Below are 55,863 nucleotides of genomic sequence, written 5' to 3' on the forward strand. Positions count from 1 at the left end.
ATGTTCATCTCCGGCGGCAGCTGGACCCGATGCGACATGCGCAGCAGCGGAATCGACAGCAGCGCCGCGGAGAAGATCTCCTGGTAGTCGATATTGCGCACGGTGGTCCCGGTGCGCTTCTCGTAATAGGCGATGGTCTCCTCGCGCGACGGGGTGCCGGGCAGTGGGGGATGGCCCTCGTATTCGCTACAGGCCCAGTCCAGGAACAGCAGCCAGGCGAGATCCGACTCGGGCGCACCGAGGTGCGCGATCTCCCAGTCCAGTACGCCGCGAACCCGGAAGTCGTTGTCGTAGAGTATGTTCGACATGCGAGCGTCACCCCAGCACAGGCTGACCTGCTCCGGCTCGTAGACGTTCTCCCGCAGATACCCGATGGCGCGCCGGTAGGTCTCCGGCGGATTGCCTTCACAGGCCCAGTTCAGCGCGGCATCGAGATAGTTCACGCCCTGCTCGATGACTCCGGCCCCGTGTTGTGGGAAGGCGAGGAAGTTCAATCGCAGTGCGCGCCAGTCCAGCTGGTTGATGTCCGCGATGGTGTCCACACACCCCCACCACATGCGGGCCCGCTGCTCGGGCGTGGCCTCGAAGTAGTTCCCGGCCGTGTGATAGGACGGATAGTCACTCGGCGCTCGGCCTTCCAGCCGATTCATGACGAAATACGGACTGCCGAGCGAATTGTCGCCGCGGTCCAGCCAGGCGACGGTCGGCACCGGGATGTCGGTCTCGGCGAGGCGCTGCATGACCAGAACCTGCCGCAGCAGGTCGTAGTCCGGGAACAGCGACATGTCGGGCGGCCGTCGCATGACCAGCGGCACAGTGCCGAAATTATCCTCGACCTCGAAAAGGTAGGTCTCGGTGGCGAATCCGCGTTCGGTGCGGGCCAGGTTGCGAACCCGCGCGGTGCCCGAGCCCGGGAAATGTGTGCGCACCAGGGGGCCCAGGGCCTCGCCCAGGTGCTCGGCGGGAATTCGGGTGGTGCCCACTGTCAGTACCCCTCGTACCCGTACCGCGTATTGCGACCCAGGAACACCATTTCGACCAGCCCATAGCCGACCTTGCCCTCGGTCTCGATGCGGCAGAAGGTCTCGCTGAGCATGCTGGCCTGCTTCAGGTCGGCGGTGTCGGTGAGGTCGACGGTCATGCCCTCGCTCCAGTTCTCACCGCGCCACAGACCCGACGCGTACCCGCGATAGAAGTCGTATCCGGCGATGCCGGGCCAGAAGTCGGAGACCGGGGTGATGGTGAATTCGCGATTGCGGCCGTCGGCCGAGTACACGGTGAAGCTGCCGCCGCTGACGATGCGGAAGTCGTCGCGGAAGCTCAGCGCATGGTCGGTGGTCACGATCGGCGTGGGCTGCTTGCCGGAGTCCAGGGGTGGCAGCACCGTGCCCTCGAAGTGCCAGCGCTGTCCGTCTGCGGTCTCGCGCTGCGCGAAGTGCACCAGCTCGTCCTGGAACTGGAAGATGCCCATGTAGTAGAGGACGCCGTCGGGGATTTCACCGGGCTGCAGGCCCTCGCCCTCGCCGAGGCTGCCGCCGCCACCGCCTTGCCGGGTGCCCCAGGAGTGGTCGCGACCGAACCACCAGGTCTCCGGGTCGATCTCGTAGCGCTTGCCCTCGACCTCGATCCAGCCGGAGACGCGGCCGTTCTGGTAGTAGCGCCGGGCGTCCTCGCGGACCCGGCCGCGGGTGCGGAAGAACGCGGGTTCCTGCTCGTAGGCGGGGAACTGGCCCTCGAAGTCGAGGTGCAGCCGCAGGCCGTGCTCGTTGTCGCCGAGGGTGGCGCGCACCTTGTGCAGCGGTTCGACGACCTCGTACTTGAACGGCCCGACGGCCCAGTCGGCGATGCCGTCGTACCTTCCGCCGATCTCGCGGGACAGCCGGACCACGTGTGCGGTCTTGTTGCCGATGGTGACCATGGCATACGCGTCGAGCACGTTGCGGTTGGGGTAGCGCGCCATGCCGGTCATCACGCTGATCTCGCCGGTGGTGTCGAACCCGTACATCACGACGCGTTCGGTCCAGCGCAGATCGCTCTGCTGGACGTGGTCGAAGGTGGTGGGGAGCTGGTGGGCGAGCAGTTCGTCCTGGGGCGTCAGCATCGACATGCCTCTCACAGGGGGTGGCCTGGGCCACACTGAATTAGAATACGAGCCGTAGCGTATTCCAAATATGGCGAGAATGTAACCTGTTCCAGAAAAAGTTCGCCGACCCGACCGAGGGAGACCACGTGACCGCAGCAGGGACCGCCCGCACGGGCCCCGGCCGTCCACGCGACCCACAGCTGGACGCCCTGGTGCTCACCGCGACCCAGGAACTCCTGGTTCGCGACGGTTACCAGGCCACCACCATCGCGGCCGTGGCCCGCCGCGCCGGAGTCGTCACGACCTCGATCTATCGCCGCTGGCCCGGTAAGCGCGCCCTGGTGGAGGATGCGATCTTCGCCCTGGACACCGAGAATCACCCGGTTCCCAGCGGCGACCTGCGCGCCGACCTACTCGCCTGGACGCGCCTGTTCCTCAATGCCGCCGCGCACCCGGCGGCCCGCTCGGCCATCCCCGGCCTGCTCTCGGAGTATCACGACGATCGGGAGAGCTACCGCCGTCTGCTCGACGGCGGCGAGCGGCCGACGATTCAGGCGCTCCGCGAGCTGCTCATGGCGGCTGCCGAATCGGGTCAGGCGGCCGATGCCTGCGATGTCGAGGCGATCTTCGAATTCCTGCGGGGTGCGACCCTGATGCGCGCGCTCACGCACGGCACCGAGGATGCCGACCACTTCAGCCGCCGCATCGCGGACGCGCTGTACGCGGTCGCGCAAACTCCCACGTCAGAGTAGGCCCCACCAGTAGATCAGGCAGGCCAGCACGAAGACGACCACGGTTTCCATCGGCAATCCCAATCTGCTTGGCGCACTTACCTACATGATGCCGTGTGCCGGGCGGGCAAGGCCACAAATCGGACGAACAAGATCGCTAACCGTTAGCCTGCCACACAAAGAACCCGCCCAGTCCGACACCCCTCGTGGTCGGACTCGGCGGGTTCTGCGCTGGCCTACCACCCCCTTCGCGGTAGGCCATGTCCCCAATTGAGTACCGGTTGGTTGGTTTGCTGTGGCCGACCCGCCACCCCTCGTAGACGGGTCGGCCCCAGCGTTCCCACCCCCGGATGGTGGCTCGTTGGGTCCGCCGGTGTGTTCCGGCGTTGACACAAACGATGCCGAGCCGCGCTTGGCACGGCCTTAACAAGATCTTGTAATTGCGAAAATGCCTGCTAGCAGGTAGTTTTCGCGGAACTACCCGACGATGAGCGCCGCCGCGATGGTCTTGGGCGGCTCCGCGGCAGGCACCCGATGTGGAACTTCAGGAGTGCAGCGCGGTCACCAGGTCGGCGATGGCGGCATCGGTGACCGGGTAGCCCGGGAAGTAGCAGCAAACGCGGGCGGCGCTGTCGCCGAAGCGGATACGGATCAGCTCCGCGCATTCGGCCGGTGTGCCGCTGACGGTGAGCGCGTCCACCATCGGGTCCTCGATCAGCCCGGCCATCTCCCGCCACCGCCCCTGCTTCGAGAGCAAATTCAGCTCGGGTTGCAGCTCCGCCCAGCCCTCCACCTCCAGGACCGGACGGTAGGCGGGCGTGGAACCGTAGAACGCCAGCAGGTTTCGCACCGACCGGCGCGCCTCGAGCAGTTCTCGCTCCGAATCGCCCATGGCCACAATGGCTTCCACGATGATCTCGAAGGGCCTGGTCGAGTCCCCGAGCCCCTGCGCGACCGCGGCGAGGGTCCGCTCCCGGAAGTGGCGCTCGGTATTGAACGGCATCACCAGCAGTCCGTCGGCCACCTCCGCCGCCATGGTGGTCATCCGCGGCCCCAGTGCGCCGACCAGAACCGGCGGCGCCCCATGGGGATTCGGCCCCGGATCGAACTGCGGGGTCATGAGCGTGTGCTGCCAGAACCGGCCGCGGTAGTCCAGCCGCTCGCCGTCCTGCCAGGCCCGCAGGATCGCCTGCACCGCCAGCACGGTGTCGCGCATTCGCTCCACCGGCTCCGACCAGGTGCTGCCGTAGCGTCGCTCGATATGGGTCCGGATCTGACTGCCGAGCCCGAGCCGGAACCGCCCGCCCGACAAAGACTGCAGATCCCACGCGGTGTGCGCCAGGTGCATCGGGCTGCGCGGGAAGGCCATCGCCACATTGGTCATGATGTCGACGCCGGACGTGGCGGCCAGTGTCAAGGGCAGGAAAACGTCGTGCGCGCCCTCGAAGGTGAACACCCCGTCCACCCCGAGCTCGCGCAATCGTGCTGCGCGGGAAGCCGATTCGGCGAGTGGCGCGTTCAGCCAGATATCGACGGGCAGGGACACCGTGACTCCTCCTGATACGAGAACACAACAGCCCCGGGCCGAGAGGTAGTAGGCCCGGGGCTGTTTCGGGTCAGCGGTGGTCGTGATCCGCCGACCCGCGCGGGGGAGCTACCAGGGAAGTAGCAGCACTCCTCCGCGGGTTTGTGGTCAGCCGATGAATTCGGCCGCCTTCTCGCCGATCATGTAGCTCGGCGCGTTGGTGTTGCCGCCGGTGATGCTCGGCATGATCGAGGCGTCGGCCACGCGCAGGCCCTCGATACCGTGCACCTTCAGCGTCGGGTCGACCACCGCGCGCTCGTCCACACCCATGCGGCAGGTGCCGACCGGGTGGTAGATGGAGTGCACGCGGTTGGGCAGCTCGCGGCGCAGCGCCGTCTCGTCCGCCCACTTCTGGCCCGGGAAGAAGTTCTCGGTGATGTCGCCCGCGATGCTCTTGTGCGACATGACCTCCCGGATCATCTTGATGCCCTCGATCAGGAACTCGGTGTCCCACGGGTCGGTCAGGTAGCCCGGGTCGATGAGCGGCGAGGCGAACGGGTCGGCGGAGGCCAGCTTCAGTTCGCCGCGGCTCTTCGGGTAGATGAGGCTGGGCATGACGGTGAGCGCCGGGCGGCGGTCCACCAGGTGCAGCTTGTCGGCGTCCTGGTTGGGCGTCGGGTAGCTCCACGGCAGGGTGTGGATCTGCATGTCCGGGTGGTCGCCCTCGGCGAACTTGGTCTTGACGAAGCCGGCGGCCTCGAAGACCGTGCGGCCCATGAAGGAGCTGCCCGGGTTGCGCATCTCCTTGAGGATGCCGCGCGCGAAGTAGGTGGGGATGCCGCGGTGGATGGCCTTCTTGGACACGAAGGTCATCGGCACGAACAGGTGGTCGTGCAGGTTCTGGCCGACGGGCAGGTCGGCGACCACGTCGATGCCGAGGTCGCGCAGGTGCCCGGCCGGGCCGATGCCCGAGAGCATGAGCAGCTGCGGCGATCCGATGACACCGCCGGAGACGATGACTTCCTTGGCGGCGCGCACGATGCGGCGCGAGCCGTTCTTCTCGGCGATCTCGACGCCGGTGGCGCGGCCGTTCTCGATCACCACGCGGGTGGCCTGCACGTGGGTGAGCACGGTCAGGTTCGAGTTCGGCATGTTGGTGATGAAGCCGCGCGAAGAGCTGTAGCGCACACCGTCTTTCACGCTCTGCTGGAAGACCGAGATGCCTTCCTGCGACGCGCCGTTGTAGTCCTTGATGATCGGCGCGCCGAGGGTCTCGGACGCGGCGGTCATGAACTCTTCGGAGATCGGGGTGAGCTCGCGGGGGCGGGTGACCTCGATCGGGCCGCCGGTGGCGCGGTAGTCGTCCGCGCCGTCGACCCAGTTCTCGAGGCGCTTGTAGGCGGGCAGGACCTCGTCGTAGCTCCACCCGGTGTTGCCCTCGGCGGCCCAGGAGTCGAAGTTGGCGCGGTTGCCGCGCACGTAGAGCATGCCGTTGATGGAGCTGGAGCCGCCCAGCACCTTGCCGCGGGTCATCGGGATCAGTCGGTCGTTGGCGTGCTTCTGCGGGACCGAATACTGCTTCCACGCCACCAGCTTCTTCAGCTGTGGAACCGTGTGGACCATCGAGATCATGCCGGGGCGGGTGACCAGCTGGGTGTTGTCCTTGCGCCCGGCCTCCAACAGGATCACGCTCGCGCCGCGCTGAGCGAGCCGTCCGGCCAATACTGCACCGGCGCTGCCCGCGCCAACGACGACGTAATCGGCTTCGGACGTGGAGCCCGGGGAAGCGGTCATATCAGTTACCTCATCTTCGAGTGTGCCTGGCATCACTGTAGAACAAGTTCTAGTCTGCCGACACAGTGGACATGATGTCCAGTCACAAGATCGACTTCAGGGTGGGTCGGGCGATCTCGCCGGCCCGGCGAGTCCTCGTTGAACATGTTGCAGATCCACTGTTGCGGGGTGGCTGCCCCGCAGGGTGTGCGGGAACCAGGGGATCGGAGGCCGGAAACGCTGCCCAGCCGCAGGTCGGCGTGGTTAAATTTCTGTGAAACACGTTCCAATTTCGTGATCATAGCGGCACCTTGCCCGAGGAGGAACAGTGTCTGTTCCGTCATTACCGGCCGGATTCGATTTCACCGATCCCGCGCTCTGGGCCGACCACAGCCCCGCCGATGAGTTCGCACTGCTGCGCCGCACCGCGCCGGTCTGGTGGAATGCCCAGACTCCCGAGCAGGCCGCACCCATGGACGACGACGGTTACTGGGTGATCACCCGTCATGAGGACGTCAAGGAGATCTCCCGCAGACCGGAACTCTGGTCCTCGAATCGCAAGGGCTCCATCATCAAAATGCCCGCCGATGCCGAACCCGAACAGCTCGAACTCGGGCGCGAGGCACTGCTGGTGAATATGGATCCGCCCAAGCACACCAAGATCCGGCGCATCGTCTCCAAGGGATTCACCCCGCGCGCCATCGAGGGATTGCGGGCCGCGCTCACCGAACGCGCGGCAAAGATCGTGCGGGAGGCGAAGGCGAGCGGCGGCGGCGATTTCGTCCAGCAGGTGGCGTGCGAACTGCCGCTGCAGGCCATAGCGGAACTGCTCGGCGTGCCGCAGGACGACCGCCACAAGCTGTTCACCTGGTCCAATCAGCTGCTCAACTACGACGATCCGGAATACGCGGGCAGCAATATGACCGCCAATGCCGAACTGCTCGGATACGCGTATGTCATGGCCGAACAACGCCGGGCCCACCCGGTCGGCGACATCGTCTCCCAGCTGGTCACCGCCGATGTGGACGGGGAGGCCCTGGGCTCGGACGAGTTCGGGTTCTTCGTCATCCTGTTGTCGGTGGCGGGCAACGAAACCACCCGCAATGCCATCGCGCACGGCATGAAAGCCTTTGTGGATCACCCCGATCAGTGGGAGCTGTACAAGCAGCGCCGGCCGCGCACCGCAGCCGATGAAATCGTGCGCTGGGCGACCCCGGTCTCGGCATTCCAGCGAACCGCGATGCACGACACCGAAATCGGCGGGCAGAAAGTCCTGGAGGGGCAGCGGGTGGGGCTGTTCTACAGCTCCGCCAACTTCGATGAGGAGGTCTTCGAGCGCCCCTTCGAATTCGATGTCGAGCGTGATCCCAATCCGCACGTCGGCTTCGGCGGGACCGGGAACCACTTCTGCGTGGGCGCGAATCTGGCGCGGCTGGAGATCGATCTGATGTTCAATGCCATCGCCGACGCCATGCCGGAGATCACCGAGGTCGCGCCTCCGCAGCGGCTGCGGTCGGGCTGGATCAACGGGATCAAACACTGGCAGGTGCGTTACTCCTGAACCGGTGACCTTCACGAACCCGTTCTAGTATTCGTGTTTGTGACGAATCTTCGCGAAATTCCGCTGCGCACGCTCACCGACAAGCCCACCACGCTGGCCGAACTGGCCGGCGACAAGGTCGTGCTGCTGGTCAATGTCGCCTCCAAGTGCGGGCTCACCCCGCAGTACACGGGCCTGGTCGAACTGCAGCAGACCTACGGGCCGCAGGGCTTCACCGTGGTCGGTGTGCCCTGCAACCAGTTCATGGGCCAGGAGCCCGGCACCGCCGAGGAGATCGCGGAATTCTGTTCCGCCACTTACGGAGTGGACTTCCCGCTGCTGGAGAAGAGCGAGGTCAACGGCGAGGGCCGGATTCCGCTGTACCAGGAGCTGACTCAGATCGCGGACGCCGCCGGTGAGGCCGGGGACATCCAGTGGAACTTCGAGAAGTTCCTGATCGGGCGCGATGGCGCGGTGCTGGGGCGGTTCCGTCCGCGCACCGAGCCGAAGGATCCGGCCGTGGTCTCCGCCCTCGAGGGTGCGCTGTAACTCAGCTTTCCGACGGCCGCGCGCGGCGGCGGTACCGCACCGCGCACGGCTGTTGCAGCTGCACCACCATCTCGGAATGGTCGTTGCGGTAGCTGTCCGATGGCTGCGCGAGCTCGAATTCCCAGTCCCGCAACAGGATCGAGAAGATTACCTCGAGCTGCATGAGCGCGAAGGCTTCGTCCGCGCCCGGAATTCGTTCGGAGACAGCGGGTCTCGTGGCCGCCGGGGCACCTGGATCGATGATGAGCGGTGGGTGCAGGCGCAGGACTTCCTCGAGGACCGCTTCCAGATGCGGAATCTGCCGCAGCACGGGGGAACTCGCGTCCGCGCCGTCGGCATAGAGGCTGTCCAATTCGGCGACGACCTGCGCCAGCGCCTGCGGATTCCGCAGTAATTCGATGATCGTCCAGGCCGCCGTTTCCGACGTGGCGTGGTGCCCGGCGAACATCATCGAGATGAAGATTCCCGTGACCTCGCCGGGTGAGAAGCGTGGATGGCCCTGCTCGTCCGGGTCCGACACCAGCTCGTCGAGCAGGTCCCGCTCATCCTCGCCGGTCGGTGGATTCGCCATCCGCCCGGCCATGATGTGGCGCATCAGCTTCATCAGCTGGTGGCGGGCCTCGTCGCGGCGGCGGTCATGGAAGAGGCGCGCGAAGCGACCGTCGAGTTCCTCGCGGAACCTGGGACCGACCAGGCACGCCGAGGACGTGTACATGGTGAGTTCGGCGAAGAAGTCGAGCAGATCGATCTCGCCCGCGTCACCCCAGCCGGCCAGCATGCCGTCCACCTCGCGGGCGATAGTGGTGGCGTGGCCGCGCATCTCCTCGAGGCGGGCGTGCTCGTCCTCGCCATCGGATACCGCGCGCGGTTTGCCCAGGGTCATCCGCGACCTCCCGGATAGGCACCTGTCCAGACGGTACAACGGGAGCTATTGCCCGGCAAGAGAGTGCTGTTGCCCGGCAAGCATTCTCAACTGCGCAGTACGCGCAGCGCGAACTTCTCCATCCGATCGGCGATCTCGGCGTAGGAGACGTAGCCCATGCCGGCGCGCACCAGTGCGCCCGCGTAGATCATCTCGAGGGTTTCCACGAGCTCGGGATCGGCGTCCGCGCCCAGCGCGTCGAGCAGCCGCCGCCGGATCTCGCCGCCGATCCGCAGCCGCAGGTGGGCCACATCCGGATCGGTCCCCAGCAGCGCGGCCGTCACCGCGCCCGCGAGGGTCGGCTCGTCGGCCAGCAGCAGCGCGATCTGCCGCAGTACCGCCAGCACCCGCGCGGTCGAATCGGAGCCCTCCGCGGCGGGCGGCTCGGTGGCGGCCAGCCGGCGCCAGAACATCTCCGCGACCAGGTGTTCCTTCGACGAGAAATACGTGTACGCGGTGGCCGTGCCCACCCCGGCCTGCGCCGCCACCATGCGTACGGTGAGCCCGGAGAACCCCTCCCGCGACAGCACATCCATGGCCGCCCGGGTCAGACGGTCCACGGTATCGGCCTGCTTCTCGGTGAGCCGCCGGCGAGTGGCCTCCATGCTCACCGCAGGGCGGGCGGAAAGGGGATCAGACACGTGTCCGGATGCTACTATGACCGGGCCCGCCGAGCAACTCGCGGTATGCGCGAACCGTATGAATGAGCGCGCATCGGAAAGGCTTTCGAATGAACCGCATCGCGCTCCGTGTCACCGCGCGCGAAATGCCGGCACTGATCGCGCAAATCAACGGAACGTGGCCGGTCGATGAGGCTCGCGCATTGTCCGACGCCGCACGCGCATATGCGGCCAAGGGCGCCGTGCTGGAAGTCGCCGCTCGCGCCGGCGAGGCTGCGCCGGGCAATCCCGGCGAGGCCGCGCCGGGTGATTACGGCAGCGAGGTTCGCGGGTGGCGTACGCCGCTGCGTCTGCTCCTGATCGACGAGCCGGGCTCCGATGCCGCCGCGGAGCTCGCCTACGACGACTGGGCGCATTGGATCGCCGGTGGCGGGCTGCTCGCGCTCCGCGACGCCGATGCCCTCTATCGCCGAGTCGCGGCCGGAGGGAAGTTCCGTGAGCTCGCCGGGGTCGGAGCGCTGCGAATCCTGCAACGGATCGCCGCCTGCAACTAGACGGCGCGCGGCGCGAATCTCGGGGTTTGCCAGAGATTTTCAAGAGTCGCGGATCGGCGTATGCGGAAATGCTGAGCCGTGCGTCCCTCTTCCGCGCAGACCGACCTCCACGCCTGCGGCTTGTTGTGGGCGGGGAGGTCGGTGTTGCTCCGGGCTGCGAACCGGACGGGTCAGGCGGTGGGGGTGGTCAGGCCCAGTGGGGCGAGTTTGGCTGCCAGGCGGTCGAGGTAGGCGAGGACGTCGGGTTCGGGCTTGTCGGGGAGGCCGTAGAGGACGTCGGTGACGCCGGCTTCGGCCCAGGCCGTGAGCTTTTCGGGGTCGGGCTTGTAGGCGAGGGCCACGACGCGGGGGGTGCCTTCGCGGCCTGCTTCCTGCCAGTGCTTCATCAGCAGGGTGGTGGAGGCGGAGACGTCGGATTCGTAGGGGGTGGTGATCCAGCCGTCGCCGGAGCGGGCGATCCACTTGAAGGTCTTCTCGGTGCCGCCGGCGCCGATGAGGACGGGGATGTGCGATTGGATCGGCTTGGGCCAGGCCCAGCTGGGGCCGAAGGAGACGAAATCGCCTGAGTAGGAGGCTTCGTCCTCGGTCCAGAGGGCGCGCATGGCTTCGATGTATTCGCGCAACACGGTGCGGCGCTTGTTGCCGGGTACGCCGTGGTCGGTGAGTTCATCGGTGTTCCAGCCGAATCCGGCGCCGAGGGTGACGCGGCCGCCGGAGAGGTGGTCCAGGGTGGCGATCGTCTTGGCGAGGGTGATGGGGTCACTCTCGGTGGGCAGGGCTACCGCGGTGGACAATTCGATGCGGGAGGTGACCGCGGCGGCCGTGCCGAGCGCCACCCACGGGTCGAGGGTGCGCATGTAGCGGTCGTCGGGGAGTTCGGAGGTGCCCGTCTGGGGGTGGGCCGCGTCGCGTTTGACGGGGATGTGGGTGTGCTCGGGGACGAAGAAGGAGTCGAAGCCTCGATCTTCGGCGGCCTTGGCGGCGGCCGCGGGCGTGATGCCGCGGTCGCTGGTGAACAGGACGATGCCGAATCGCATGGGGGACGGCTCCTTTCAGAGCTGCTTGGCGGCGGAGACGCCGGCGCGGCGGCCGTAGAAGCTGCCGTCGCCGAGGGAACAACCCGAGGCGTAGCCGCCTGCACAGATGCCGGAGGTGACGCGGCCCGCGGCGTACAGGCCGGGGATGGGTTCGCCGGAGACGTGGAGAACTCGGGAGTCCAGGTCGGTGCGCAGGCCGCCCAGCGTGAAGCCGCCGGTGTAGCCGCGCAGGTCGTAGGCGCCGAGCGGGGTGCGAATGGGCTTGACCCACTCGGTCTTCTTGTGCAGCAACGGATCCTCGCCCTGCGCCGCGTGGTGGTTGTAGAGGTCGACGGTGGCCTGCAGGGTGTGCTCCGGCAGCCCCATCTCGCTCTCCAACTCGGCGACCGTCTCGGCCACCCAGGTCGGTGCGGTGCGCAGGAACGACAGCGAGGACTTGCTCTCCATCGCCTCCTCCAGCGCGAGTTCGTCGATCACCAGGTACGCCTGATTGCCCTGCTCCTGCAGCACGGCCTGACCCATGCGCCCGGCGTAGGTGTCCTCGGTGATGAAGCGCTGCCCGCGCCCGTTCACCAGGATGCCGCGCGCCACCACCTGCGGATCCACCACCAGCGCCACCTCGGTGGCGTCCATGTGCGCGAGATCCGCGCCCAGCGCCTGGGCGACCCGGATGCCGATGCCGTCGTGCTCCTCGACGGTGGCGGTGGGCCGGCCGGAGATCTTGGGCGCGTAGCGCTGCACCATTTCATGGTTGTAGGCGAAGCTGCCGGTGGCCAGCACCACGCCGCGCTCGGCGCGCACGTGCACCGGCTTGCCGTAGCGGGTGGCGGCCACGCCCACCACGCGCCCGGTCTCGTCGACGATGAGCCGGCGCAGGCGCACGTCGTATTCGTGCCGCACCCCGAGCTCGTCGGCCTTGTGGGCGAGGGGCTCCATGAGCATGTAGCCGCCGCCCTTCTCGCCCAGTTTCTTGTCCTTGGTCCAGGCCAGGTGACCGCGCGGCGCGGGCGGGATCGAGTCCTTGAACGGCGCGGCGTTCTCGCCGCCGGAGTACATCAGGCCCTGGTCGCCGGGCGGCTCGTAGCCGGGCTCGCCCCAGAATTCCTCCTTGAACGGAACGCCCTGGGCGACAAGCCAATCGAAGTGCTCGATACTGCCCTGGCAGTAGTCGTGGATCTTGGCCTTGTCGACGCCCGGGCCCAGGGCCGCAGTGAGGAATGCCTCCATGTTCTCGGTGGTGTCCTCGAAGCCCAGCTTCTGCTGCAGCGCGGTACCGCCGCCGAGATAGATGAAGCCGCCGGACATGGCGGCCGCACCGCCCCAGCCCCCGGTGCGTTCCAGTACCAGGACGTCGGCCCCCGAGCGGGCGGCCTCGATGGCCGCGCACACCCCGGCGATGCCGAAGCCGACGACCACGACGTCGGCCTGGTGATCCCAGGTCTCGACCTCGTCGGCCAGAAGCGGTCGGACGCTTGCGGTTTCCGCCATTGTCTCTGTATTCCTCACTGCGGGTCGGGATTACTTCTTCTTGTCCTTGGCGAGCGTCTTGCGAATGACGCCGTCCAGCTTGGTGGCCGCGGGCCAGCCCACGTAGTGGGCCAGGAACACCGCGATCTCACGGAGCTGATCGGCGTCGAACTCGCCGTTGCGCAGGGCCGCGCCCACCTGGATCTCGGCGATCTCCGCATGGCCCTGCGCGACGATCACGCCGAGCAGCAGCAGCCGCCGGTCGCGCATGGTCAGGCCGGGCCGATTCCAGATATCGGCGAAGAGGTGGTCGACGGTGACCTCGAAGAACGGGTCATCGGTCAGGTTCGGCAGATCGAACCCGTACACCTCGGACATCTTCTTCAGGCCGGCCTGCCGCTGTTCGGACGGACTCTGGTCACTCATGCCTGCTCCTTCGCGATCGTTCCGGGCCCCACACCGAGCCCGTCACCCAGGTCGTGCAATGCGCGTCGCGCCAGCGGCAGTTCGACATCCAGCCGCCCGGCCAGGTCCAGCGCCAGCGCCAGATCCTTCTCGCCGAGGTCGCGGACGTGGCCGAGAATCGGGAACCAGAAGTCGTCCGCGGCGACCGGCGCGGTGGTCCTGCGCAGCATGATCGCGCCGGGACCGCCGGTCTGCGAGTCGGAATGCCGGACCACCTTGCCGAGCGAGGCGATGTCCAGCCCGCCCGCCTCGGCCAGTCGCTGTGCCTCCGACGCGGCGGTGAAGGCGACGAAGTGCAGCAGGTTGCGCGCCAGCTTCATCCGTGTGCCCGTACCGACCTCGCCCGCGTGGATGACCAGGGATCCGAAGCGCCCGAACGGTTCCCGCACCAGCTCGAAGGCGGCGGCACTGCCGCCGACCATGACGGCGAGGGCCCCGCGCTGCGCGGCCGGCGCGCCGCCGCTGATCGGCGCGTCCACGAATTCCACACCGTGCGCGGCGCATTCGGCGCCGAGTTCGACGGCGGTGCGGTCGGAGATGGTGGAGTGCACGGCGATCACAGTGCCCGGCTTCGCGGTCTGCAGCAGCCCGTCGGGGCCGGTCACGACCGACCGCACCTGGTCGTCGTCGAGGACCACCACGGAGATGACGGCGCAGTGCCGTCCCACCTCGGCGGCCGTGGCCGCGGCGGTCGCACCCGCGTCGGTGAACGGCTGCAGCGCGTCCGGCCGCATATCGCACACCATCAGCCCGCCCGGCCAGTCGACCAGGCGCTGCGCCATCGGCGCGCCCATATTGCCGAGTCCGATGAACCCGACCGAGATTTCCTGGGTCTCACTCATGGCCGGAAGACCTGCCCCCCATCGACATTGAGCACCTGCCCGGTCACCCACTCGGCGTCGTCGGACAGCAGGTACAGGCACGCCCCGACCATGTCCTCGGTGGTGCCGAGCCGCTTGAGCGCCATCTGCTTCACCAGCTGATCCACGAACTGGTCCGGCACGATGCTGCGGGTGGCCTCGGTGTCGGTGGGGCCGGGCGCGATCGCGTTCACGCGGATCTTGGAGTGCCCCAGCTCGTGTGCCAGCTGCTGGGTGAGGCTGTTGATGCCCGCCTTGGCCAGCCCGTAGAACCCGGAGTAGGTCCAGGCCGCGGTCGACGACTGATTGACGATCGACCCACCGCCCTCGGCCGCGATGTGCTTGTACACCGCCCGCGTCATGTTCAGTGCCCCATCGAGATTCACGGACATGAACTTCTTGTAGTACTCCCACGGCACGGAGACCAGGAGGTCGAGCTTCATGTCGCCGTAGATGGCGGCATTGTTGACCAGGTGATCGATGCCGCCGAACTCGGCGACGGTGAAGTCGGCGACGGCCTTGGCGGACACCGGGTCGGCCACGTCGACCTGCGCGAAGAGCGCGACGCCGCCGGCGGCGGTGATCTCCTTGGCGACGGTCTCGCCCAGTTCGCTGTTGAGGTCGGCGACAACCACTTTCGCGCCCTCGGCGGCCAGTGCCCGCGCGTAGGCGGCGCCGATGCCGCGCGCGGCGCCGGTGACGATGATCGACCTGTCGGTGAATCGGTTCATGTCAGTTCTCCTCAGACGCCGGTCGCGATGAGTTTGGTCTCGGTGTATTCCTCGAAGCCGAGGACGCCCATTTCCCGGCCGATGCCGGACTGCTTGTAGCCGCCGAAGGGCGCGTCGGCCGAATACCAGATACCGCCGTTCACGCTGAGCGTCCCGGTGCGCACGCCCTCCACGACCGCGCGCAGCCGCTCGGGATCGCGTCCCCAGACCGAGCCGGACAGGCCGTAGGGGGAGTCGTTGGCGATGCGGACGGCATCCGCGTCACCGTCGTGCGGGATGACGGTGAGAACGGGCCCGAAGATCTCCTCCTGGGCGACGGTGGAACTGTTGGGCAGCCCAGTGACCAGCGTCGGCTCGATGAACCAGCCGCCGGCGCGCTCGGGGCGTCCGCCGCCGGTGACGATGGTGCCGCCCTCGGCGCGCGCGATCTCGAGATAGCGTTCGACGCGCGCCAGCTGCCGCTCGGAAATGACGGGGCCGCAGACGGTTCCGGGTTTCGACGGATCCCCGGGCTCGATCCCGGCCAGGGTGCGCGCGGCCGCTTCGACCGCCTGATCGTGCAGCTCGCGCGGCACCAGCAGGCGGGTGCTGATCGCACAGCCCTGCCCGGCGTGCACGCACACCCCGAACGCCGCGTAGGCCGCCGCCGCCGCGATGTCCGCGTCGTCCAGCACGATGAACGCCGATTTCCCGCCGAGCTCCAGGAACACCTTCTTCAAAGACGTTGCCGCAGCGGCCATGACGGCCCGGCCGGTCTGCGTCGACCCGGTGAACGAGATCATGTCCACCCGCGGATCGGTGACCAGCTGGGCGCCCAGACCGTGGTCGTCGGAGGTGACGATATTGACCACCCCGGCCGGAATATCGGTCTCCTCGGCGATGATCCGGCCCACGGCCGCCGCGCACCACGGCGTATCGGGCGCGGGCTTGAGCACCACCGTGGTTCCCGCCGCGAGCGCCGGGCCCAGCTTGGCGAAGTTGATCTGGTGCGGGAAATTCCAGGGGGTGATCGCCCCGACGACGCCGATGGGTTCGCGGCGCACCCGCCGCGCACTCTTGATTCCCATGGGTGAGGCGATGCCGAGATCTGTTTCCCACGCATAGTTCTCGGCGAGGTCGGCGAAGTACCCGAGATCGCCGACGGGGCCCTCCAGCTGCGGCCCGCTGGTCAGCATGCGGGGTGCGCCGGCCTCGGCGATGGTGATCTCGCGCAGTTCCTCGAGGTGCCCGCGCAGCGCGTCCCGCAGCTGCCGCAGGCAGGTCGCGCGAAAACCCGGATCGCGCGACCAGTCGGTGGTGTCGAAGGCGGTACGGGCGGCGGCGACGGCCGCGTCCATATCGGCGGCGTCGGCATTGGCGGCGTAGCCGAGGGTTTTCCCGGTGGCGGGATTGGCGGTGATGAACACACCGCCGCCGCCGGGCGTCAGCTTGCCGCCGATCAGCAGGTGCGAACCGCCGTCGGGGACGAGATCGCTCGGGCTCATAGGTAGCTCCCATGCTGTCCGGACACGTGTACGGACTATAGGTTCGTGGCTCGGATACGCGCAAGAACCTGTTTCAGTTTGCGCGGACTTTGCCGATTCTGTTCGCGGGATTCCGTTGTCAGGCGACCCCGTCGCTAGTACCGTACAGACACATGTCCAGCTACGTGTCTCCGTTGCTGGAAAACGTTCATCGGAGCCGATGAACGCGTTATCGAAGACGAGGTGCAGACACCATGACCGCAGCCTCCCTAGAGCCGCTGCTGTTCGACCCCTACGACTACCGCATCCACGAGGACCCCTACCCCGTGTACCAGCGGTTGCGCACCGAGGCGCCGGTGTACCACCACCCCGACCTGGACTTCTGGGCACTATCCCGGCACGCCGACGTGACCGCCGGCTTCCGCGACAACATCCGGCTCTCCAGCGCCAACGGCGTCTCCCTGGACCCCGCCGCCTGGGGTCCGCACGCCTGGCGGACCATGTCCTTCCTGGCCATGGACGATCCGCGGCACCTGCGCCTGCGCAAGCTGGTCTACCAGGGCTTCACGCCGCGCCGGGTCACCGAGATGAGCGATCGCATCCGCGACATCACCCGGCGCTACCTCGAACCCGCGCTGGCCGGAGGCGATTTCGACTGGATCGACGCGGTGGCGGGACAGGTCCCGATGGACGTCATCTCCGAACTGCTCGGCGTCCCCGAATCCGATCGCACCGAACTGCGCAGGCTCGCGGACCTGCTGGTGCATCGCGAGGAGGGTGTGCTGGATGTGCCGGTCGCGGCCATGGAGGCCGCTCTGCAGCTGGCGGGCTACTACAACGAGATGCTGGTGGCCCGGAAGCGGCAGCGTACCGACGATCTGACCTCGGCCCTGCTCGACGTCGAGGCCGACGGGGACCGGCTCACCGACGAGGAGATCCTCGGATTCATGTTCCTCATGGTGGTCGCCGGGAACGAGACCACCACGAAACTGCTGGGCAATGCGCTGTATTGGGCGGGTCGCAATCCCGGCGAGTATGCCAAGGTCGCCACCCATCCGGAACTCGTGGCGGACTGGGTGGACGAGACGCTTCGCTACGACGCGTCGAGCCAGATTCTGGCCCGCACCGCCGCCGAGGACCTCGAGTACTACGGGCAGACGATTCCGCGGGGCTCGAAAGTGCTGCTGCTGGTCGGTTCCGCCAATCGCGACGCTGCCGTCTTCCATGAGCCGGACTGTTACGACATCGAACGCGCCGACAAGGGCGGGCTGATCAGCTTCGGCCGCGGCGTGCACTTCTGCCTGGGTGCGCACCTGGCCCGGCTGGAGGCCTCGATCGTGCTGGGGGAGTTCGCGGCTCGCGTGCCCGCCTTCGGCATCGGTGAATCCGGTTGCCGGCGCGTGCATTCGGTGAATGTACGCGGTTTCGCCCACCTGCCCGTCTCCGTGGAGGTCTGCCGATGACCCGTTTCCCCGCACATCCCGACCGCCGTCCCGCCATTGTCGCGGGCGCGTCCTCCGGCATCGGCGCCGCGACGGCGGAAGCCCTTGCCGCCCTGGGGCATCCGGTTGCGCTCGGCGCGCGCCGGGTGGAGATCTGCGAGACCCTCGCCGAGAAGATCCGCGCGTCCGGCGGTGAGGCGTTCGCCGGACGGCTGGACGTTTCCGACACCGACTCGGTGCACGAATTCGTGACCGCAGCGGAGGAAGCGCTGGGCCCCACCGAGATCCTGGTCTCCGGCGCGGGCGACCTCGAATTCGGGCAGGCCTGGGAAATGGATCCCGACGTCTTCGAATCCCAGGTCCGCGTGCATCTGGTCGGCGCGCAGCGCCTCGCGCACCGGGTGCTGCCGGGCATGGTCGAACGGCAGCGCGGCGACTTCGTCGTCATCGGCTCCGACTGCGCGGTTCGGGTGCGTCCCGGCGCGGGCGCGTACAACGCGGCCAAGACCGGGGTGGAGGCCTTCGCCACCCAGTTGCGCATGGAGCTGGAGGGCACCGGGGTGCGCTCGTCCATCGTCCGCCCGGGTCAGACCCTCACCAGCATGGGCATGCAGGCCACCCCGGAAGTCGTCGGCCCGCTGCTGGAGAACTGGGTGAAATGGGGCTTCGCCCGGCACCCGCAGTTCCTGCGGCCCGCCGATCTCGCGGCGGCCGTGACCGCGGTCGTCTCCACCCCTCGCGGCGCGCACCTGGTGCTGGTGGAGGTGCAGCCGGAAGCGCCGATCCAGGACAGGAAGGACGCCTCGTGATGCGACTGATCGTCGATCTCGATCTCTGCCAGGGCCACGCCGTCTGCCAGGACGAGGCCCCCGAACTCTTCCACGTGCCCAAACAGGGCCAGGTCCAGATCCTGCGCCCCGATCCAGGCGCCGACCTGGAGGCGGCCCGCGCCGCCGTCCGCTACTGCCCGACCCAGGCGCTGTCGCTGGTCGACGACAGCGCCACCGAATAGCGCAACCGAACAGAAGGAGGCCGCGGTGAGCTGGTCCCGCGACGAACTCGACGAGATGATCCGCCGCTGGGTGGACGAGAACAAACAGTGTGAGGCACAGGGCGATTGGAAGCCGCTCGAGCACTTCTACACCGAGGACGCCACCTACGGCTGGAACTACGGCCCGCAGCAGGAGTTCATGGCCGTCGGCCGCGACGAGATCCGTGACATCGCGCTCGGCCAGGAGATGTTCGGCCTGGAGGGCTGGACCTATCCGTATCAGGAATTCGTGGTCGACGAGCGCAGCGGCAGCGTCATCGGCTTCTGGAAGCAGGTCAACGAGGGCCGGCGGGCGGATGGCCGGCCCTACAGTCCGGAAGGCATCGGCGGCAGCTGGTTCCGATACGCGGGGGACTTCCAGTGGTCCTGGCAGCGCGACTTCTTCGACTTCGGCAATGTGACCGCGCTCTTCGTCGAGATGATCTCGAACGACGCGCTGTCGTCCGGAATGCGCAAGCGCATGGAGCGGGCCATGACGGGCGAACCGTTGCCCGGCTGGTACTCCGTCGGAAAGGGGCCGGTGCCCCTGTGGTGAACAGCAGATTCGACGCACTGACCAGATCCGAACTGGCCCTGCTGGTTCCGGAGCTGCTGCTGTGCGGCCACCTCATCGACCGCTCCGGCATGGCGCACGTGCTGGGCGCGCTCGGCCGGGAGGGCATGACGGCGGTGGCCATCGACGAATGGCGGTTGGCCAGCCCGGTCTACACCCGGCGCATGCGGCGGGCGCTCGACATCACCGGCGACGGAGTGGACGCCATATTCAAGGGCTTCCAGCTGGATATCGGCGCGCCACCGCAATTCATGGACTTCCGCTTCCGGGTGATCGACCACGACCACGGCGAATTCCACCTCGACCACTGCGGCGCACTCGCCGATGTGGAGCCGATGGGCACCGAGTTCGTGGTCGCCATGTGCCACGACATCGAGGATCCCACCTTCGACGCGACCGCACTGGCCACCAATCCCTACGCACAGGTCCGCCCGGTGCACCGCCCGCCCCGCGAGCCCGCCGACCGGAAACCGGTGTGCGCGTGGACGGTCATTATCGATCCCGCGCACGAGCCGCCGGTCCCGCCCGACGACGCCCAGGTGGTGGCCGGATCCGAGGCCGCTGCCACGGTATTGGCGCCCATCGACCCGGAAGATCCGGGACAGCCGGACTATTCGGGTCCGCTGCTGAGCGATCTGCGCTTCGGGGATTTCTCCCGCTCCGCGCTCATCCGGATCGCCGACGAGGTGTGCCTGCAGCACCATCTGCTCACCCTCGGCTACAAGACCGCCGTCGAGGCCCGGACGAAACCCGAAGTGGCGCTGGATATCCTGCGCAAGCAGTGGACGGGAATCGCCGGACTCACCGCCGAACGGATCCGCACGGCGCTCGGGCTCGGCGACGACGCCGCGGCGCTGGCCAAGGTGCTGCGGCTGCACCCGGCCTTCAATCCGGCCGCCTACGTCGATATCGAGGTCGCCACCGAGACCACCGGCGGCGAACGACTGGTGGAACTGCGGATCGGCCGCGGCTGCGGCGCGATCGACGACGGCGCATGGCCCGCCCTGCTCGACCCCGAGCACCTGGCCCCGATCGACGCGCTGGTGCGCGGGGTCAACCCGCGCTTCCACACTCGCGTCCGCTCCGTCGACGAGTGCGGCCTCACCCTCGAAATCGGCTGTGCGGAACTGCCGTACCGCGAGGCCGACGAGGTCGCCATCACCCGGTTCAGCTCCGGGGCCGCCTTCACCTTCGCCGACCGGGGCACCCCGCTGCCGCTCACTGTCCTGTAGCCGGAACACACCAGGAGATACGGCCATGGCGTGCACTTTCGCCGACCTCTACGAACACTCCGCCGACGCCGTGCCGGACCGGACCGCCGTCATCGAGGGCCCACGCCGGCGCACCTTCGCCGAACTCGACGCCCGCGCCAACCGGCTCGCCCACCATCTCGCCGCCGCCGGGGCGGGACCGGGGACCCACATCGGCTTCCACATGCACAACAGCATCGAGAGCCTCGAAACCTTGCTGGGCTGCTACAAGATTCGCGCGGTGCCGGTCAATGTCAACTACCGGTACCGTGCGGAGGAACTGCGCTACGTCTACGACAACGCCGACCTCGAGATGGCGGTGCACCACCGCTGCTACGCGCCGCTGATCGAGGAGATCCGGCCGCAATTGCCGAAGCTGCGGCACACCCTGGTGGTGGCGGACGATCAGGGCGGCGCGGGGCTGCCGACCGCCTCCGTCCCGTACGAGCAGGCGCTCGAATCCGGTTCGCCCGATCGGGATTTCGGGCCGCGCAGCGCCGACGACCACTTCATCATGTACACCGGCGGCACCACCGGCCTGCCCAAGGGCGTCATCTGGCGGCAGGAGGACATGTGGCGGGTGCTGGGCGGCGGCATCGACTTCTACACCGGTGAACCCGTCGCCGACGAGTACCAGCAGTCCCGCGCCGGCGCCGAGAACCCCTCGCCCATGACGTGGTTCGTGCTGCCGCCGCTCATCCACGCCGCCGCCATGATGCCCACCTTCACCGCGCTGTGGTCCGGCAACGCGGTGCTGTTCCAGCCGCGCTTCGACGCCGACGAGGTGTGGCAGGTGGTGGCGCGGGAGCGGCCCCAGGTCCTGGTGGTCACCGGCGACGCCATCGCCCGGCCGCTGGTGGACTCCTACCGGGCCGCGCCGGTGGACGCGTCCTCGTTGATCTCCATCGGTTCCGGCGCGGCCCAGCTCACCCAGCCGGTGAAGAACGCACTGCTGGAACTGTTCCCGAACACACTGGTCACCGAATCCATCGGCTCCTCCGAAACCGGTTTCGGCGGTATCGGATTCGCGCAGCAGGACGACGATCCGGCCCGCGCGCCGCGGGTGCACACCGGGCGCGGGGCGCTGGTGGTGGATGACGCCGGGCGGTCCGTCGCTCCGGGCGGCGAGGGCTGGGTGGCCAAGACCGGCAATGTGCCGATCGGTTACTACAAGGATCCGGTCAAGACCGACAAGCTCTTCCGTACCGTGGACGGGGTGCGCATGGTCATCACCGACGATCGCGCGCGCGTGGAGTCCGACGGGTCGGTCACCCTGATCGGCCGCGGCAATATGGTCATCAATACCGGCGGGGAGAAGGTCTTCCCCGAAGAGGTCGAGGCCACCGTCAAGGCTCATCCCGCCGTCTACGACGCGGTCGTCATCGGGGTGCCGCACGAGCGCTGGGGTCAGCTGGTGGCGGCCGTGGTGTCGCCGGCCGCGGGCGCGATCGACTTCGCCGCCCTGGCGGAGCACGTGCGAGCCCGTCTCGCGGGATACAAACTGCCGCGGCGGATCTGGGTGGCCGAGACCGTCGCGCGCACGCCGAGCGGCAAGCCCGACTACCGCTGGGCCAAGGGCTATGTGGCCGAGCGGGAACCCGACTACGAGGCGAGGTGAAGAAACTCGGTGAAACGACCGGCGTCCATCACTGAAACCTGTTCTAATTCTGGCATGGAGGCGCATACCGTACTCGGCGAACAGGTCCGCATGCCGGTGCAGATCCGGCACGCGGACGCCTGCTCGGCGCTGTTCCTCGTCGACGCGGCCGCGGCCGGCGACCTGCTCGCGGGCACCGGGCTGGAGCCGATCACGACGCTGCCCGGAAGGGCCGTGCTCTCCCTGGCCTTCGTCCGCTACATCGACGGGGACCTCGGGCCGTACCACGAATTCGCCTTCTCGCTCATGGCCAGACAGCCGGGCCGCAAGAACAGCACCGGCGCGTACATCCACTGGCTGCCGGTCAACCAGAGCTTCACCTGTGAAGCGGGACAGTCCATCTGGGGCTTCCCGAAGCTCATGGCCGATATCGACATCACGCCGGACGGTCACGGGCACCGCTGCGAGGTCCACGTCGACGGGCAGTTCGTGCTCTCGCTGCGGGTCGCCGACGGCTTCCGCATGCCCGGCGGCGCGGGCGGAGCATCCATCGACGCCTACACCGCCCGCAACGGAATCCTGCGGCGCACGCCGTGGGTCATGAATCCGGCCCAGGTCAGGGGACGGCCGGGCGGTGCGCGGATCGAACTCGGAAACCATCCGGTCTCCGAGCAATTGCGGGCGCTGGGATTCCCCGCGCGCGCACTGTTCTCCAGCCGGATCGGCGCACTCCGCATGACCTTCGAGGACGCCGCGACGGTATTGCAGACCCGGGAGGTCCGATGAGCCGGACAGCACTCGTCACCGGAGCGGCCAGCGGCATGGGCCGCATCGTCGCGCAGCGACTCGCCGCCGCGGGCTGGCAGGTGGCCGCGGTCGACCTGAACGCCGACGGCCTGGCCACCATGGCCGCGCGCTCGCCCAACACCCACACCTACGCGTGTGACGTGTCGGATTCCGCGCAGGTCCGCGCTGTCGTCGACAAGGTGCGCGCGGAACTGGGCACCATCGACCGACTGGTGCACGCGGCCGGCATGGCCCACGTGCACGCCTCCGTACTGGACCACGACGTGGCCCAGATCCGGAAGATGATGGACATCAACTACATCGGCACCGTCAACCTCTGCCATGCCGTCATCCCCGCCATGAAGCAGGCGGGCGCGGGCACCGTGGTGCTGTTCGCCTCGCTCGCGGGCTGGCTGCCCTCACCCGGCATGGCCGGGTACACGGCCTCCAAACACGCGGTGGTCGGCTTCGCCGACAGCCTCTCCTACGAACTGCACGACACCGGCGTGCGGCTGCTCGTGCTCTGCCCGCCCATGGTGGAGACCCCGTTCCTGGACGCGGTCCGCAAGGAGAACGCCAGCGTGCTCGGCAATGCCGGCGGCGCCACGCCCGAGAGCATTGTCGACGCGCTGGAAAAGGCACTGGCCAAACCGAAGTCACCGCTGTTCGTCTTCCCCGGACAGGCGCGGCCGGCGTATCTGATGCGGAGGTTGCTGCCCGGCCTGGCGCGTGCCATCGTCCGGCGCACGGTGCATCCCACCGAGTAATCCCCCGAACGTGGATGCCGGCACGTGCTCCGATCGGCATCCGCTCCCGGCGCGGGGCAGCCGGCCCTGCGGCTGCCCAGCGCCGAAAACCCTTCGGCCGGCGCCGGAAACCAGCTACCGCACGGCAATAATTCGGTGGCGCACCCTCTCCCGACCAGGCACTCTGGGCTGTCTGCACTGCTCGAAGCACCTATTCGAGAGGGGATGGATGAGTTCGCGCACATCCGCTGTCAGGCTGGTTCTGCGCTATTACGGCCGGGAAATGGCCCGGCGCAAGGCAATCACGATTCCGGCCATGCTGGGGCCCGCCCTCGGCAATATCTGTCAGCTCTACATCGCGCCGCTGTTGGTCGCGGTGGTGGTGGGCAAGGTGGCCGCCACCGGTGACTCCTCGTTCGGCACGCTCGCGCCGTACGTGATCGGTTTCGGCGCGCTGCTGTTCATCGCGGAAGTCTTCTGGCGGGTGGGCATCCACTGCCTCAACCGTCTCGACGCCTACGGCATCGAGAGTCTCTACAACACCGCCATGGACGAACTGCTGGCCAAGGATTCGGCGTTCTTCCACAACAACTTCGCGGGCTCGCTGACCAAGCGCGCCCTGAGCTTCGCGACCCGGTTCGAGGAGTTCGCCGACACCTTCGCCTTCGAGATCGTCGCCGCCCTGGTGCCGCTGAGCTTCGCCTCGGTGGTGCTGTGGCGCTACGACCCGATGCTGGTCGTCGTGCTGCTCGGCCTGATCGCGGTGAGCGGCGCCGTGGTCGCCCCGCTGATCCGGCGGCGCCAGCACCTGGTCGACGACCGCGAGGCCGCCATCGCGCGGGTGTCGGGTCACGTCTCCGACACCCTGTCGAACATGCAGGCGGTGCGGGCCTTCGCGGCCGAACCGCAGGAGATCGACGAGCATCGGCGGCGGGTGGCGGTGCAGCGGCGAAAGTCGTTGCGGTCCTGGGACTACAACAACCTCTACATCGACACCGCGGTCACGCCGCTGATGGTGATCGTGAACGTCTCCGGATTGCTGATCGCGCTGGGCATCGGTGGCGGGCACGCGTCGGTCGAGGTGATCATGGTGGCCTTCACCTACTACTGGAACGCCACCGGCATCATGTTCCGGTTCAACCAGATCTACCGGCGGCTGGAGAGCTCCACCACCGAGGCCGCGCAGTTCACCGAACTGCTGCTGGAATCGCCGACGGTGCTCGACGCGAGCGAGCCGGAACCGCTGTGCCCCAAGGGCTCCGGCATCCGGTTCGAGCGGGTGGATTTCGCCCACGCGGGTGCGCCGCCCCTGTTCCGAGGGCTGGATCTGGATGTGGCCAGTGGCGCGCGCATCGGCCTGGTCGGGCGGTCGGGCGGCGGCAAGAGCACGCTCACCCAGCTGCTGCTGCGCATGATGGACGTCGACGGCGGTGTCATCCGTATCGGCGGACAGGATATTTCGCGCCTGCGTCAGCGGGATCTGCGCAGCCTGCTGTCCTATGTGCCGCAGGACCCGGCCATGTTCCACCGATCGCTGAGCGACAATATTCGCTTCGCCCGGCCCGAGGCCACCGACGAGGAGGTGCGGCGCGCCGCCAAGGCCGCGCACGTCACCGAATTCGCGGACGGGCTGCCCGAGGGCATGGACACGCTCATCGGCGAGCGCGGAGTGAAACTCTCCGGCGGGCAACGCCAGCGGGTCGCGCTCGCGCGGGCCATCCTGCGCGACGCCCCGATCCTGCTGCTGGACGAGGCCACCAGCGCCCTCGACTCCGAGAGCGAAATCCTTGTGCAGCAAGCGCTCTGGGAGTTGATGGAAGGGCGTACGGCGCTGGTGGTCGCGCACCGGTTGAGCACGGTGGCCGGGATGGACCGGCTGATCGTGCTCGATCGCGGGCGGATCGTCGAACAGGGCAGCCACGAGGAGCTGCTGCGCGGCGAGGGGACGTACGCGCAGCTGTGGCGGCATCAGTCCGGCGGCTTCCTCGGTGAGGAGCTGGCCGCTCGCTGACGGTGAGGTGGCGATGTGAGAGGTCCGTCGCCACCTCGTCTCCCGGAGGACAGCCCCCGGAATTCCTAGTTGCCCTGGAAGTTCGGCTTGCGCTTCTCGGCGAAGGCGCGCGGGCCCTCCTTCGCGTCATTGCTGCGGAAGACCGGCAGGCCGACCTTGGCGTCGATCTTGAACGCCTCTTCCTCGTGCATGCCCTCGGTGTCGCGGATGACCTTCAGGATCGCCTGCACGGCCAGCGGGCCGTTGTTGTTGATCAGCTCGGCGATCTCGAGGGCCTTGTCCAGCGCGGTCCCGTCCGGCACCACGTGGCCGATGAGGCCGAAGTTCAGCGCCTCGGCCGCGGTGATGTGGCGACCGGTCAGCAGCAGTTCCGCGGCGACGGTGTAGGGGATCTGGCGCGGCAGTCGCACCGCCGAGCCGCCCATCGGGAACAGGCTCCACTTCGCCTCGGAGACACCGAACTTGGCGCTCTCACCGGCGATGCGGATATCGGTGCCCTGCAGGATCTCGGTGCCGCCCGCGATGGCCGCGCCCTCCACCGCCGCGATCAGCGGCTTGGTCAGGCGACGGCCCTTGAGCAGACCCGGCATGCGGGACGGGTCGAACGCGCTGCCCTCCTTCATGCCGTCGTCCGGGCTGCGCTTGTTCATGTTCTTCAGGTCCGCGCCCGCGCAGAACGCGCCGCCGGCACCGGTGAGGATGCAGGAGCGGATCTCCGGATCGTTGTCGACGGTGTCCCACGCCTCGGTCATGATCGCAAGCATCTCGCCGGTGAGGGCGTTCTTGGACTTGGGGCGGTTCATGGTGACGATCAGCGTCGCGCCGCGCTTCTCGACCAGAGCATGCGGTTCGGTGTTGCTAGGTGTTTCAGCAGTCGCTGCGGTCATCGCCGACCCTTCTTTCCACATGGGCGAACCAAGATTCCGGCACGAAACTACCCCGCGCCGTTGTCCTGAACAATAACGTGTTCTAGTTTGGATCATGGTGACCGCCGTCACGGGCGGCAAGTAGTGGAGAGAGTCCCATGAGCACAACGAGCAAGGCGAAACTTCCGCCGCGCGTCACGGAATCCCTCATCAACCGGCTGACCGCGATGGTGACGGCGGGCCAGGCCGGCGAGGCCCGCGAGCCCTTCGAGATGGTCGAGGTCTACACCGGTGACGTCGTCGGCTACCTGCCGCAGTCCTCGCCCGAGGACGTCGAGGCCGCCGTCGAGATCTCCCGCGCCGCCCAGAAGGAATGGGCCGCCCGGCCGCTCAAGGACCGCCTCGCCGTATTCGAGCGCGCGCACGAGCTGATTCTCTCCGAGATCGAGACCATCGCGGACCTGATCCAGATCGGCTGCGGCAAGGCGCGGCGGATGGCCATCGAGGAGGCGTGCGATACGCCGATGGTCATCGCCCACTACCTGAAGACCGCCGAGAAGACCCTCAAGCCCAAGAAGCGCAGCGGTCCGATGCCGGTCATCACCTCCTCCACCGAGGAGCACCGGCCCAAGGGCGTGGTCGCGGTCATCGCGCCGTGGAACTTCCCGTTCGCCATCTCCATGTCCGACTCCACCCCGGCCCTCATGGCCGGCAACGGCGTGATCATGAAGCCGGACAACAAGACCGCGCTGTGCACGCTCTACGGCATCGAACTGCTGCAGAAGGCGGGCCTGCCGCGCGGGCTCATCCAGGTGGTCTGCGGCGGCGGCCCCGACGTCGGCCCCACCCTCATCGACAATGTCGAGTTCGTCATGTTCACCGGCTCCACCGCCACCGGCCGCACCATCGGTGAGCAGGCCGGACGCAACCTCATCGGCTGCAGCCTGGAACTCGGCGGCAAGAACCCGATGATCGTGCTCGACGACGTCAACCTCGACGAGGCCATCCCCTCGGCCGTGTTCGCCGTCTTCGGCAACACCGGCCAGGCGTGCATGCACATCGAGCGCATCTACGTCCACGAGCGCATCTACGACGAGTACCTGCGGCGCTTCGTGGCCGCCGCCGAGGACCTCGCCGGGAAGATGGGCGCCAGCTACGACTTCGATCCCGAGATGGGCTCGCTGGTCTCGGTGGACCACATGAAGCGTGTCGCCTCCCACGTCGACGAGGCCCGGGAGAAGGGCGCGACCGTCGTCACCGGCGGCAACCCCCGCCCCGACATCGGCCCCGCCTTCTTCGAGCCGACCGTCCTCACCGGCGTCACCAAGGACATGGCCCACGCCACCATGGAGACCTTCGGCCCCGTGGTCAGCATCTACAAGTACAGCACCGAGGACGAGGCCGTCGCGCTCGCGAACGACACCGCGTACGGTCTCAATGCCAGTATCTGGACCGGAAACATCGACCGCGCAACGAAACTCGCCGAGCGCATCGAAGCCGGCGCCATCAATATCAACGACGGCTTCGTCACCAGCTACGCCGCCAAGGGCACCCCGTCGGGCGGCGTGAAGCAGTCCGGCGTCGGCACCCGCCACGGCGCGGCCGGCATTCTCAAGTACACCGACACCATCAATGTCGGCGTGCAGAAGAAGCAGATCATGGCGGCTCGCGCCAACATGCCCTACGAGAAGCAGCTCAAGTCCACCCTGGTCACGCTGCGTCTCATGCGGCGCCTGCACCTGGGCTGAAAGCCGTTCCACCCACACAGGGTCCCGGCCGAGTGGCCGGGACCCTGTGGTGTGTTCCGGGTCAGGGTCGCCGCGCGGTCAGCGACAGCCGGGCTGCCCCGATGATGTGCGAACCCATCGAGAAGGACGCGACCGTCGGGGTGGTCGACGCGGGCAGGTCCAGCGTCGGGGTGTCCAGGGCCAGCACGGAGATCTGGTAGGTGTGCGGGCGGTCGCCGGCGGGCGGGCACGGACCCACGTAGCTGGGGACCCCTGCGTCGTTGGCGCCCGCCACACCCGCGGCGCCCGCCGTGAAATCGGTTGCCGCGGCGGGGATGTCCCAGTTCATCCAATGCCAGAAGCCCGCGCCGGTCGGTGCGTCCGGGTCGAACATGGTGACCGCGAAGCTCTTCGCTCCGGCCGGAGCGCCGGACCAGTGCAGGCGCGGGGCATGATTGGCGGCCGTGCAGCCGAAGGCGCCCGCGTAGAAGTCCGCCGGGAAGGCGCGGTCGGCCGTGGCATCGGCGGTGTCGACGGTGAATCGGGCGGCCGACGCGGGTACCACGGCCCGAACCTGAACGGACGGAGCCTGATTCGAGCTCGGGGTCGCGGCGGACGAATCCCGGTCGCTGCCGCAGGCGGCGGCGGACAGCAGGGCCGCCACGGCGAAGGTCGCGGAAACGATGCGTGCGGTGCGATTCATGGCGGTTCTCCTCGTCGTTCGACTGACAGGAAGAGACTCCCGGAATCCGGTACCGCCAGGGAGATCGTCTGCACCCTGGTATCCCGCGTGCCACCCGGTCGCACCCTAGGCTGAGGGCCGGGAGCCCGGGTGGTGCCGGGGCTCCGGCGAGAAGGAGTGCGAGCGTGGACACTACGACATCGGGAAGGGAGCTGGGCGCCTTCCTGCGGGCCATGCGGGAGCGGCTGGCTCCTGAACAGGCGGGGCTGCCGAACGTCGGGCACCGGCGCACTCCGGGCCTGCGACGGCAGGAGGTGGCGCAGCTCGCGGCGGTCAGCGTCGACTGGTACATCCGCCTCGAACAGGGCCGCGTCGGCACCCCCGGCGCCGCCATCCTCGACGCCCTCGCGGACGCCCTGCGGCTCACCGATGCCGAGCGCGCGCACCTGCACCTCATCGCCCGCGGCGCCCAGCCGCCCACCCGCCGCCGCCCGGCCGACCCGCCGGAGTCACTGCGTGCCATCCTCGACGGCCTGCCCGCGCTCCCGGCCTACCTGTCCGACTTCCGCCTCGACGTGCTGGCCCGCAACACCGCCGCGTCGGCCCTGTTCGGCCCGGGCTTCGAACCCGGCATCAATGTCGCCCGCCTGACCCTGCTCGACCCCGCCACCCGCGCCACCCAGCTGGACTGGGACCTGGTGGCCCGCGAGACCGTCGGCAACCTGCGCCGCAACCTGGCCCGCCACCCCGACGACCCGCGCCTGCGCGAGGTGATCGGCGAATTGCACACGGAGAGCCCAGAATTCGCCACCTGGTGGGACGACCATGCGGTTCAGGACCGCAGCCACGGCACCAAACGCATCCGGCACCCCGGCGCGGGCGACCTGACGGTCTGCTACGACAACCTCACCAGCCCCGACGGGGCCGACCACAGCATCACGGTCCTCACGCCCGTGGACGCGACATCCGCCGCCGCCCTGCGTGCCATCCTCACCGACCACGCCGACCGCCTGGGTGGCACCCGCCTTCGCCCGGTCGCGGGCTGACCCCGAAAACACGCTGTGCACAAAGGGACACGCTGTCCCAAAAACACAAACCCCCGGCTCTCGAAAGAGCCGGGGGCCGAGTTGTGTCTCAACCACATGGTCGGGGTGACAGGATTCGAACCTGCGACGGTGTCCGAGGGGCTCGAAACCGAAGGTTCAGTGGGGAATCGGGAAGTTGGCGCGGAATACGCCGTGTGGGTCGCGGGCCTGCTTGAGCTTTCGCAGCCGATCCAAGGTGCCGGTGTCGAAAACCTCTGCGACACCATCGCCGGGGGACAGGACGGTGTACGGTTTGCGGCCGCTGACTCGCGCGCCCAGATCGGCGATGATGCGCTTCTGGGTAGCGTGTACCGCGGCAACGGTATCGGGGCCCGAGCCGATGGCCTGCAGAGACAGTGCGTAGGGCTCCGCGAACGGCGGAACCGCGCCTCGGGTGGGCTCGGCGAGCGCACCTCCCAACTGCCGGAGCTGGATGCCCATCAGCGGGTCGATCGGTGCGTGCAGCAGAATCTCGGCGGCGGTCTCGTCCAGTGCGGTCAGCAGCTCGGTTCGCAGCAGGCCGGGGCCTGGGGCGGTGGGCTCGTTGACGATGGTGCCCAACTCGGCCGGGGACAATTCCCGGCGCGTGTCCGCGAGGATGCCGCCGATCGTGTCCAGCCGTCGCAGCAGTTCCCGCCCGCGCGCCGGTTCGCCCAGATAGGTCGCGGCGATCGCGATCATCGGGGGTGCCTGCGGCAGCTCCAGCCGATTGAGCCAGACCGTGAGCTCGGCCGGTGCGCGATCGGTGATGTCCTGGAAGGCATCACGGACCGCCTCGGTCTGCTCGGCCTGCCAGGCGGTCAGGCCACCGAACAAGGCCGGAGCCGCGAACAGATCGAACTCCATGGCCGTCACCAGTGCGAAGTCCCCGCCGCCGCCACGCAATGCCCAGAACAGCTCCGGGTCGGATTCCGCGGTGACCCGGGTCTGATGACCGTCGGCATCGACGACATCGAAGGCCCGGACGCTGTCGGCCGCCCAACCGTATTTGCGGCCGAACCACGACAATCCGCCACCGAGGGTATAGCCGACAACGCTGACCACCGGGGAGCTTCCGGCGAGCCCGGTCAAGCCGTGCTGGGCGGCCGCCGCCAGCACCTGGCCCCAATTGGTTCCCGCACCGACGCGGGCACGGCGCCGCACCGGATCCACCTCGACCCGATCGAGCCGACGCGTGCGCACCAGGATGCTGCCGGCGGTATCACCGGAAGCCCCGTGGCCGTTGGGCTGAGCGGTCACCGACAGGCCCGCGTCGCGTGCGTAGCCCACCACGGCGGCCATATCGTCCGCGTCTTCGACGTGCACGACCGCCGCGACCGGCTGGTCGATATTCAGATTCCACGCCATCCGTGCGGTATCGAACTCTTCGTCGCCGGGCAGCAGTACTCGTCCGCGCACGGCGGATCGCAATGTGTTGTGTGACATCTGGATTCCCTTCGCTACAGAACATTCACCGCGTCGTGCCCGAGCCGCCGGACGGATGGCCCGGGGCAGGGCGCCGCGTGGTCGGGTCGGTTGCCGGAGAGATGGGTGTGGGCATCGGAAAGGCCACTTCGATATGCGCGGCCGCAGTCAGCGCGCGGCGCTCGGCGAATGGGGCGGTGATCAACTGGACCCCGATGGGAAGACCCTCGGCCGAGATGCCCGCGGGGACCGTGGCCGCGGGCAGGGCCAGGTAGTTGGCGGCGATCGTGAGGAGGTGCGCCGCATACATGGTCGCGACCTGTGCGGTGCCGCCGAGGTCGTAGCCGACCGGCCAGGGCAGTTCGGTCGAGACCGGGCCGAGCACGATCGGGTGCTCCGCGAGGAAACGGGACCAGGCCGCGCGGCGGGTGAGGCGCTCACCCAGCGCGGTCATGTAGCCCGCCAGATCCAGCGGCGGGAACAGGTCGATCGCCGCGTCCATGAAGGTGTTCAGCCCGGCGCTGCCGACTCGCCGCATGGCTTCGCGGCGCTGGACCACGACCTCGGTGGAGACCAATCGGCCGTAGTCCGCCGCCACCTCGCCCAATTGCGGCGGATCCAGTTCGGCTACCGGATATCCCGCGCGTTCGAGGGCGTCGGCACAGCCGAACACCGCGGCCCGCACCTGCGGATCGATATCGTCACCGAGCGTGACGGCGACCGCGGGCAGGGCGGTGCCCGTCCTGTCACGCACCGGAATCCATCCGGGATCGCGCACGTCGGCGCTGACGCTGAGGACCTCGAAGGCGGTCGTCAGATCGCGCACGGTGCGCGCCAACGGCCCTGGCGCCGCGAACAATTGGTTTGTCGGTGCGGGTGCGGCACCGGGCAGGCTCGAGGCCACCGCCACCCGGCCGGGCGTGGTGCGCAGGGAGGCGACTCCACAGAACGCGGCGGGTATCCGCAGTGAACCGCCGAAGTCGGTGCCCAGGCCGAGGGGTGTCATGCCCGCGGCTACCGCGGCGGCATCACCGCCACTGGAACCGCCCGGGCTGCGGGTCGGGTACCACGGATTGACCGTCGGGCCCGCCTCGTCGTTGTCGGTGTGCCAGCGAGTGGCGAAGTCCGGCATGTTCGTTCGCCCGATGACGATCGCCCCGGCTCGCCGTAGCGCGGATACCGCGGGTGCATCCGCTGTCGCGACGGCCTGTCCGAAGCCCGGCACGCCCCAGGTGGTCGGGCTGCCCGCGACATCGAGGTTGTTCTTGACGGTGACCGGAACCCCGTGCAGCGGCCCGGTCGGCACGCTGCGGTCGGCCGCGGCCGCCTCCGCACGCGCGGCCTCGGCGAATACCGTGGTGAGCGCGCCGATTTCGGAATCGACCTGCTCGATGCGCTCGAGATGGGCCTCGACGACCCGGGTCGCGGTGACCGCGCCCTCCGCGATCAGCGCCGCGAGCGAGACCGCGTCCCGCGTCCACAGCGCGCTGTCCTCGCCGGTGTTCACGACGCCTCCTGTTCGGCGAATACCGCTGCGGTGCGCGGTGTTCGGCTGTCGTCGATGGATTTGCCGAGGGTGATGAAGAAGAGGATCAGCCCGGCGGTCAGCAGAATGTGGCCCACACCCGCGCCGAGCGCGATCGCCTCACCACTGCTCTTGCCCAGCACGGTGAGGGTGCCGTGCAGCGTCATGACAGCGACGGTGATGGCCAGGCCGATGTTGTACAGCCAGAAGAACCAGCCGTACAGGCGTTTCCGGGCGCTGAGCGTGAACTGCTTCTCCAAGGCCAGCACGATGAGGAAGAACAGCATGCCCAGCGCCAGCACGTGGGTGTGCACGACACCGAGCTCCGACTGCCCGGTGAAATGTTCGGCCTTGGTGATCTCGCGGTAGTAGAACCCGGAGATCAGGCCGATGATCATGTAGATGTGAGCGGTGTTTGCCAGCGTCTTCATCGGGCGCTCAACGGTTCTCACGACGCAGCAGCAGCGCGCCGGTAGCGGCCACCAGGGCGGCGGTGAGGCCGTGCACACTCAGGGCGGTGGCGGTGGAGCCGCGGCGCACCAGGATGGTGAGCATGTCGCCGGTCGGAATGAGAGCGATGGTGAGCAGGGCGACGCCGACGGCGCGGCGCTGCCCGGCCGCGAGCAGGGCGAGCACGATCAGACCGGTGACCACATCGCGGACGCCTTTGACGTTCAGGAAGCCGACGGCCTCGCCGCGCGGCCAGTCGGTGAGACCGAACTCCGAGGCCATTCGCGCTGGGGCGAGCAGATAACCGCCGCCGACGGACATGATGAACCCGGCGCCCAGTACGGCACCGGCCGTGCCGAGACGTTCGCCTGGTCGACGGGAACCACGCACGGAAACGGCTGATTCCGTGTTCGGGGGAACGGACATGGACACTCCTGGATCGGTGGGATACGCGTCCCGAGCATCCAGTGCGCCCCGTACGGTTCGCTGACAGTCGTTGTCAGCGAGCGGTACGCAGCAGTTCGAGAACCGCCTCGTCCGGAAGGCGGGCGCCCGCCAGGAATTCCGCGCCCAGGCGCACGGGCCCGAGCGCCGCTTCCGCTCGGTCGAGCGCCCGCCGCCGGAACGGGCCGATGCGGATCACCCCGGCCCTCCGGTTGATCCGGTCGGTGGCGCCGAGAATGCGGGCCGCGCGCGCCGGGGCGCCCTGCGCCAGGGCGACCAGGGCGTAACCGATACCGACCTCGGCCAGCAGCGCCGCCGAGGTCTGGGCGGCCAGATCGCGGGGCATGGACAGCTCGCGCAGTGCGTCGTCCGGCCGCCCCGCCGCGACCAGGGCCGCCGCGTGCGCGGTGCTCACGAAGACCAGGTTCACGAAGCGGACGGTGTCGTGGCGTCCGGCGGGTGGCGGGGCGGCGGGGAGCGGCTGTTCGGACATCCGCCGGAACAGTTCCAGCGCGCGGTCGTTGTCGCCGCGCAGGTGGGCCAGGTGCGCCTGCGTCGCCGCCAGGAAGCGCCCGGGCGCCGGGATGATGTGCGGGGTGATCAGGGCCTCGGCCCGGTCGAGATAGGTTGCCGCGCTGTCGGTATCGCCGCCGACCAGGTGCATCTCCGCCGCGAAGAGGAGCACGCCCATGCGCTCACCGGCGCCCAGGTCGGCGCTGAGCAGTTCCAGCGCGCTCACGATCAGCGGGCGGGCGCTGTCCAGGCCGAGCATCCGGGTCCGGTAGCTGGCCAGGGAGATCAGGGCGCGGCTGTGTGACCGGGCGTCACCGTGCGCGCTCAGGCAGGTCAGCGCGGCCTCCAGAGTGGGCAGGGCGCGGGCCGGATGGTCGCCGCCCAGTTCATCGAAACCTCGTGCTATCAGCGCATTTCCGCGTAGCCACGGATCGTCGGAGGTGGTGCACGCGGTCAACAGGCTGTCGTCGTCGCCGAGCAGGTCTCGCAGCGCGAGTATGAGCACGAACATCGGGTGCGGGGGTCGATCCTCGGTGAGGGCCGCGCGGGTCAGCCGCTCGAATTGCCCCGTGTTCTCCCGGATTTGGCCCCACCAGATGTTGGTGAAGTACGCGGGCAGCTCTTCGCCGTACCGGCACGCCAGATAGGCCCCGGTGCACCCCGGCGGCGGTGTGTCGCCGAGCAGGGCGAGAACCTCGCGGCGGCGTTCGGAGATGTCGCCGTGCAACCCGCGCAGCAGCCAATACCAGACGAGATTCGCGTACAGGCGAACCGCACGCTCACCGTCGCCCGCGTCCAGCGCCCACCGCAGCGCGGTTTCGCAATTGCCGTGTTCGGCGATCAGCCGCGCGAGCCAATCGGGGTGTGCGGCAGTGCGTAATCCGTGGGCGGCGGCGTCGGTGAATTCCAGGAAGCAGTCGGCATGGATGCGGGCGACCTCGTCCGCATCGCCGGCGGCGGTCAATTCCGCTGTCGCATAGGCTCGGATGGTCTCGGCCATTCGATAGCGCTGTCCATCGAAGTCCACCAACGACTTCGTCACCAGTGAGGTGACCGTGTCGATGGCGTCCGGACCGCACACCTGGGTGACAGCGTCCAAGGTCGCGCCGCCCGCGAATGTCGAAAAGCGCTGGGCCGCTGCGGCTTCCGCATCGGTGAGCAGTTCCCAGCTCCAGGCGACGGCCGCGTGCAGGGTGCGATGGCGCGGGACCGCATGGCGAGTGCTGTTGGTGAGCAGCCGGAAGCGATCGGTGAGCCGCGTGCTGAGGTCCGGCAGCGGCAGGCTCCGCAGGCGGGCGGCGGCCAGTTCGATGGCCAGCGGCATGCCGTCCAGGCTGCGCACGATGGCGCGGATATCCGCCGAATTGCTCTCGGACAGAGCGAAATTCGGGAGTGCCGCAGTGGCGCGGTCGATGAACAGCCGGACCGCGGGCGATGCGGTGACCGTCGGGAAATCCGCGTCGGCTTCGGGCAGGTCCAAGGTCCGGACCGGATACAGTCGCTCGCCGTCCACGCCGATCGGCTCCCGGCTCGTGGTGAGCACCCGCAGCAGGGGCAGCCGCTGCAACAGATCGTCGATCAGGCGCGCGGTCGCCTCCACGACATGCTCGCAGTTGTCCAGTACCAACAGCATTCGGCGACCGGACAGCGTCCGCTCCAATACTTCGGCCCACTCCGCGGACAGTTCGTCGGGTCGCTCGAACTGCGCGAGCGCGTTCGCTATCGCCACTCCGACCGCGGTCACGGCCGGCCGGTCGGCTCGTTCTCGCTCGAGTGCGGCCAGTTCGACGAAGGCGTAACCATCCGCCCAGTCCACGGCGTGCGCCCCGACCGTCTCGGCGGCCAGCCGGGTCTTCCCCACGCCCCCGGTACCCGACAGTGTCACCAGTCGGGCCTCGCGCAACGCCTGCCGCACTCCTTCCACGTCGTGTCCGCGTCCGACGAAGCTGGTGTACCGCCTGGGCAGCAGCGGCGCGGATACGTGCGTTGTCCCGGTGGACCGGGACGCAACTCCCGCACGACCCGATCCGGATGTCGTCTCGAAGGCAGGTCCGTCGACCGCGGGATCATGTGGTGCGTTCGTGTGAATTTCGGCCAGCGCCGAGCGCAGCACCTCGGCGGGTGTCGTGCCGAGCTCCTCCCGCAATAGGGCCTCGGTGCGTTGAAACTGCTGTATCGCCTCGGATGTTCGTCCCACTGCCGCCAGCGCCCGCACCAGTCGTGCGGCCAGCGTCTCACGGAACGGATGTGCCGCAACTTCTGTGCGGAGCTCACGCAATACCTCGCCGCCTCGGCCCAGGGCTCGCAAGGCGTCCGCTCGCAGTTCGACTGCTTCGAGCCGCTGTTCGGTCAATCGCAGTGCCGCGGCGCGCAATACCTCCGATTCCCCCACATCGATCAACGGCTCCCCGCGCCACAACGCGAGCGCGGCATCGAAGCACGCGATGGCTCGTTCGGCCTCCCCGGCCGCGAGCAATGCGCGCCCCGCCACGACCTCACGCGCGAACCGATGCACATCGACGTCCTCGGGCGCCAGTTCGAGCACATACCCACCCCCGTCACTCCGCACCGCCCCCGGCACCGCCGCGCGCAACCGACTCGCCAAGGTCTGCAACGCATTCCCGGTCCCCGCTGGCGGGTCCTCCCCCCACACCCCGTCCACCAGTCGCTCTACCGGCACCACTCGCCCGGCTTCGAGCGCCAGCAACCCCAGCAATGCCCGCACCCGCGGCCCCCCGACCGACGCCCGCGTCCCGTCCGCGGCCTCCACCATCACCGGACCCAATAGCCCTACCAGCATGAATCGTCCATCCCACGATCGATCCTGCGTGGCGCCGGGCCGCTCGTCAACCCGGGCCGACCTGGGGCCTCGCCGCATCCCGGCCATCGAACCAGCACAGGCGGAAGCCGACGATGGCCGACGGTCGCGAGGGCCGTGACGCCCGTGAGGTTGGATTGCGCGATCAAGGCGTCCGGAATGGTCACCGTGTACGCCGTGCCGACACAGTGGAGTGGAGCGAATCGGGCATGCCTCGGTGGCGTTGACGCTGGATGTGTACTCGCATGTGCTGCCGGGTGTGGACCGCGATGCGGGCGAGCAGATGGTGGCGCTGATGCTCGGTGACCTCGACGGCGAAGACGAGTCCGGTGAGTCGGTGTGACCAAATCGGTGACCATCGGCCGGAAAACCGGGCGGAATCTCGATGCTCTGGATGGTGATACGAGGAAGGCCCCGACCAGATGAACTGGTCAGGGCCTTCTGTTGTGTCTCAACCACACAGTCGGGGTGACAGGATTTGAACCTGCGACCTCTTCGTCCCGAACGAAGCGCGCTACCAAGCTGCGCCACACCCCGTGAAGCGAACCTGCAGTAGCTTAGCGCACCCGCCGTCCAGACGTTAAATCGGCTGGTCAGATGCGCTAAAGCAGGCGAAAGGTGGCGAACAGCTTACGCGCGAAATCGGCCGTGACCGAGCGATCCACGCCCGTGTCGGCGAGGATCACCAGCACCAGCGAACCCTTGCCGGCGCCCACGCTGAGGGCGAATGTGTAGACCGAGTAGCCGGTGGCGCATCCGGCGGGGGCGGTGAAGGCGCCGCTGGTCTCCAGGAAGGTGCCGTGCAGCTGGCCGTCGCTGGTGTCGAGGGGTTGCGCGGTGCCCGCGGTGAGCGAGGTCTTGGTGGTGTAGCCGATGCGGGCGGCGTGCGCACCCACATCGGTGGCCGCCGCGGTCGCGTCGGAGATATCCGAGGTGGACAGGAACATGGTGGTCCGCACATTGCTCGGGCAGTAGTCCGAGCCCTCCTCCGCGAAGCCCGCCGCCGGAATGCTGTCGGTGCCGTTCCCGTAGGTGGTGGCGGTCAGATCCGTCTTCCAGTCGCTGGGGATGTCCCAGGCGGCCTTCAGGTTTTTGGGTACATCGACCTGATAACCGGGAATCTGGGGAGTCAGGGTGGACGCCGGGGTCGTGGTGGTGCGCGGCGTGGTGGCGGGCGCGCTGGTGATCGAGGTGGGCTTCGCGGCGGTCGGGGTGGGGCCAGTGCCGGAATCGCGCATCACGATCACGATCGCCACGACGGCCACGATCGCCACCACGAGCGCGCCCACGCCCGCCAGCAGCCATGCCCGCCCGCGATTGCCGCCCAGCGGAGGCGCGCCGCCGCCCGGTTGCCCGGTGGCGAAGGGCGACTGGCCCGTGCTGTACGAATTCGCGCTCGGCGGAACGGGATTCGGTCCGGACCGATAGGGCGAGGACTGGTAGGGGTTGGGCCCCGACTGGTACGGGCTCGGGCCCGGCCACGGTCCGGGACCCGAGACCGGACCGGGTCCCGGGATCGGATTCGGTCCGGAGGCATAGGGATTCGGGCTCGGATGGGGATATGGGGGCGGTTGGCTGGGCTGGGGCCGTTCGTGCACCGGCCCCTGCCACCAGTCCCCGCTGGACGTCGTCTTCTCCGGATCGATGTCCTGGCCGTCGGTTTCACCGCTCATCGTCGGACCCCCTGTGACGAGTCGTGTCGCCTACTGGATCGGGCGGATACTGGCGAGAATCTTCTTCGCCAGGGTCGCGTCCACGGACTGGTTCACCCCGGTGTCCGCGGCGATGGTGAACACGAAAGCGCCGCTGTCGCCAGGGAAGGCGAAGGTGTAGACAGAATACGTCGAGGCACAGCCCGCCGCCGGAGCCGGGGCAGAGCCCTTGGTCTCCATGTAGATGCCCTGCAGCTGCCCGTCCGAGGACTGGAACGACTCCGCCGCACCGGGCGTCGCACCCGTCGACGTGGACCAGCCGATACGGCCCATCCGGGTGCCGATGTCGGCCGCCGCCCTCGTCGGATCCGTCTCGTCGGACTGGGTCAGAAAGATATTGGTGCGCACGTACTTCGGGCAGTACTCGATGCCGTCCTGCGCCAGCCCGGCGACCGGAATGCTGTCCGCGCCGCTGCCGAAGGTGCTCTGTCCGGCACCGTCCACCTTCCAGCCCTCCGGAATGTCGTATGCCGCACCGTTATCCGGGATCGTGACCACCTGATACCCGGGGATCACCGCGGCGGGCGTGCTGGTCGCCTTCGGGCCGGTGGTCCTGGCGGTCGTCGGCCGGCCCGACTGGGTGGGCTTGGCCGTGGTCGAGGTGAGCGCGCTGATCAGCGACGGCGTGGGGTTCGACTTCGCCGAGGTGTCGTTCGAGTTCCGGTGCACCAGCGCCACGACCACCACCGCGGCGATGATCGCCAGCACCAGCACGCCGACACCGGCGAACAGCCATACCCGGCGGTTGCCGCCACCGGGCGGCGGGGGATAGTGCGGCTGCTGGCCGTAGCCGGGCTGCTGGCCGTAGGCCTGCGGCGCGCCGAACGCTTGTGTCGGCGGGTATTGCGCCGGGTACTGGGCCGGTCCGGGCGGATAGGGCTGGCCGTACGGACCGCCGGTGACGGGAGTCGTCGGCTGCGCCTGCCCGTAGCCGGGCTGCTGCCGGCCCGGATCGGGTTGCGGTGCACCATAACCCGGCTGCGGCGGCTGTTGCGGCTGCTGCCAGGTCTGATCCTGTCCGGGCACACCCTGCCACCAGTTCGGATCGGGTTCCGGACGGCCGGGCTCGTTGCTGTGGTCGTTTCCACTGGTCACGGTTGCCCCCTGACTGAAGACTAGATACCGCGCTGTATATCGCGGCGGGCGCTCACCGCGCGACAGCCTCCGACGACGCGGTGCGACCCCTCCCCGACTCGGCGACCGGCTTCTTCGGCGGCGCGCCGACCAGCGTCAGCAGCGTCGCCTCCGGGCGGCAGCAGAACCGGTACGGAGCCCAGGGCGAGGTCCCCAGGCCCGCCGACACGTGCAGCCGGGTGTGCGCGCCCCAGCGCGAGGCGCCCTTCACCCGGGCCCGGTCGATCCCGCAGTTGGTCACCAGGGCGCCGAAGCCCGGCAGGCACAGCTGCCCACCGTGGGTGTGGCCCGCCATCACCAGGTCGTAGCCGTCGGCCGCGAACCGGTCCAGCACCCGCGGCTCCGGCGAGTGGGTGAGCCCGATGCTCAGGTCCGCCAGCGGATTCGGCGCACCCGCCACGGTGTCGTAGCGATCCCGCTGCAGATGCGGATCGTCCACGCCCGCGGTCGAGATCCGCACCCCGGCGACCTCGATATCGCGGCGCACATGCGTCAGATCCAGCCAGCCCCGCTCGGTGAACGCGGCCCGCAGATCCTGCCAGGGCAGCGGATCGCCGTAGATCCGCTTGTGGTCCTTCTTGAAGTACTTGAGCGGGTTCTTCGGCACCGGCGCGAAGTAATCGTTCGAGCCGAACACGAAAATGCCGGGGCGCGCGAGCAATCCGCCCAGCGACTGCACCACGGCGGGCACCGACTTCTGGTGCGAGAGGTTGTCGCCGGTGTTCACCACCAGATCCGGCTCCAGCCGGTCCAGCTCCCGCAGCCAGGCCTGCTTCAACTGCTGCCCGGGCATCATGTGCAGGTCGCTGATGTGCAGCACCCGTAGGGACGGCTTGCCCGGTTCCAGCACAGGCAGCGTCGCCTCACGCAGCGTGAAGGCATTGCGCTCGATGAGCGTCGCGTATCCGATTCCGGCGACCGCGGCCCCGGCGGCTCCGAGTGCGGCACGGCTGAGGGCGGAGGTCGAGAAGACGGGCATTTGCCCAGAATAGGCGACCCGGCGGAGAAACATCGAGTCAAATGAGCTGGACCACGATAGAAGTCCCTCGTAGCGTGTCGCTCATGTCGGAACTCAAATCCAAGCTGCGGTCGGATATGACCACCGCGATGAAGAGCAAGGACACGCTGCGGCTGGCCACCCTGCGGATGCTGCTGTCCGCGGTTCAGACCGCGGAGGTCGCCGGACCCGAGGCCCGTGAGCTTTCCGACGCGGAGATCATCGCCGTCCTGCAGAAGGAGGCGAAGAAGCGCAATGAGGCCGCCGTCGTCTACGAGCAGGCCGGGCGTGGCGAACTGGCCGCCAACGAGCGCGCCGAGGAATCGATCATCGACGAATACCTGCCCACCCAGCTCACCGATGCCGAGGTGGGCGACATCGCCGACACCGCCATCGCCGACGTCGCCGAGCAGCTGGGGGAGCGGCCGGGGATGAAGCAGATGGGTCAGGTCATGAAGGCCGCGACGGCGCTCGCCGCGGGGCGCGCGGACGGGTCGCGGATCTCCGCCGCTGTGAAGGCACGGCTCTGACACTGTCTTATCGATACGAAAGGCCCGGAGTGAGTGAATCACTCCGGGCCTTTCCTTTGCCTACCGCGGGATTGCCTACCGCGGGATCGGGATGGGAATCGGGATCGGCGGCAGCTGCGGGATGGTGATGCTCGGCAATCCCGGCACCGTGGGCGGCGCGTTCGGCGCGGGCGCCGGGATCTGACTCCCGTCGCTCACGTAGAGCGTGATCACCGAGCCCGGGATGGCCGACCCGTTCGGCGAGACGTTCATGACCGTCCCCTTGTTCGCGCCCGGCTGCGTCGTCACCGACACCTGGAAGCCCGCCCCGACCAGGGTGGAGGTGGCCTCAGCCTGGGACATGCCGATCACATCCGGGATCTGCGAATTGTTCGATCCGCGAACGTACTTGTCGTCCAGCGGCGGCAGCGCCGCCGGCGGGAAGCGGTCGAGCACGTTCTTCATCGCGCCCAGATAGGTCTTAGCGGGTTCATTACCGCCGTACAGGTTGCCGTTGCCGCAGCTGCGCAGCGGGAACGAGCAGATCTCGCCCGGCGTCGGGCTGTCGCCGTAGATGTAACTGGCCCCGGCGAAGGAGTTGGTGAAGGCCAGGAAGGCCGAGGACCGGTGGGTCTCGGTGGTGCCCGTCTTGGCCGAGGTCGGGACGTTCCAGCCCACCGAGTGCGCCGAACCGGCACCGGTACCGCTCACCACGTCCTGGCCCAGGGCATTGGCGAGGGTGTTGGCCAGGCCCGGATCCACCACCTGCTCACACGCCTGCTGGGTCAGCGGCACCTGCTTGCCGTTGCGGTCCACCACCTCCTTGATCGGGGTGGGCGGGCACCACTTGCCGCTGGAGGCCAGCGTGGCGGCCACATTCGACAGTTCGAGGGGGTTGATCGCCACCGGGCCCAGGGTGAACGAGCCCAGGTTCTGGTCCTTGATCATGTCGGCCAGGCTCTGGTTGCCGTGGCCGGAGGTGCCGGGCTGGGTGTAGGAACGCATGCCCAGGCGGACCGCCATATCGACGGTCGGCTGCACCCCGACGGCCTGGATCAGCTTGACGAAGGCCGTGTTCGGCGAGGTCGCCAGCGCCTGCGTCACCGACATCGAGCCCGCGTAGTTGCCCGCGTTCTTCACGCAGTAGGTCTCCGGCGGGCAGCCCGGCGTCCCGGAATTACCCATGCCCTTGGCCGAGAAGAACGCCGGGACATCCAGCGTGGCATTGATGCCCAGGCCCTTCTCCATGGCCGCGGCCGTGGTGAAGATCTTGAAGATCGAGCCCGCGCCGTCGCCGACCATCGAATACGGCTGCGGCTGCACTGTCTGATGCGCGTTGGCGTCCAGGCCGTAGACGCGGCTCGAGCCCATGGCCAGCACCGGATGCGAATCCTGGCCGGGCGCCACGATATTCATGACCTCGGCGATGTCGTCCAGATTCGGGTTGGTGTTGGCGGCCAGCGAGTCGCGCACCTGGTCCTGGACCGCCGGGTCCAGTGTGGTGCGGATCAGGTAGCCGCCCTTCTCGAGCTGATCGCGGCTGATGCCGGCGTTGGTCAGGTACTGCATCGCGTAGTCGCAGAAGAAGCCGCGGTCATTGGCCGCGATGCAGCCGCGCGGCAGGCCTTTGGGCTCGGGCAGCACGCCGAGGGGCAATTCCTTGGCCTTGCGGTATTCGTCGGCGCGGTTGGGCACGTTCTGGATCAGCGTGTCCAGCACGGTGTTCCGGCGCTCCAGCACGCCCGTGGGGTTGGTGTACGGGTTCAGCTTGGAGCTGGACTGCACCATACCGGCGAGCATGGCCGACTGCACGACGTTCAGATCCTTGGCGTCCACGCCGAAGTAGGTCTGCGCGGCGTCCTGGATGCCGTAGGCGCCGTTGCCGAACGGCACCAGGTTGAGATACCGGGTGAGGATCTCGTCCTTGGTGAGCCGCTTGTCCAGGGTCAGCGCCATCCGGATCTCACGGATCTTGCGGGCGGGGGTGGTCTCGGTGGCGGCCCGGCGCTCGGCGTCGGTCTTGGCCACGACGAGCAGCAGGTAGTTCTTCACATACTGCTGGTCGATGGTGGAGCCGCCCTGCGAGACCTGGCCGCCCGACGTGTTGGTCAGGAAGGCGCGGAAGGTGCCCTGCCAGTCCACACCGTGGTGGTCGGCGAAGCGCTTGTCCTCCACCGAGACCAGGGACAGCTTCATGTCATTGGAGATCTTCTCGCTGGGGACCTCGAAGCGGCGCTGCTCGTATAGCCAGGCGAACGGTGTTCCATTCGCATCCACCATGGTCGAGACGGCGGGCACACTGCCCTCGACGAGTTCGGCGGAGACATTGTCGACGGCGTCCGCGGCTCGGTTGGAGATGAACCCGAAGCCACCGGCGAGCGGGAACAGCAGACCGGCGAGCAACACGGCGGCCAAGACGCACGCGCCTGCCAGTCTCCAGAGCGTTCGTGTGATCGGCACGGGCCCTAGCCTAATTGGCCTTCCGGACACTCGGCGTTCGCCCGGCGGGGTGTTCATTCGTCCTAAAAGAGACGGACTGCCCGGTTCCATGCAACGAATGCGTGGACGGACGTACCAGAAAATCTCGGGACGGTCTTGCGCAGGCCGCACACCTTTACCTAGATTGAGAACCCAGTGTGATAGAGCTAACACTCAAAGTGGAATGTGGTGCAGAACGCAGTGGGGTTGGGTAACTGCGCGCTGCACTCGCGATTCTGGAGCGCCGTGACCCGGTGTTCGGACTGCAAAGGGGCACACCAAATGCACATGACTACCCCGATCGCTCGATTGGACGTGGAGCAGGCCGAAGCGAGAATCGCCTGGGTTTCCCAGGCCCGATGCAAGGAAGTGGATCCCGACCAGCTGTTCGTGCGTGGCGCAGCGCAGCGCAAAGCGGCAACCATCTGCCGGCACTGCCCGGTGCTGATGGAGTGCGGGGCGGATGCCCTGGACAACCGTGTCGAGTTCGGAGTGTGGGGCGGCATGACCGAGCGGCAGCGCCGCGCGCTGCTCAAGCAGCATCCGGAGGTGACGAGCTGGGCGGACTTCTTCCGCGTCCAGCGATCACAGAAGGTAGCGATGTAACCGAGTATCCCTTACCCAGATCCCCCCTATAAGCAGAACGGATCGAGCCCGCGAAAGCGGGCTCGATCCGTGTCCGGGGTCGGATCGGGCATTTCAAACCAAAGGGTCGAACTGCCTGACTCCCTCAGGCGGACTTCACGCCCGCCTCGACCAGCTGATCACCTACCGCACGCAGCGCTTCCAGGTCGGCGACCTCGAACGGCAGCGCGGTGACGGCCACGATCGGGACGCTCGGATGCGCGCCCGTGAAGCGGTGCAGCAGATGCTGTTCCCGCTTGGCGGTAGCGGCCCGGTGGGCGTGAATGCGCAGCACCGCGGCGGCCAGGGCCTCCGGGGTCTCCGCCTCGGGTTCCGGCGTCGCGCCGTTGGTCGCGGTCTCCGGTGCGAGCCGATCCGCGGCGACCTGCGCCTCCTCCGCGGACAGGCCACTCAGCACCGGGTGTGTCCGGTTCAGTACCAGGCCCGCCAGCGGCATCCGATCCGTCGAGAGCCGATCGACGAAGAAGCTCGCCTCGCGCAGCGCGTCCGGCTCGGCCGCGGCCACCACCAGGAAGTGGGTGCCCGGCCGCGACAGCATGGCGTAGGTGCGGTCCGCGCGATCCTGGAAGCCGCCGAACATGGACTCCAGTGACTGCAAGAAGACACTGGCGTCTTTGAGTAATTGACCGCCGACGATGGTCGAGACGCCGCGCAGCGCCAGGCTCATGGCGCCCGCCACGAACCTCCCGACTCCGCGGCCCGGGGCCATGATGACCCGGATCATCTTGCCGTTGAGGAAGTTGCCCAGCCGTTTCGGCGCGTCCAGGAAGTCCAGGGCATTGCGGGAGGGCGGGGTGTCGACCACGATCAGGTCCCACTCGCGCTTGGACGCCAGCTGCCCGAGCTTCTCCATCGCCATGTACTCCTGGGTGCCACCGAAGGAGGACGCGACGGTCTGGTAGATCGGGTTGGCGAAGATCTGCTCGGCCTTGTCCGGGCTGGTGTGCTCGAGCACCATGTCGTCGAAGGTGCGGCGCATGTTCAGCATCATGGCGAACAGCTCGCCCTTGGCCTCGGGCCCGAGTTCGACCTTCTGCGGGGCGTTTCCGAGATCGCTCACGCCCAGCGACTGGGCCAGTCGGCGTGCCGGGTCGATGGTGAGGACGACGACCTTGCGGCCCGACTCGGCGGCGCGCAGCGCGATGGCCGCGGCCGTGGTGGTCTTGCCGACGCCGCCGGAGCCGCAGCACACCACGATGCGGGCCGACGGATCCGCGAGGATCTTCGAAATGTCCAGGGGCACAGTGCCTGCCGGAACGACCATGACTAGCGAACCCCCTGCGCGCTCAAGACTTCGGCCAGCTCGTAGAGCCCGCCCAGATCCATGCCGTCGGTCAGCGACGGCAGGTACAGCCGCGAGATGTCGAGCTGGGCCAGTTCGGCGGCGCTCTCGTCCTGGGCGGCCAGCCGCGCGGAATGCTCCACGGTCTCGGCGACCAGGCCCTCGAAATCGGTCTCGGACAGGCTGATCCCGGCCTCGGTCAGCCCGGCCCGCAGGGCGTCGATGTCGACCGTGCCCTGCGCGGCCCGTTCGCGCACCGAGCGCTGCAGGTAGCCCTCGCTCGCCCGATTCACGATGACCGTCCCGATATTCAGGTCGTTGGCGGTGAGTTCGGCGACGGCGTCGGCGGTTTCCTGCACCGGCAGCGCCTCCAGCAGCGTGACCAGGTGGATCATGGTCTGCTCGGAGTGCAGCAGCTTGGACACTCCCTCTGCCTGCGACGCGATGGGACCGCCGCCGGCGATCTCGACCATGGCCTGGGTGACGTCCAGGAAGCTGGCGATGCGGCCGGTCGGGGGCGCGTCGATGACGATCTCGTCGTAGGCGGGCTTGCCGGACTTGTCGGCGCGCACCGCGCATTCCTTGATCTTGCCGGTGAGGATCACGTCGCGCAGGCCCGGCGCGATGGTGGTGACGAACTCGATGGCACCTACCCGGCGCATGGCGCGACCGGCGAAGCCCAGGTTGTAGAACATGTCGAGGTACTCGAGGAAGGCGTGCTCGACATCGAGGGCCAACGCCATCACCTCGCCGCCGCCATCCGCGGTGGCGATGCGAGTCTCGGTGGGCGGCAAGGGCGGGAGATCGAACAGCTGGGCAATGGACTGTCTGCCCTCGACCTCGACCAGCAGCACCCGGCGCCCCCCGGCGGCCAGTGCCAGTGCCAGTGCCCCGGCGACGGTCGACTTCCCGGTGCCCCCCTTCCCGGAAACGTAGTGCAGGCGGGCCTTGTCCGCCCGCTCCGGCCAACCTGCTTCGACCCCCGGCTCAACCGAAACGGGCACTGCTATCGGTACTCCCACGCTCGCGAGCCTATAACTCGTTCCCAAATCCTGCCCAGAGGCGCGACAAACTGTCTGATACACCACTTCAAGTTCGCGGCCCGCCTCGGCCTGGACTGACGGAGCGGGGGAGCGGAGCGGGGGAGCGGAGGAGGGAAGGTCGAGGTACCGGCTCCATAGACCTGTGCCGTGGCCGCGAACAGCCGGAGCGAAGCGGAGGCGGACGGGGCGCAGCACTCGGGGAACCTGGCCGGGGCTAGTCTCAGCGCATGAGTGATGTGACCGTGTGGGAGTACGCGACGGTGCCCCTGTTGACCCATGCCACCAAAGCCATTCTCGACCAGTGGGGTTCCGACGGCTGGGAACTCGTCACGGTGCTGCCCGGACCGACCGGTGAACAGCATGTCGCCTACCTGAAGCGGGCGAAGAGCTGATGTCCTGGGCCGAGAACCTGAAGGAGCTCGGGCTCGAACTGCCGCCGGCCCCGAAGCCGGTCGCGGTGTACGTGCCCGGCGTCCGGTCCGGCAACTACGTCTACACCTCCGGCCAACTGCCGTTCGTGAACGGCGAGCTGCCACTGACCGGCAAGCTCGGCGCCGAGGTCACGGTCGAGCAGGGCGCGGAGATGGCCAAGCTGGCCGCGCTCAACGCCCTTGCGGTCGTACACGATCTGGTCGGCCTCGACAATGTCGTGCGCATCGTCAAGGTCGTCGGTTTCGTGGCCTCCGCGTCCGGCTTCAACAGTCAGCCGCTGGTCATCAACGGCGCGTCCGAGCTGCTCGGCGCGGTGCTCGGCGAGGCCGGGGTGCACGCCCGTTCCGCGGTCGGCGTCAACGAGCTGCCCCTGAACACCCCGGTCGAGGTGGAACTCATCGCCGAGGTGCGTTGACCCCGAAATGATTGGGGCACAGTCGAAAGCGTGATGCGTTCAACTCTGGACGCATCCCGCTCGGTGCATTAGGACGAAACAATGACGCTCACCCACCCCGCGTACGAGCAACTGCGGCAAGTGACTCCGTCCGCCGCCGTCGTGCTGGCCGACAATCCCAGCGGAATGACATTGCAGGGCACCAACACCTGGCTGCTGCGGGCTCCCGGCGCCACGGAATACGTTGTGGTGGACCCGGGTCCGAAGGACCGCGCGCACACCGAGTCGCTGGTGCGCGAGACCGGTGGGAACATCGCCCTCACCCTCATCACCCACAAGCACCACGACCACACCGGCGGCATCGACCACCTGGTCAAGGCGACCGGAACCGCGGTGCGCGCCAAGGATTCCGAGTTCCTGCGCGGCGCGGGCACCCACCTGACCGACGGTGAGGTCATCGAGGTCGCCGGATTGCGCATCACGGTGCTCGCCACCGCGGGGCACACCGAGGACTCGCTCAGCTTCCTGCTCGACGGCCCGGACGGCGAGCAGGCACTGCTCACCGGTGACACCGTTCTCGGAAGCGGTACGACCGTCCTGGAATCCTGGGATGGCGCGCTGGCGGCCTATCTGGACTCGCTGAATCGGCTCGTGGCGGTCGCTCCCGGCCGCACCCTGCTCCCGGCCCACGGCCCCGACCACGCCGATGCCGAACCGGTCATCCGTTACTACATCGCCCACCGCGAGGAGCGTCTGAACCAGGTCCGCGCCGCCCTGGAGAAGCTGGGCCCCAAGGCCAAAGCGCTGCAGATCGTCGCCGAGGTCTACGCCGATGTGGACAAGCGCCTGTGGCCGGCCGCCCACAGCTCGGTCGAAGCGCAGCTGGCTTACCTGCGTTCACAGGGATAGAAATCACGAGAGGACCGGGCATCACCGCTACGGGGGTGATGCCCGGTCCTCCCGGTGACTCTGTCGCCGCTCAGCGAGCGCGGCGGGCCAGTCTCTCCGAGTCGGAGATCAGCACGCTCTTCCCCTCGAGCCGCAGCCAGCCGCGGTGCGCGAAGTCGGCGAGCGCCTTGTTCACGGTCTCGCGGGAGGCGCCGACCAGCTGGGCGATCTCCTCCTGGGTGAGGTCGTGGGTCACGCGCAGCGCGCCCGCCTCCTGGGTGCCGAAACGCTGGGCGAGCTGCAGCAGCGCCTTGGCGACACGACCCGGAACATCGGTGAAGATCAGGTCGGCCAGGTTGTTGTTGGTGCGGCGCAGGCGGCGGGCGAGCACCCGCAGCAGCTGCTCGGCGATCTCGGGCCGCTGATCGATCCACGCCTTGAGGGCGTCCCGGTCCATGGTGACCGCGCGGACCTCGGTGACGGTGGTGGCCGTCGAGGTGCGCGGGCCCGGGTCGAAGATCGAGAGCTCGCCGAACATGTCCGACGGGCCCATGATCGTCAGCAGGTTCTCACGACCGTCGGGGGAGCGGCGGCCGATCTTCACCTTGCCCGAGGTGATGATGTACAACCGGTCGCCGGGTTCGCCCTCGTTGAAGATGACGTGGCCGCGCGGGAAGTCAACGGGCTGCAGCTGTTTGGCGAGAGCGGCCACCGCGGTGGGCTCGACGCCTTGGAAGATGCCTGCTCTGGCGAGGGCCTCGTCCACGAATGTGCTCCTTATGGGAAATGGCTCTGTCCTGGACCGAAACGACTCGGCCGACAGTGCAGTCTACTTTGCAATACCGCCGGGTAGTGATAGACACCACGCGCCGAGCTCATTCTCAGACACGCGGAGCCGCAGTAGGCGACACACAACGACGGTTTCGCGACACGCTTCATAAGTAATCTACGACACGCCGTGAGACCGGCGTCATGAAGATCGTAAAAAGTGGTCCGGAGCTGGAAGCCACCGGACCACTCGACCACCGACCCGCGCGGATCAGCTGGCCTGTGCGACGTCCATTCCCTTGGCCGCGGGCCGGGCGCGCCGCGGACGCGCCGCCGCGGCGGGCAAACCCAACTTGGTCAGATCGCTGACCTCGGCATTCGTGGCTCGATCGAGATACTGCTGGACCTCCGGGTCTGGTTCGAGAAGCTTGCGGAGTCGATTCTCGACCCGTTCCATCACCAACGCGAACAGCATCAGCGCTATCGGAAACAGCACCACAGCGAGTCCTTGCATAGGCAGCAGTAAACACGCCGAAGGTCTCAGATGGAACACGGCGGGTACTCGGCCCGGTTGTGGGGCGGTGGTGGTTCCGTAAGGTGGGGGCGTGCGTGTCTCTGAATCCAACGCGGCCGTGAGCGGGGCAGACCCGGATAATTCGGGCGTTCAAGCGACCCCTGACGGGGCTCCGGTCGGTGTCTCGGATGCGCCACGGTTTTCGCGTCCGGCCAAAGCGCGCAAGCGCGACAAAGAGACTCGGGTCGGCCTGGTCCGGCGGGCTCGTCGCATGTACCGGGAAATGACCGTCGAGTTCCCCGATGCGCACTGCGAGCTGGATTTCACCACGCCCCTCGAATTGGCGGTCGCCACAATTCTTTCCGCGCAGTGCACCGACGTGCGGGTGAACCTCACCACACCCGCGCTGTTCGCGAAGTACCGTGGCGCGCGCGATTACGCCGAAGCCAATCGGGCCGAGCTGGAGGAGTACATCCGGCCCACCGGCTTCTACCGCAACAAGGCCAATTCCCTCATCGGGCTGGGCCAGGAACTGGTCGAGCGTTTCGACGGCGAACTGCCGGGCACCCTCGGCGAACTGGTCACCCTGCCCGGCATCGGGCGCAAGACCGCGAACGTCATCCTCGGCAATGCCTTCGATGTCCCGGGCATCACCGTCGACACCCATTTCGGGCGGCTGGTGCGGCGCTGGGGCTGGACCGCGGAGGAGGATCCGGTCAAGATCGAGCACGCCGTCGGCGAGCTGATCGAGCGCCGCGACTGGACCATGCTCTCGCACCGGGTGATCTTCCACGGCCGCCGCGTCTGCCATGCGCGCAAGCCCGCGTGCGGCGCGTGCCTGCTGGCCAACGACTGCCCGTCCTTCGGCGCGGGGCCGACCGATCCGACCGAGGCCGCCAAGCTGGTGAAGGGCCCGGAGACCGAGCACCTTCTCGAACTGGTCGGCCTGTGAGCGCCGAGACGGCGCGGGGCAACACCGGGTGGCGGTGGGCACTGGCGGCGGTGATCGTCGCCGTGGCGGCGGCGGTCGCGCTCTGGCCGCAGTTCACCCACTCCGACGACAAGAGCGCCGCGACCGGCTCGACCACGGCCGCCGGGCCCGCCGAACCGGCTGTCGCCGAATCGGATCGGGCCGCGGCGGCGCTGGCCGCCTGCCCCGTGCCCACCGGCGCGCCCGTCGGCGACGGCCCGCTGCGCGGCATCACGCTGGACTGCCTGGCCGACGGCCGGCCGGTGGATCTGGTTACGGCGTTGGCCGGCAAGCCCGCGCTGCTCAATCTGTGGGCCTACTGGTGCGGTCCGTGCGCGGAGGAACTGCCGCTGCTGCAAGAGTTCTCGCAGCAGGCCGGGAACGCGCTCACGGTGCTGACCGTGCACAGCGATCCGGGGACCGCCAAGGCGCTGTCGCGGCTGAGCGGGCTCGGCATCCACCTGCCGGGGGTCGAGGACTCGAATGCCAGGGTCCGCACCGCAGTCGGGGCGCCCGCCGTGCTGCCGATCTCGGTGCTGTTGCGCGCCGACGGCACCGTTGCGAAAGTCGTGGTGCGCCCGTTCACCAGCGTCGAGGACATTTCCGCCACCGTCGCGGCCGAATTGGGGGTCAGGGCGTGAGGGCTGGACGAGTGGATCTTTCGACAAGGGCGTGGTGATGAGACTCGAGGCGTCTGCCGATGGCATTCCGGAGTGGCTGCGCGGGGTGGCCGAGCACGACCCGGCCGATCCCACCGGCGTGAACCCGGTGCTGCGTCGCAGCACCATGCGGCGCTTCGCCGCCGCGGCGACCCGGGCACGGGAGGCGTCGGTGCTGGTGCTCTTCGGCGGCTCCCCCGAGCCGGATTCGACTGCGCCGGGCGGACTTCCGGCCGACGCCGACGTGCTGCTCACCCAGCGCGCCGCCACCCTGCGCCAGCACAGCGGCCAGGTGGCGTTTCCGGGCGGCGGGGTGGAGCCGCAGGACGACGGCCCGATCAGCACCGCCCTGCGCGAGGCGCGCGAGGAGACGGGGCTCGACCCCGCCGGCGTGGAGCCGATCGCGGTGCTGCCCAAGATCTTCGTGCCGCCGTCGCGGTTCGATGTGACGCCGGTGGTCGCCTATTGGCGCACGCCCGGCGAGGTGGGTGTGGTGAGTGAGACGGAGGCCGCCCGCGTGGCGCGGGTGCCGCTGTCCGAGCTCATCGATCCGGCCAACCGTTTCGTGGTACGCCATCCACTGGGCTATATGGGCCCGGCGTTCACCGTGGACGGAATGCTGGTGTGGGGGTTCACCGCCGGGGTGCTCGCCGGATTGCTGGCGGTGTCCGGGTGGGAACGCGAATGGGACCATCACGATGTACGTGATCTGCAGGCCGCATTGGCCGCGGTAGGGATGACATTATGAGCGCCTCGGGCTGGCTCGACCTCGGCATCATCATTCTGGCGCTGCTGGCCGCCACCTCCGGGTGGCGGCAGGGCGCGGTCGCTTCGGCGCTGGCCTTCCTGGGCGTCATCCTCGGTGCTGTCGCGGGCATTCTGATCGCGCCGCACATCCTGAAGCACCTGAACGAGGGCCGCACCCGGGTGCTGGTGGGCGTACTGCTCATCGTGGCGCTGGTGATCGTCGGCGAGGTCGCGGGCATGGTGCTCGGCCGGGCCGCGCGCGGCGGCATGCGGGATCCGTTCACCCGCAGCGTGGACAGTGTGGTGGGCGCGGGCCTGCAGGCGGTGGCGGTGCTGGCCACGGCGTGGCTGCTGGCGCTGCCGCTCACCAACTCCTCGCAGCCCGGAATCGCGGCCGCGGTCACCAACTCGCAGGTGCTGCGCAATGTCGACCATGTCGCGCCGGACTGGCTGCGGCGGGTGCCGACCGACTTCTCCAACCTGCTCAACACCTCCGGACTGCCGGATGTCATCGGCCCGTTCGGGCACGTCCCGATCACCGCCGTGGAACCGCCCGATCCCAGTGTGCTGCAGCTGCCGGTGGCCCAGCAGCTGCAGGGCAGCGTGCTGCGCATCCGGGGTATCGCGCCCAGTTGCCAACGCCAGCTGGAGGGTTCGGGCTTCGTGGTGGCCCCGGAGCGCATCATGACCAACGCCCACGTGGTCGCGGGCACCAACACTGTCAGCGTGGACACCGCGCGCGGGTCGCTGCCGGCCACCGTGGTGTTGTTCGACTCGTCCAAGGACGTGGCGATCCTGGCGGTGCCGGGCCTGAACGCGCAGCCGCTGGACCTGGCTCCGGCCGATGCCGGCTCGGGGGAGAGCTCCATCGTGCTCGGCTACCCGGGCGGCGGGCGCTACACCGCCAGCGCGGCGCGCGTGCGCGAGACCCTGAACCTGAAGGGTCCCAACATCTACCGCGACGCCGACGTCAAGCGTGAGGTCTACACCATTCGCGGTCAGGTCCGGGCCGGTAACTCCGGTGGCCCGCTGGTGGACACCGACGGCCGGATCCTGGGTGTGGTGTTCGGCGCGGCGGTCACCGACGACGACACCGGGTATGTGCTCACGCTCGACGAGGTGCGCCCCGAACTGAGTTCGGCGGCAGGTCAATCGGTGGCGGTCGGCACCGGCAGCTGTGTGCTGAGCTGAGCCCGGAAGAACGGAGAAACGGCCCCGGCGAACATGATTCGCCGGGGCCGTTTCTCCGTATCGGAGAGCCTCGTCAGGCCAGCAGCTTGGCGATCTCGGCGGTCACCGGCTCCGGATTCTCCTGGTGCGCATAGTGGCCCGCGTCCGGGATGGCCACCACCCGGCGCTGCGGCGAGAGCTGCTGGCCGCGGCGGATGGTGCCCGGCAGGATGTACCGGTCGCGGTCGCCGTACAGCGCCAGCGTGGGCACCAGCACCGGTTCGCTCATGGCCGCCATGAAACGCCGGCCGTCGGGCCGCCATTGGCTACGGAAGGCCCAGCGCTGGTATTCCAGCGCACAGTGCGCCGCGCCGGGGATCCGGATGGCGGTGCGCATGCGGCGGGCGGTGTCGGTGAATTCTTCGGTGGCCGACCAGCGTTCGCCCACCCGGTCGCGGAGCAGGAGTTCGATCTCGATGCCGTCGTCGCGGGTGAGCCGGGCCTCGGGCACGCGCGGCACCTGATAGCGCAGGAAGTCCGGCAGCCAGGCCGAGCGCTGCGGCTTGTCGCGCAGCACCGCCCGCTTCAGCGCCACCGGATGCGGGGAGCTGATCAGCGCGATGGATCGCACCACCCGCGGGTGCAGTACGGCGGTGGCCCAGCAGACCAGGCCGCCCTCGGCGTGCCCGACCAGGGTCGCCTCGGTGTGGCCCAGCGCGCGGATCAGGCCGGCGACATCACCGGCGAGGGTCCAGCCGTCGTAACCGCGTGGTGGCTTGTCGGTGTCGCCGTAGCCGCGCAGGTCCACCGCCACCGTGCGGAAGCCGCGCGCGGCCAGCCCGGTCAGCTGGTGGCGCCAGGACCACCAGAAGTCGCCGAAGCCGTGCAGCAGCACGACCAGCGGCATGCCCGGGTCCGCGTAGGCCGTCCCGGCGGGTACGGCCTCGACCACGTGGAAGCGAATGCCGTTGGCGTGCACGTCCCGATGGGTCCACGGCCCGTCATAGCGGACTGCGGACGGATCCGGATGCGAATTCGACGACACGCCGATGGAGCGTAATCGAAGGTCTAGGTCCGGGGCTTGCCGAGTTCGACGGAGACCTCGGCCGTCTCCGCTTCGGTGTGGCCGAAACCGCTGGGCAGCACGCTCTTCGCCTCCTTGAGGGACTCGATGGTCTTCTCCGGGGCGCGCAGCTTGCGCACCTTCAGGTAGCCCAGCAGCGCGAAGGCCGCCACCGCCGCGATCATCAGCAGGAACACCACCAGGAACGCGGCCCAGCGGTACAGCCAGATATCGAGCAGTTCGGCGAGGAAGAAGAAAAAGAAGAAGGAGCTGAACAGCAGGATGGTCAGCGCCAGGATGAAGAAGACGCTGCCCTGCAGGCCCTTCTTGATCTCACCGGTCACCTCGGCCTTGGCGAGCTCCACCTCGGCGCGCACCAGGGTCGACATCTGCTCGGTCGCGTCGCGGACCAAGGTGCCGAAGGTGGCCGACTGATGGGCGTCGACATCGGACAGCGGAATCGAAGTGACGGTGCGGGTGCGGTTCCCGTCGTAGCCGTTACCGCCCTGTGTGAAGCTCAATTGCTCGACCCTTCTCCATGTCCCGGTAGTACTGTCCGGTGTCACTCTTGATTTTGCAGTGCCCGCACGTCACGTCGTGCCTGGTGAGCACGGCCCCGACGCAACAGTAGCGCCGAACCCGCCAGGGAAGCCGCCAAAGACGTGAGCAACACCGCCGCTTTCGCGAGTTCTGCCGCCGACCCGTCGCCGACGTCTTCCAAGGCCAGTTCTGCCACCAAGAGGCTAACGGTGAAGCCGATCGCGCCCAGTACCGACAGGGCGAACATGTCCCGATAACCGAGATCACCGGGTCGTTCCGCGATTCCCAACCGTACGGCGAGCCAACTGGATCCGAAGATGCCGACGGTCTTGCCGACCAGCATGCCGAGGATGATGGCCAGCGCCAGCCGGTCGGTGAACAGCTTCGACAGCACGCTCGCATCCAGCGGAACGCCCGAGGCGAACAGCGCGAACAGCGGTACGCACAGCGCGGCGGAGATGGGCTGGAAGAAATGCTCGAGCCGGGCCGCGGGCACGCAGTGCTCGTCCTCGTCCGGATCCGGGCGCACCCGGGTGAGCAGACCGCAGGCCACGCCCGCGAGGGTGGCGTGAATTCCGGCCTCGTGCAGGGAGTACCAGGCGATCAGGCCCAGCGGGACGTAGATGAACGGGCTGCCGAGACGGAAGC

General features: G+C 68.4%; 55 protein-coding genes and 1 tRNA gene (2 of these 56 only partly in view). 25 read left to right on the plus strand and 31 right to left on the minus strand.

The window, feature by feature from the left end; all coding sequences use genetic code 11:
• Together ACQP1O_RS01465 and ACQP1O_RS01470 are read right to left on the minus strand one after the other, a co-directional pair.
• Positions 1–983: the 5' portion of a phosphotransferase family protein gene (locus ACQP1O_RS01465; protein ID WP_433564146.1), read on the minus strand. Its footprint begins 43 nt before the window's first position; 983 of the gene's 1,026 nt are visible here — the first part of the coding sequence; its start codon is at positions 981–983; the stop codon falls past the left edge of the window.
• A gap of 2 nt (positions 984–985) precedes the next feature.
• Entirely contained in the window at positions 986–2,101 is a 1,116-nt protein-coding gene (locus ACQP1O_RS01470; protein ID WP_433567541.1) for a hypothetical protein, read from the minus strand.
• Positions 2,102–2,229: 128 nt separating this feature from the next.
• Here ACQP1O_RS01470 and ACQP1O_RS01475 point away from each other — a divergent pair, with 128 nt between their 5' ends.
• Complete coding sequence (locus ACQP1O_RS01475) at positions 2,230–2,835, plus strand: TetR/AcrR family transcriptional regulator (protein WP_433564147.1); 606 nt, start codon at positions 2,230–2,232, stop codon at positions 2,833–2,835.
• 523 nt (positions 2,836–3,358) lie between these two features.
• On the opposite strand, the gene ACQP1O_RS01480 is transcribed toward ACQP1O_RS01475, so the two are convergent.
• Together ACQP1O_RS01480 and ACQP1O_RS01485 are read right to left on the minus strand one after the other, a co-directional pair.
• Positions 3,359–4,354: a TIGR03617 family F420-dependent LLM class oxidoreductase gene (locus ACQP1O_RS01480; protein ID WP_433567542.1), complete on the minus strand. Its 996-nt coding sequence runs from the start codon at positions 4,352–4,354 to the stop codon at positions 3,359–3,361.
• Between the two features lie 153 nt (positions 4,355–4,507).
• A complete protein-coding gene (locus ACQP1O_RS01485) occupies positions 4,508–6,133 on the minus strand; it encodes a GMC family oxidoreductase (RefSeq protein ID WP_433564148.1) in 1,626 nt (541 codons plus the stop codon).
• Positions 6,134–6,440: 307 nt separating this feature from the next.
• On the opposite strand from ACQP1O_RS01485, the gene ACQP1O_RS01490 reads away from it, so the two are divergent.
• Positions 6,441–7,673 carry a cytochrome P450 gene (locus ACQP1O_RS01490; protein ID WP_433564149.1) on the plus strand — a complete coding sequence of 411 codons (1,233 nt, stop codon included), beginning with the start codon at positions 6,441–6,443 and terminating at the stop codon, positions 7,671–7,673.
• Between the two features lie 63 nt (positions 7,674–7,736).
• Complete coding sequence (locus ACQP1O_RS01495) at positions 7,737–8,201, plus strand: glutathione peroxidase (RefSeq protein ID WP_433567543.1); 465 nt, start codon at positions 7,737–7,739, stop codon at positions 8,199–8,201.
• Between the two features lies 1 nt (position 8,202).
• Here the strand turns inward: ACQP1O_RS01495 and ACQP1O_RS01500 are convergent, their stop codons facing one another.
• Both ACQP1O_RS01500 and ACQP1O_RS01505 read right to left on the minus strand, forming a co-directional pair.
• Entirely contained in the window at positions 8,203–9,084 is an 882-nt protein-coding gene (locus ACQP1O_RS01500) for a cytochrome P450 (protein ID WP_433564150.1), read from the minus strand.
• 86 nt (positions 9,085–9,170) lie between these two features.
• The gene (locus tag ACQP1O_RS01505; protein WP_433567544.1) at positions 9,171–9,734 is read right to left on the minus strand and encodes a TetR/AcrR family transcriptional regulator; all 564 of its coding nucleotides are present in this window, start codon (positions 9,732–9,734) and stop codon (positions 9,171–9,173) included.
• A 119-nt stretch (positions 9,735–9,853) separates the two neighbouring features.
• Between ACQP1O_RS01505 and ACQP1O_RS01510 the strand changes: the two genes are divergently transcribed.
• A complete protein-coding gene (locus tag ACQP1O_RS01510; RefSeq protein ID WP_433564151.1) occupies positions 9,854–10,297 on the plus strand; it encodes a hypothetical protein in 444 nt (147 codons plus the stop codon).
• A 170-nt stretch (positions 10,298–10,467) separates the two neighbouring features.
• Here the strand turns inward: ACQP1O_RS01510 and ACQP1O_RS01515 are convergent, their stop codons facing one another.
• Genes ACQP1O_RS01515 through ACQP1O_RS01540 form a run of 6 tightly spaced genes read right to left on the minus strand, consistent with a single transcriptional unit; the run spans position 10,468 to position 16,341 of the window.
• Complete coding sequence (locus ACQP1O_RS01515; protein ID WP_433564152.1) at positions 10,468–11,334, minus strand: LLM class F420-dependent oxidoreductase; 867 nt, start codon at positions 11,332–11,334, stop codon at positions 10,468–10,470.
• Between the two features lie 15 nt (positions 11,335–11,349).
• Positions 11,350–12,822 (minus strand): FAD-dependent oxidoreductase, encoded by a 1,473-nt coding sequence (locus ACQP1O_RS01520; RefSeq protein ID WP_433564153.1) that lies wholly within the window; start codon positions 12,820–12,822, stop codon positions 11,350–11,352.
• Positions 12,823–12,852: 30 nt separating this feature from the next.
• A complete protein-coding gene (locus ACQP1O_RS01525; RefSeq protein ID WP_433564154.1) occupies positions 12,853–13,227 on the minus strand; it encodes a carboxymuconolactone decarboxylase family protein in 375 nt (124 codons plus the stop codon).
• A complete protein-coding gene (locus tag ACQP1O_RS01530) occupies positions 13,224–14,108 on the minus strand; it encodes an NAD(P)-dependent oxidoreductase (RefSeq protein ID WP_433564155.1) in 885 nt (294 codons plus the stop codon). The genes ACQP1O_RS01525 and ACQP1O_RS01530 overlap by 4 nt, the downstream gene beginning before the upstream one ends.
• A complete protein-coding gene (locus ACQP1O_RS01535; protein WP_433564156.1) occupies positions 14,105–14,857 on the minus strand; it encodes an SDR family oxidoreductase in 753 nt (250 codons plus the stop codon). The genes ACQP1O_RS01530 and ACQP1O_RS01535 overlap by 4 nt, the downstream gene beginning before the upstream one ends.
• A gap of 11 nt (positions 14,858–14,868) precedes the next feature.
• Positions 14,869–16,341 (minus strand): aldehyde dehydrogenase, encoded by a 1,473-nt coding sequence (locus tag ACQP1O_RS01540; protein ID WP_433564157.1) that lies wholly within the window; start codon positions 16,339–16,341, stop codon positions 14,869–14,871.
• 233 nt (positions 16,342–16,574) lie between these two features.
• Here ACQP1O_RS01540 and ACQP1O_RS01545 point away from each other — a divergent pair, with 233 nt between their 5' ends.
• The 9 genes from ACQP1O_RS01545 to ACQP1O_RS01585 all read left to right on the plus strand — a co-directional run bounded on the left by ACQP1O_RS01545 (position 16,575) and on the right by ACQP1O_RS01585 (position 25,756).
• Positions 16,575–17,783 carry a cytochrome P450 gene (locus tag ACQP1O_RS01545; RefSeq protein ID WP_433564158.1) on the plus strand — a complete coding sequence of 403 codons (1,209 nt, stop codon included), beginning with the start codon at positions 16,575–16,577 and terminating at the stop codon, positions 17,781–17,783.
• On the plus strand, positions 17,780–18,571 hold the full coding sequence (locus ACQP1O_RS01550) for an SDR family oxidoreductase (RefSeq protein WP_433564159.1): 792 nt from the start codon (positions 17,780–17,782) through the stop codon (positions 18,569–18,571). The genes ACQP1O_RS01545 and ACQP1O_RS01550 overlap by 4 nt, the downstream gene beginning before the upstream one ends.
• Positions 18,571–18,774 (plus strand): ferredoxin, encoded by a 204-nt coding sequence (locus ACQP1O_RS01555; protein ID WP_357000601.1) that lies wholly within the window; start codon positions 18,571–18,573, stop codon positions 18,772–18,774. Before ACQP1O_RS01550 ends, ACQP1O_RS01555 begins: the two co-directional genes overlap by 1 nt.
• A 55-nt stretch (positions 18,775–18,829) precedes the next feature.
• Entirely contained in the window at positions 18,830–19,348 is a 519-nt protein-coding gene (locus ACQP1O_RS01560; RefSeq protein WP_433567545.1) for a nuclear transport factor 2 family protein, read from the plus strand.
• Positions 19,345–20,598 carry a hypothetical protein gene (locus tag ACQP1O_RS01565; protein ID WP_433564160.1) on the plus strand — a complete coding sequence of 418 codons (1,254 nt, stop codon included), beginning with the start codon at positions 19,345–19,347 and terminating at the stop codon, positions 20,596–20,598. The genes ACQP1O_RS01560 and ACQP1O_RS01565 overlap by 4 nt, the downstream gene beginning before the upstream one ends.
• Positions 20,599–20,623: 25 nt before the next feature.
• Entirely contained in the window at positions 20,624–22,234 is a 1,611-nt protein-coding gene (locus ACQP1O_RS01570; RefSeq protein ID WP_433564161.1) for an acyl-CoA synthetase, read from the plus strand.
• A 54-nt stretch (positions 22,235–22,288) separates the two neighbouring features.
• On the plus strand, positions 22,289–22,999 hold the full coding sequence (locus ACQP1O_RS01575; protein ID WP_433564162.1) for an acetoacetate decarboxylase family protein: 711 nt from the start codon (positions 22,289–22,291) through the stop codon (positions 22,997–22,999).
• Positions 22,996–23,766: an SDR family NAD(P)-dependent oxidoreductase gene (locus tag ACQP1O_RS01580; RefSeq protein WP_433564163.1), complete on the plus strand. Its 771-nt coding sequence runs from the start codon at positions 22,996–22,998 to the stop codon at positions 23,764–23,766. The genes ACQP1O_RS01575 and ACQP1O_RS01580 overlap by 4 nt, the downstream gene beginning before the upstream one ends.
• A gap of 208 nt (positions 23,767–23,974) precedes the next feature.
• Positions 23,975–25,756 carry an ABC transporter ATP-binding protein gene (locus tag ACQP1O_RS01585; protein WP_433564164.1) on the plus strand — a complete coding sequence of 594 codons (1,782 nt, stop codon included), beginning with the start codon at positions 23,975–23,977 and terminating at the stop codon, positions 25,754–25,756.
• Between the two features lie 65 nt (positions 25,757–25,821).
• Here the strand turns inward: ACQP1O_RS01585 and ACQP1O_RS01590 are convergent, their stop codons facing one another.
• Positions 25,822–26,643, minus strand: a complete 822-nt coding sequence (locus ACQP1O_RS01590) for a crotonase/enoyl-CoA hydratase family protein (protein WP_379387676.1) — start codon at positions 26,641–26,643, stop codon at positions 25,822–25,824.
• 137 nt (positions 26,644–26,780) lie between these two features.
• Between ACQP1O_RS01590 and ACQP1O_RS01595 the strand changes: the two genes are divergently transcribed.
• A complete protein-coding gene (locus ACQP1O_RS01595) occupies positions 26,781–28,370 on the plus strand; it encodes a succinic semialdehyde dehydrogenase (RefSeq protein WP_433564165.1) in 1,590 nt (529 codons plus the stop codon).
• Between the two features lie 61 nt (positions 28,371–28,431).
• Here the strand turns inward: ACQP1O_RS01595 and ACQP1O_RS01600 are convergent, their stop codons facing one another.
• On the minus strand, positions 28,432–29,052 hold the full coding sequence (locus ACQP1O_RS01600) for a YbhB/YbcL family Raf kinase inhibitor-like protein (RefSeq protein WP_433564166.1): 621 nt from the start codon (positions 29,050–29,052) through the stop codon (positions 28,432–28,434).
• Between the two features lie 164 nt (positions 29,053–29,216).
• Here ACQP1O_RS01600 and ACQP1O_RS01605 point away from each other — a divergent pair, with 164 nt between their 5' ends.
• Positions 29,217–30,077, plus strand: coding sequence for a helix-turn-helix transcriptional regulator (locus tag ACQP1O_RS01605; protein WP_433564167.1), 861 nt, complete (start codon positions 29,217–29,219; stop codon positions 30,075–30,077).
• A gap of 156 nt (positions 30,078–30,233) precedes the next feature.
• Here ACQP1O_RS01605 and ACQP1O_RS01610 read toward each other — a convergent pair whose 3' ends face one another.
• From ACQP1O_RS01610 to ACQP1O_RS01630, 5 genes are all read right to left on the minus strand, one after another.
• Entirely contained in the window at positions 30,234–31,541 is a 1,308-nt protein-coding gene (locus tag ACQP1O_RS01610) for an FAD-binding oxidoreductase (protein WP_433564168.1), read from the minus strand.
• A 25-nt stretch (positions 31,542–31,566) separates the two neighbouring features.
• Positions 31,567–33,027, minus strand: a complete 1,461-nt coding sequence (locus ACQP1O_RS01615) for an amidase family protein (RefSeq protein ID WP_433564169.1) — start codon at positions 33,025–33,027, stop codon at positions 31,567–31,569.
• On the minus strand, positions 33,024–33,476 hold the full coding sequence (locus ACQP1O_RS01620) for a DUF2871 domain-containing protein (RefSeq protein WP_433564170.1): 453 nt from the start codon (positions 33,474–33,476) through the stop codon (positions 33,024–33,026). The genes ACQP1O_RS01615 and ACQP1O_RS01620 overlap by 4 nt, the downstream gene beginning before the upstream one ends.
• Positions 33,477–33,483: 7 nt before the next feature.
• The gene (locus ACQP1O_RS01625) at positions 33,484–33,921 is read right to left on the minus strand and encodes a DUF4267 domain-containing protein (RefSeq protein ID WP_433564171.1); all 438 of its coding nucleotides are present in this window, start codon (positions 33,919–33,921) and stop codon (positions 33,484–33,486) included.
• Positions 33,922–33,994: 73 nt separating this feature from the next.
• The gene (locus tag ACQP1O_RS01630; RefSeq protein WP_433564172.1) at positions 33,995–37,252 is read right to left on the minus strand and encodes an AfsR/SARP family transcriptional regulator; all 3,258 of its coding nucleotides are present in this window, start codon (positions 37,250–37,252) and stop codon (positions 33,995–33,997) included.
• Positions 37,253–37,463: 211 nt separating this feature from the next.
• Between ACQP1O_RS01630 and ACQP1O_RS01635 the strand changes: the two genes are divergently transcribed.
• Positions 37,464–37,613 carry a hypothetical protein gene (locus tag ACQP1O_RS01635; protein ID WP_433564173.1) on the plus strand — a complete coding sequence of 50 codons (150 nt, stop codon included), beginning with the start codon at positions 37,464–37,466 and terminating at the stop codon, positions 37,611–37,613.
• A 120-nt stretch (positions 37,614–37,733) separates the two neighbouring features.
• Here the strand turns inward: ACQP1O_RS01635 and ACQP1O_RS01640 are convergent.
• The 4 genes from ACQP1O_RS01640 to ACQP1O_RS01655 form a co-directional block, all read right to left on the minus strand.
• Positions 37,734–37,807, minus strand: a tRNA-Pro gene (locus ACQP1O_RS01640).
• Positions 37,808–37,872: 65 nt separating this feature from the next.
• Positions 37,873–38,943: a hypothetical protein gene (locus tag ACQP1O_RS01645; protein WP_433564174.1), complete on the minus strand. Its 1,071-nt coding sequence runs from the start codon at positions 38,941–38,943 to the stop codon at positions 37,873–37,875.
• A 30-nt stretch (positions 38,944–38,973) separates the two neighbouring features.
• Complete coding sequence (locus ACQP1O_RS01650) at positions 38,974–40,077, minus strand: hypothetical protein (protein ID WP_433564175.1); 1,104 nt, start codon at positions 40,075–40,077, stop codon at positions 38,974–38,976.
• Positions 40,078–40,129: 52 nt separating this feature from the next.
• Positions 40,130–41,095: a metallophosphoesterase gene (locus ACQP1O_RS01655; RefSeq protein ID WP_433564176.1), complete on the minus strand. Its 966-nt coding sequence runs from the start codon at positions 41,093–41,095 to the stop codon at positions 40,130–40,132.
• Between the two features lie 83 nt (positions 41,096–41,178).
• Here ACQP1O_RS01655 and ACQP1O_RS01660 point away from each other — a divergent pair, with 83 nt between their 5' ends.
• Positions 41,179–41,643, plus strand: a complete 465-nt coding sequence (locus ACQP1O_RS01660) for a GatB/YqeY domain-containing protein (protein ID WP_433564177.1) — start codon at positions 41,179–41,181, stop codon at positions 41,641–41,643.
• 75 nt (positions 41,644–41,718) lie between these two features.
• On the opposite strand, the gene ACQP1O_RS01665 is transcribed toward ACQP1O_RS01660, so the two are convergent.
• A complete protein-coding gene (locus tag ACQP1O_RS01665) occupies positions 41,719–44,082 on the minus strand; it encodes a penicillin-binding protein (RefSeq protein WP_433564178.1) in 2,364 nt (787 codons plus the stop codon).
• 300 nt (positions 44,083–44,382) lie between these two features.
• Here ACQP1O_RS01665 and ACQP1O_RS01670 point away from each other — a divergent pair, with 300 nt between their 5' ends.
• On the plus strand, positions 44,383–44,706 hold the full coding sequence (locus ACQP1O_RS01670; protein WP_033089817.1) for a WhiB family transcriptional regulator: 324 nt from the start codon (positions 44,383–44,385) through the stop codon (positions 44,704–44,706).
• A 124-nt stretch (positions 44,707–44,830) separates the two neighbouring features.
• Here the strand turns inward: ACQP1O_RS01670 and ACQP1O_RS01675 are convergent, their stop codons facing one another.
• Both ACQP1O_RS01675 and ACQP1O_RS01680 read right to left on the minus strand, forming a co-directional pair.
• Positions 44,831–46,009: an ArsA family ATPase gene (locus ACQP1O_RS01675; RefSeq protein WP_433564179.1), complete on the minus strand. Its 1,179-nt coding sequence runs from the start codon at positions 46,007–46,009 to the stop codon at positions 44,831–44,833.
• 2 nt (positions 46,010–46,011) lie between these two features.
• Positions 46,012–47,031, minus strand: coding sequence for an ArsA-related P-loop ATPase (locus ACQP1O_RS01680; RefSeq protein ID WP_433564180.1), 1,020 nt, complete (start codon positions 47,029–47,031; stop codon positions 46,012–46,014).
• Positions 47,032–47,297: 266 nt separating this feature from the next.
• Here ACQP1O_RS01680 and ACQP1O_RS01685 point away from each other — a divergent pair, with 266 nt between their 5' ends.
• The 3 genes from ACQP1O_RS01685 to ACQP1O_RS01695 all read left to right on the plus strand — a co-directional run bounded on the left by ACQP1O_RS01685 (position 47,298) and on the right by ACQP1O_RS01695 (position 48,805).
• A complete protein-coding gene (locus ACQP1O_RS01685) occupies positions 47,298–47,462 on the plus strand; it encodes a DUF4177 domain-containing protein (protein WP_085996654.1) in 165 nt (54 codons plus the stop codon).
• Positions 47,462–47,917: a RidA family protein gene (locus tag ACQP1O_RS01690; protein ID WP_357000552.1), complete on the plus strand. Its 456-nt coding sequence runs from the start codon at positions 47,462–47,464 to the stop codon at positions 47,915–47,917. Before ACQP1O_RS01685 ends, ACQP1O_RS01690 begins: the two co-directional genes overlap by 1 nt.
• 81 nt (positions 47,918–47,998) lie before the next feature.
• Entirely contained in the window at positions 47,999–48,805 is an 807-nt protein-coding gene (locus ACQP1O_RS01695; protein WP_433564181.1) for an MBL fold metallo-hydrolase, read from the plus strand.
• 70 nt (positions 48,806–48,875) lie between these two features.
• Here ACQP1O_RS01695 and ACQP1O_RS01700 read toward each other — a convergent pair whose 3' ends face one another.
• Together ACQP1O_RS01700 and ACQP1O_RS01705 are read right to left on the minus strand one after the other, a co-directional pair.
• On the minus strand, positions 48,876–49,550 hold the full coding sequence (locus ACQP1O_RS01700) for a Crp/Fnr family transcriptional regulator (protein WP_019044571.1): 675 nt from the start codon (positions 49,548–49,550) through the stop codon (positions 48,876–48,878).
• Positions 49,551–49,823: 273 nt separating this feature from the next.
• The gene (locus ACQP1O_RS01705; RefSeq protein ID WP_081986109.1) at positions 49,824–50,051 is read right to left on the minus strand and encodes a hypothetical protein; all 228 of its coding nucleotides are present in this window, start codon (positions 50,049–50,051) and stop codon (positions 49,824–49,826) included.
• 286 nt (positions 50,052–50,337) lie between these two features.
• On the opposite strand from ACQP1O_RS01705, the gene nth reads away from it, so the two are divergent.
• From nth to ACQP1O_RS01725, 4 genes are read left to right on the plus strand one after another with little or no spacing between them, the layout of a single operon-like run.
• Positions 50,338–51,018, plus strand: coding sequence for an endonuclease III (gene nth, locus ACQP1O_RS01710; RefSeq protein ID WP_433564182.1), 681 nt, complete (start codon positions 50,338–50,340; stop codon positions 51,016–51,018).
• Positions 51,015–51,677 carry a TlpA family protein disulfide reductase gene (locus ACQP1O_RS01715; RefSeq protein ID WP_433564183.1) on the plus strand — a complete coding sequence of 221 codons (663 nt, stop codon included), beginning with the start codon at positions 51,015–51,017 and terminating at the stop codon, positions 51,675–51,677. The genes nth and ACQP1O_RS01715 overlap by 4 nt, the downstream gene beginning before the upstream one ends.
• Positions 51,678–51,714: 37 nt before the next feature.
• Positions 51,715–52,443 (plus strand): NUDIX hydrolase, encoded by a 729-nt coding sequence (locus tag ACQP1O_RS01720; protein ID WP_433564184.1) that lies wholly within the window; start codon positions 51,715–51,717, stop codon positions 52,441–52,443.
• The gene (locus ACQP1O_RS01725) at positions 52,440–53,633 is read left to right on the plus strand and encodes a MarP family serine protease (protein ID WP_433564185.1); all 1,194 of its coding nucleotides are present in this window, start codon (positions 52,440–52,442) and stop codon (positions 53,631–53,633) included. Before ACQP1O_RS01720 ends, ACQP1O_RS01725 begins: the two co-directional genes overlap by 4 nt.
• A 73-nt stretch (positions 53,634–53,706) precedes the next feature.
• Here the strand turns inward: ACQP1O_RS01725 and ACQP1O_RS01730 are convergent, their stop codons facing one another.
• The 3 genes in view from ACQP1O_RS01730 to nhaA are tightly spaced (at most 41 nt apart) and all read right to left on the minus strand, a layout consistent with a single transcriptional unit that may run on beyond the window.
• Positions 53,707–54,657, minus strand: coding sequence for an alpha/beta fold hydrolase (locus ACQP1O_RS01730; protein ID WP_433564186.1), 951 nt, complete (start codon positions 54,655–54,657; stop codon positions 53,707–53,709).
• 23 nt (positions 54,658–54,680) lie between these two features.
• Positions 54,681–55,196, minus strand: coding sequence for a phage holin family protein (locus ACQP1O_RS01735; protein WP_433564187.1), 516 nt, complete (start codon positions 55,194–55,196; stop codon positions 54,681–54,683).
• 41 nt (positions 55,197–55,237) lie between these two features.
• Positions 55,238–55,863: the 3' portion of a Na+/H+ antiporter NhaA gene (gene nhaA, locus ACQP1O_RS01740; protein WP_433567546.1), read on the minus strand. The gene runs 598 nt beyond the window's last position; the window shows 626 of its 1,224 coding nt (coding positions 599–1,224); the start codon falls outside the window, past its right edge — the gene reads right to left on this strand; its stop codon occupies positions 55,238–55,240.

This window comes from Nocardia sp. CA-151230 (genome assembly GCF_050942175.1).
GTDB lineage: Bacteria > Actinomycetota > Actinomycetes > Mycobacteriales > Mycobacteriaceae > Nocardia.

Excerpts from the sequence above, each read along its gene's own strand:
- ACQP1O_RS01470 (WP_433567541.1), bottom strand. The coding sequence starts at position 2,101 with ATGCTGACGCCCCAGGACGAACTGCTCGCCCACCAGCTCCCCACCACC.
- ACQP1O_RS01485 (WP_433564148.1), bottom strand. The coding sequence starts at position 6,133 with ATGACCGCTTCCCCGGGCTCCACGTCCGAAGCCGATTACGTCGTCGTT.
- ACQP1O_RS01500 (WP_433564150.1), bottom strand. The coding sequence starts at position 9,084 with ATGACCCTGGGCAAACCGCGCGCGGTATCCGATGGCGAGGACGAGCAC.
- ACQP1O_RS01510 (WP_433564151.1), top strand. The coding sequence starts at position 9,854 with ATGAACCGCATCGCGCTCCGTGTCACCGCGCGCGAAATGCCGGCACTG.
- ACQP1O_RS01515 (WP_433564152.1), bottom strand. The coding sequence starts at position 11,334 with ATGCGATTCGGCATCGTCCTGTTCACCAGCGACCGCGGCATCACGCCC.
- ACQP1O_RS01520 (WP_433564153.1), bottom strand. The coding sequence starts at position 12,822 with ATGGCGGAAACCGCAAGCGTCCGACCGCTTCTGGCCGACGAGGTCGAG.
- ACQP1O_RS01525 (WP_433564154.1), bottom strand. The coding sequence starts at position 13,227 with ATGAGTGACCAGAGTCCGTCCGAACAGCGGCAGGCCGGCCTGAAGAAG.
- ACQP1O_RS01530 (WP_433564155.1), bottom strand. The coding sequence starts at position 14,108 with ATGAGTGAGACCCAGGAAATCTCGGTCGGGTTCATCGGACTCGGCAAT.
- ACQP1O_RS01535 (WP_433564156.1), bottom strand. The coding sequence starts at position 14,857 with ATGAACCGATTCACCGACAGGTCGATCATCGTCACCGGCGCCGCGCGC.
- ACQP1O_RS01540 (WP_433564157.1), bottom strand. The coding sequence starts at position 16,341 with ATGAGCCCGAGCGATCTCGTCCCCGACGGCGGTTCGCACCTGCTGATC.
- ACQP1O_RS01545 (WP_433564158.1), top strand. The coding sequence starts at position 16,575 with ATGACCGCAGCCTCCCTAGAGCCGCTGCTGTTCGACCCCTACGACTAC.
- ACQP1O_RS01550 (WP_433564159.1), top strand. The coding sequence starts at position 17,780 with ATGACCCGTTTCCCCGCACATCCCGACCGCCGTCCCGCCATTGTCGCG.
- ACQP1O_RS01555 (WP_357000601.1), top strand. The coding sequence starts at position 18,571 with ATGCGACTGATCGTCGATCTCGATCTCTGCCAGGGCCACGCCGTCTGC.
- ACQP1O_RS01560 (WP_433567545.1), top strand. The coding sequence starts at position 18,830 with ATGATCCGCCGCTGGGTGGACGAGAACAAACAGTGTGAGGCACAGGGC.
- ACQP1O_RS01570 (WP_433564161.1), top strand. The coding sequence starts at position 20,624 with ATGGCGTGCACTTTCGCCGACCTCTACGAACACTCCGCCGACGCCGTG.
- ACQP1O_RS01575 (WP_433564162.1), top strand. The coding sequence starts at position 22,289 with ATGGAGGCGCATACCGTACTCGGCGAACAGGTCCGCATGCCGGTGCAG.
- ACQP1O_RS01580 (WP_433564163.1), top strand. The coding sequence starts at position 22,996 with ATGAGCCGGACAGCACTCGTCACCGGAGCGGCCAGCGGCATGGGCCGC.
- ACQP1O_RS01585 (WP_433564164.1), top strand. The coding sequence starts at position 23,975 with ATGAGTTCGCGCACATCCGCTGTCAGGCTGGTTCTGCGCTATTACGGC.
- ACQP1O_RS01590 (WP_379387676.1), bottom strand. The coding sequence starts at position 26,643 with ATGACCGCAGCGACTGCTGAAACACCTAGCAACACCGAACCGCATGCT.
- ACQP1O_RS01595 (WP_433564165.1), top strand. The coding sequence starts at position 26,781 with ATGAGCACAACGAGCAAGGCGAAACTTCCGCCGCGCGTCACGGAATCC.
- ACQP1O_RS01600 (WP_433564166.1), bottom strand. The coding sequence starts at position 29,052 with ATGAATCGCACCGCACGCATCGTTTCCGCGACCTTCGCCGTGGCGGCC.
- ACQP1O_RS01610 (WP_433564168.1), bottom strand. The coding sequence starts at position 31,541 with ATGTCACACAACACATTGCGATCCGCCGTGCGCGGACGAGTACTGCTG.
- ACQP1O_RS01620 (WP_433564170.1), bottom strand. The coding sequence starts at position 33,476 with ATGAAGACGCTGGCAAACACCGCTCACATCTACATGATCATCGGCCTG.
- ACQP1O_RS01625 (WP_433564171.1), bottom strand. The coding sequence starts at position 33,921 with ATGTCCGTTCCCCCGAACACGGAATCAGCCGTTTCCGTGCGTGGTTCC.
- ACQP1O_RS01630 (WP_433564172.1), bottom strand. The coding sequence starts at position 37,252 with ATGCTGGTAGGGCTATTGGGTCCGGTGATGGTGGAGGCCGCGGACGGG.
- ACQP1O_RS01645 (WP_433564174.1), bottom strand. The coding sequence starts at position 38,943 with ATGAGCGGTGAAACCGACGGCCAGGACATCGATCCGGAGAAGACGACG.
- ACQP1O_RS01655 (WP_433564176.1), bottom strand. The coding sequence starts at position 41,095 with ATGCCCGTCTTCTCGACCTCCGCCCTCAGCCGTGCCGCACTCGGAGCC.
- ACQP1O_RS01660 (WP_433564177.1), top strand. The coding sequence starts at position 41,179 with ATGTCGGAACTCAAATCCAAGCTGCGGTCGGATATGACCACCGCGATG.
- ACQP1O_RS01670 (WP_033089817.1), top strand. The coding sequence starts at position 44,383 with ATGCACATGACTACCCCGATCGCTCGATTGGACGTGGAGCAGGCCGAA.
- ACQP1O_RS01675 (WP_433564179.1), bottom strand. The coding sequence starts at position 46,009 with ATGGTCGTTCCGGCAGGCACTGTGCCCCTGGACATTTCGAAGATCCTC.
- ACQP1O_RS01685 (WP_085996654.1), top strand. The coding sequence starts at position 47,298 with ATGAGTGATGTGACCGTGTGGGAGTACGCGACGGTGCCCCTGTTGACC.
- ACQP1O_RS01690 (WP_357000552.1), top strand. The coding sequence starts at position 47,462 with ATGTCCTGGGCCGAGAACCTGAAGGAGCTCGGGCTCGAACTGCCGCCG.
- ACQP1O_RS01695 (WP_433564181.1), top strand. The coding sequence starts at position 47,999 with ATGACGCTCACCCACCCCGCGTACGAGCAACTGCGGCAAGTGACTCCG.
- nth (WP_433564182.1), top strand. The coding sequence starts at position 50,338 with ATGTACCGGGAAATGACCGTCGAGTTCCCCGATGCGCACTGCGAGCTG.
- ACQP1O_RS01720 (WP_433564184.1), top strand. The coding sequence starts at position 51,715 with ATGAGACTCGAGGCGTCTGCCGATGGCATTCCGGAGTGGCTGCGCGGG.
- ACQP1O_RS01725 (WP_433564185.1), top strand. The coding sequence starts at position 52,440 with ATGAGCGCCTCGGGCTGGCTCGACCTCGGCATCATCATTCTGGCGCTG.